Genomic DNA, 54,763 nt, shown 5'->3' with positions numbered 1-54,763 from the left:
CTACATCACCAAGCCGGTCGACGCCGGCGACCTGATCGGGCGGATCCAGCGCCACCTGGCCCCGTGACCGGAGGGCCGGCCGCGACCCACCCGAAGACCCCGAGGAGCTGAAGAGTGCGCCACCCCCACGAGCCGCCCGGCACGGACGTCCGGGCCCGGCCTGCGGACGCGCCCGCCGCACTCCGCCTCGGGGCGCAGCGGGACGGCGACCGCGCGGCGCTCCGGCGGACGGAGGGCGGCACCGACGGCCGGACCACCGCGGTGGGCCGCCTCGCGTCCACCGTCGAACGGCTCCGGCGTGAACTGGAGCAGGCCCACGCGGACGCCGCGGGCCGGGCCCTGGTCGAAATGGCCGTCGGCGTGCTCGTGGAGCGGCTGCGCTGCGGGCCCACGGAGGCCTCCGCCCAGCTCTCCACCCTCGCCCAACAGGCCGGGGTGCCCGTCCTCGAACTGGCCGCCGACCTCGTCAACCAGGCCGCCGCCGACACCATCTCCGACGCCGCCCGGGACTTCGTCACCGCCCACGCGGCCCCGGCCGCCGAGTCGGTGGGCCTGCGGCTGCGCAACGCCGAGGCGCACACCCTCGTGGCGGGCGACACCGAAGCGGCGGCCCGATCGATGCTCGACCACGCGCTGCGCCCCCTCGGCGCGGTCGCCGTGGCGGTCTGGGCCGCCCACCCCGACCAGTCCCTCTCGCTGGCCGGCAGCGCCGGGTTCAGCGACCAGGAGGCCCGCCGCTGGCGCCACGTGCCGCCCGGAGTGTCCACCCCCGCCCGCCGCGCCCTCGACGAACGGGCCGCGGTCGGGTACGCCACGCTGACCGAGGCGGCCCTGCCCTCGATCGGCCAGCACGAGATCGCGGGCGGCCGGCTGGCCGTGCCCGCTGGCGTCGGCGGTCGGCTGACCGGCGTGCTGGAGATCTGCTGGCGGGACGAACTGCCGGCCCGCTCCCAGCCGCTGGAGCGGCAGTTCGAGGCCTTGGCGGAGCTGGCCGCCGCGACCCTGGAGACCTGGGCCGACTGCGGCGCGCCCACCCCGGACGCGGCGGACGCGCAACTGGAGGGCCTGCGCCAGCTCGCCGACGGACTGGCCGACCCGTGCCTCATCCTGCACCTCGCCCCGGATGCCGACGAACTGCCGCTGCAGTTCACCATCGGGCACGTCAACCCGGCGTTCGTCGACTTCGCGGGGCGCCCCGGCAGCGCCGTCCTCGGGGCGCGCCTGCTGGAGGCCTACCCCCTCGCGGCGGAGTCCGGCGGGCTCCTGGAGAAGGTCGAGCACGTCTTCGTCACCGGCGAGCCGTTCCGTACGGCCAACATGACCCTCAGCGCCATGGTCGACGGGGTTCCGCTACAGGCCCGGGCCCAGGTGAGCATCAGCCGGCACGGCGGCTACCTCGTGGTGGTCTGGCGCCTGGACGACGGCACGCCCCGCGTGGCGCGGCTCCTGCAGCACGCCCAGCGCCTGGGCCGCATCGGCGGTTTCGAGGAGAACCTGCTGACCCGGCAGATCGGCTGGAACGAGACGATCTACGAGCTGCACGGCCTGCCCCTCTCGGCCCGGCCGGTCCCGCTCGACGAGCTCGCCGACCACGCCCACCCCGACGACCGGCCCGCCATCGGCCGGTTCCTGCGCACCCTCCTGCACCACCGCCGGCCGGCGTCCACCGCCTTCCGCCTGCAGCGCCCCGACGGCGTCGCCCGCCACATCCGCGTCGTCGCCGAACCCGTGTACGACGCGGAGGGCCGCCTGGGCCTCGTACGCGGCGCCTACCAGGACATCTCGGCCCAGCACTGGACGGAAGTCGCCCTGGCGGCCACCCGAGACCAGCTCGCGCAGACCGAGCAGCAGGCCGCCGAGCGCAGCCGCCTCGTCCTGCAGCTCCAGCACGCCATCATGCCGCCGGCGCGGGGCCCCCAGGACCTGCACGACCTCCACGTCGCGGTCCGCTACCGCCCCGCGGAGAAGGACCACCTCGTCGGCGGCGACTGGTACGACACGCTCAGCCTGCCGTCCGGCGGGGTCCTGCTGTGCGTCGGCGACGTCGCCGGCCACGGCATCGAAGCGGCGACCGGGATGGTCGCCCTGCGCAACGCGCTGCGCGGCCTCGCCGCCACCGGGGCCGGGCCGGCGCAACTGCTGACCTGGCTCAACAGCGTCACCCACCACCTGACGGAGAGCCTGACCGCCACCGCCGCGTGCGGCATCTACGATCCGGCCACGCGCCGGCTGCGCTGGGCCCGCGCCGGGCACCCGCCGCCCGTCCTGCTGCGCGACGGCCGTGCCGAGACCCTTCCGCAGATCGGCGGGATCCTCCTGGGCGTGCTGGACCAGGCCGACTACGAGGAGGACGAGGTGCACCTGCAGCCGGGGGACACCCTCGTGATGTACACGGACGGCCTGATCGAGCGCCGCGACCAGTCCCTGGCGACCTCGCTGACCAACCTCCTGGCCCTCACCGAGCAGGCCGTGGCCGACCCCGGCGGCACCCCCGGCAGCCTGGAGGCCCACCTGGACCACCTGCTGCGCTACAGCGCCTCCGACACCGACGACGACACGTGCCTGGTCGGGGTGTCCGTACGCGCCGCGGACGACCGGGACGCGCCCCGCGGGGAGCCGTCCGAGGCCGGGCGGACGGCACTTGGACCGCCCGGCTCCGCTGCGTAGAGTCGCCGAGGCCCCGTTGTGAAGGAGAAGGACACGAGCATGCGCCCCGAAAACGATCAGGAGACCGCGGAGCAGCCCGACGCGCCGCTCGCGGGGGTGGCGGTCGAAGTGCGCCGCACGGAGGCGGGGGCGGCCGTGTGCTCGGTGGCCGGCGACCTCGACATCGAGATGATGGAGCCCGCCGAACGGGTCCTGGCCGCGCTCGTGGACCAGCGCCCGCCCCTGCTCGTCGTCGCCCTGGAAGAGGTCGGCTTCTGCGATTCCTCCGGCCTGAACCTGCTGCTGCGCACCAGGGCGTCGGCCGAGGCCGCCGGTGTGGGCTTCCGGCTGGCGGCCGTGCCTCCGGCCGTGATGCGCGTGCTGGAACTGACCGGCGCCGAGTCCGTCTTCTCCCTCCACCCGACGGTCGAGGAGGCCCTCGCGGTGTGAGCCGCCCGGGTGAAACCGGTCTGCCCCGGCCGGCCGCGCGCGCCCGGGCTCGGAACCGGTGGCCGACGCCGTGGTGCACGCCGGGGTCCGCCGGCCCCCTCGCCGGACGCCTCGCACGCCCGTCTGGGGATCAGAGTCGGCGAGGGGCCTGACCGGGGGCGGGGCCCGCCCGTCCGGTCGGCCGGCTCACGGCTCCCGTGGCGCTCCGATGCGCAGGCGCTCGACGCCGATCTCCGCCCAGACCACCTTGCCGTGCTCGTGCGCTTCTGCCCCCCAGCGGTCGGCGAGCCGGCGCACGATGTGCAGGCCGTACCCGCCGGGGATCCCGGGGCGGGGTGCCGGCAGCAGCCGTGGCAGGTCGGTGAGCCCGTCGTACACCTCGATGCGGAGGACGTCCCCGGCACCCACCAGGAGTTCGTGGCAGCCGCCCGCGTGCAGACTGGCGTTGGTGACGAGTTCGGACACGACGAGGAGCGCGTCCTCGGCCGTGGCGTTCGCCCCCCATCCCCAGTCGTCGAGCGCCTCACGGGCGAACTCCCGGCCTCGCGCGACCGGCCCCCGCACACCGCGCAGCGCGAGCCGGCGCCGCTGACGCAGCGCCCGGCCCCCAGCGTCCGGTGCGGGCTCGCCGGTATCCGGTCCGATGGTCTGCACAGCCGCCTCTCGCTCCGTCCTCGGCCTCGACGTTCCTGGTGCGCACGTACCCGTGGTCGCGCCGTCGGATGCGACCGGACCCCCGGCCCGGCGCGCCGCCCGGTCGCGGCGCGCTCCGGCGGGGCCCCCGCCCCTCTCCTGCCCGGTTCCGGTCGGCTCGCCCCTCCGGCGCTCCCGCCGGCTCCCGCGCCGCCGGGCCGGTGGTGTCCGTTGAGCCGGTACGTGTGGCGACGACTCTACAGGGGCGAGCGCGTGCACGGGCGGCCACGCAGAGCACACGCCCCGCTGCGCAGGCCCGGGCCCGCTGCGGCAGCGCACCCGGCCGCCTGCCGGAAGAGGTGTGCGTCAATCCGCCGAACCTGGGCAGGCGAGCGCCATGACAGTGATCCCCTACCGGGCACGCGTACCGCGGGGCCCGCCCCGCCGCGGCCCGGGCACGGCAACTCCACTGCGTGACGGCGTTGTCGGAGAACGCGCCCGCCCCCCAGCAGCACGACCCGACCGGCACAGACCCGCGTCGGCCGCCCGAACCCGTCCGCTACCGGGCCCTCGCGCCCAGGGAGATGGTCAGACATGGTCCCTCTGCTCCTCGTACTCCTGCTCGCCCTCATCCTCTTCGGCGCCGGCTTCGCCGTGAAGGTGCTCTGGTGGGTGGCCCTGGCCGTGCTCGTGCTCTGGCTGCTGGGCTTCGTCGCCCGCCCCGCGGGCAGCAACGGCCGCTGGTACCGCTGGTAGCGGCGGCTACCGGGGCGACTCGCATCGCGGCTTGCGACCGGCCCCTCCCCCTCCCCGCCCCCGCCGGGCGGGGCGCCCGGCGGGCCGCTGGCGGGGTCCACGGCCGTTTGCGGTCAGGAGAAGACGCCGATCAGGAGTTGGATGGTGAACAGGGCCACCATGCAGAAGCCGACGGCGGCGAGGAGCCATTGGGCTGCGCCGCGGGGGCTGTCGAAGCGGGTGAAGTAGCCGCCGATGCCGGCGAGGCCGAGGAGGGCGCCGCACCAGAAGACCGGGCCGTCGTGCCACTTCGCCAGTACGGCGATGGCGGCCAGCAGGAGGGCCAGTGCCGTCAGTTGGCCGCGTGTGGTGATGAAATGTGTTTTGTCCCCCGAGTGACTCATGGCCGCATCCTAGCCGGGCCTTCTGCTCCCCCGGTCCCGGGGCAGGACCTGGTCACCGTCGTACGGCCGTGCGGATCAGCCCGGCCAGGGTGAGGGAGCGGCTGTGCGGGGGCCAGGCGATGTGGGTCACGACGGGAGGTGCGTCGGCCACGGGGACTGCCGCGTGCTCGGCCCACAGCCAGGAGCGGGCCGAGTCCGGGACGATCGCCATGGTGCGTCCGAGGGCGATCAGCTGGGCCAGTTGTGTCTGGTTGTGGATCTCGGGGCCAGGACCGGGTGCGTAGGCGCCGCGGGTGGGCCAGCGGGCGAGCGGCAGGCCCGGGACGTCCCTGACCTCGGCCAGGGAGAGGGTCTCGCGGGCGGCGAGGGGGTGCCCGGCAGGCAGGAGGGCGATCTGCCCCTCGGTCGCCAGGGCCTCGCTGTCGAACCCGGCGAGGGAGTCCCACGGCGTGTGCATGAGCGCGACATCGGCGCGTCCGTCCCGCAGCAGTTCTGCCTGCTCGCCGATGCCGCACGGCAGCACCTCGACCTCGGCGCCGTCGGGCTCGGCGGCGTAGGCGTCGAGAAGCTTGCGCAGCAGTTCATGGGACGCGGCGGCCTTCACCGCGAGGACCAGCCGGTTGCGGGAGCCGCCGGGGCTGTCGGCACCGGCGGCGCGCCGGGTGCGGCGAGCGGCGGCGGCGGTCGCGTCGAGGGCCGCCCGGCCCTCGTGCAGCAGCACCTCTCCGGCACCGGTCAGCCGGACACCGCGGCGGTTGCGCTGCAGCAGGCAGACCCCGAGGCGCCGTTCGAGCTGCTGGATCGCCCGCGACAGTGGCGGCTGGGCCATGCCGAGGCGCTCGGCGGCGCGCCCGAAGTGCAGTTCCTCGGCGACGGCCACGAAGTACCTCAACTCGCGGGTTTCCACAGTATCCATGGCCGCAGCGTACGCGGTGATACCCGGTGGGTATGACAGGGCACCATATCGGTGTTGGCCGAGCGATTCGTGCAAGGGCCACCATCATCGGCATGAGCGAAACGAAGATCGCGCTGGTGACCGGCGCGAACAAGGGCATCGGGTACGAGATCGCGGCCGGGCTGGGCAGCCTCGGGTACCGCGTGGGCGTGGGAGCCCGTGACGAGACGCGGCGCGAAACCGCCGTCAGGAAGCTGCGCGGCCTCGGCGCGGACGCGTTCGGGGTGCCGCTGGACGTGACCGACGACCGGAGCGTCACCGATGCCGCCGAGCTGGTCGAACGGTTGGCCGGGCGCCTGGACGCCCTGGTCAACAATGCCGGCATCCCGGGCGAGATGGGGCCGGGGTGGGAGCAGGACCCGACCGCGCTCGATCTGGAAGTGCTCCGCACGGTGGTGGACACCAACGTCATGGGTGTCGTCCGGGTGACCAACGCGATGCTGCCGCTGTTGCGGCGCTCGGCCTCGCCACGCATCGTCAACGTCTCCAGCAGCGTCGGCTCCCTGGCCCGGCAGGCGGACCCCGACACCGAGATCGGCCCGGTCATGGCGGCCTACGCGCCGTCGAAGTCGTTCCTCAACGCCCTCACCATCCAGTACGCCCGGCAGTTCACCGGCACGAACATCCTGATCAACGCCGCCTGCCCGGGCCTGGTCGCCACCGACTTCACAGGCTTCCACGGACCCCGCACCCCCGCACAGGGCGCGGCCACAGCGATCCGGCTCGCCACACTGCCCGACGGCGGCCCGACCGGCTCGTTCTTCGAAGACGACGGCGTCGTCCCCTGGTGATCGCCGACCGCCCTCCGCCGGGCCTCAGGTGTCCCCGCGCAGGCGGCGGGCGGCGGCGATGTCGGCCTGGAGGGCGCTCAGGCGGGGGAACGGTTCCCTCGTGGCGTCCAGGACGCATACGTGCAGTCGGTCGCCGGCCCGGGGCGGGGCGATGTCGGCGTCCCACCACGAGGGGTGCTTCACCTGGTCGATGAAGCCGAAGACGCCCTCGGCCCCGTCGACCTCGACCTTGGCGCCCACCGGGGCCACCGCGACGACGGTCACGTCGAGTTCCTGATGGTCACGGAGCATCAGCTCGGCCCTCCGAAGACCCCGCCACCCCCTCAGCCATGTCCCCCGCTACCCCCGCCGGCCTGGTCCAGGAGGTCCTTCAAGGACCCGATCCTGCCCGTCGAGGTGACCGTGTCCTTGGTGTCCCACCAGGTCTGCTTGATGTCCTGGGCGCCCTTCTCGAACGACTCGGCGCTGTAGTCCGGCTTGTAGACGTCCGTGGTGAAGATGTCGCCCCACGCCTTCTGTTCGATCTCGTCCTCGCCGGCGTGCGGATTGCCCCAGGCGGCGTTCACCGCCACCTTGAACGCGCCCTGGACGTACTGGTCCTCCTCCCACATGGTCCCCGCCGCGATCCCCAGGTTCCCGGCGAGGGTGGAGGCGTCCTGGATGAGGGCGCGCACTCCCCATTCCCAGCGCTCGCAGAAGTCCTCGAAGTCCTTCGACAGCGCGCCGTGGCCGGTCTCCATCGCCGTCATCGACAGGTTCTCGAACCCCGCCCCCTGCGAGGCACCCGCCGCGTCCCCCGACTCGCGCAGCTCGGCTATCGCCGCCCGCAGGCCGTTCTGGATCGCGGCAACCGCCTGCGGCGACACCTCGAGATCGCCGTCACCCGCCATCAGAGCACCTCTCCGCGACCGCCCGCGGCAGGAACACCGCCGTCGAAATCGACCGCGGACCCCTCCGGCACGATCCCCACCACCGGCGGGAACAGCATCGAGCCGTCCGCATCCGCCACGTTCACCGCGACCCCCGCCGGGCCGTCCACCTGCGGCACCACCGCATCCACCAGCCGGGCGCCGAGGACCGCCAGATACGGCCACTCCCGGTCGGCCTCACCCCGGGCAGCGGCGAAACGGCCCAGGGCCTCCTCGTCGGTGAACGCGTACAGCCAGCGGATCCCTCCGGACCGGGCGGTCATCAGCCCGCCCTCGACACCGGCCTCCGCATCGGCCAGCGGGGCGAGGAGCACGGCCCGCCGGAACTCCCCCACCAAACGGCCGGGATCGCCGTTCCCCTCCCGGTACGCGGCTATCTCTGCGACCAGTTCCATACGTTTCATCCCCCTTCAGGGCGCTGGGCACCCTGACAGGGAAGCGTACCTTCGATCAGCCAAATGGCCCGATACGGACACTGGTGTGTCCTTCCCGGCAGTCCTGCCGCCCGGGGATGTCCGCCGCCGTCGCAGCCGCGTCGGCGCCCTGCGTGCTTGGTGGGGTGTCGCCCCGGGGACGGGCGTGGCGTTCCGAAGGTGTGGGAGGGCCCGGTCTGCGCCGGTCCGTCAGGCGAGGTGGTGCACGAAGAAGGCGGCTGCTTCCCTGCCGACCCGGAGGCGGACGGCCGGGTCGGCTTCCGGTGCGAAGAAGTCGTCGTGGCGGACGTCGGGGCCGGCCGAGCAGCCACGCGCCGTGGGGATGTTCTCCAGGTACGGCCTGGTGTCGCTCTCGTACGGGTTGACCGTGTCCGCCCCGCCCCAGCGGATCCCCACCGGCACCTGCACGGTCGCCAGGCTCGTCGGGGTCAGGAAACCGCCCGCTCCCGGGGCCACTTGGAAGACCGCCCTGACGCGGGGATCCGAGAGGTCGGCTCCGGCGGCGTCCAGGGCGCGCCGCGAGGATTCGTCTTCCGTGTGCCTTGTGCGCAGCGCCTGCAGAGCGCCGGGGAATTCGGGGATGTCCGGCAGGGGCACCGCCCCCGTCAGCACGGCCTGCAGGACGTGCGGGTCGACGCGGGCCCCGGCCAGAGCCGCCGCCGTATAGCCGCCGAGGGAGAAGCCGGCCGCGCCGACCGGCCCGAGAGGCTGTTCGCGGGCGAGGACATCGAGGGCGAAGGAGACGTCCCGGGGCCGTTCCCACACGTGGAGGAAGCCCTCCGGCTCGTAGCCGTCGACGAAGTTGTTGCCGTGGTGGTCAAGGGCAGCCACCCGAAGGCCTGCCTCGACCAGTGGATCGACCAGCCACCCCATGGCGCTCCCGGAACCTCCGGTGCCGTGCGAGACGACGACGAGCGGGGCGGGTGCGGTGCTCGGGTGGCTGGGTTCCCAGAGGTAGAGGCGGACGGGCCGCGGACGGGCCGGGTCCCGCAGGTCGCCTCGGGACTCGTCGTGCAGGACACGGATCAGCGGCTGTTTCGGCCCGGAGATCGTCATGGCGACATCGTAGGGAGGGCAGGGAGGCCGTCTGCCCTCGCACCCTGCCGGTCGCCGCATGGAGGGGCCCTTCTGGGGGGCGTCGGTTTGTCGGGGGGGGTGTCGGGACGGTCAGTCGGTTGGCAGGACGCTTGCCAGTCGTGCCAGCGCCGCCTTGATCCGGTCCGGTGTCACTCCCCGTGCGCGCTGCTGGAGGAAGACCTCCGGAGCCAGCGGTGCGAGCAGGCTGTCGACCAGCGCCTCCGGGTCGGGGGCGCCGGACTCGCGCAGCAGGACGAGGACGTGGGCGCGCCAGAAGCCGTACGCCCCGACGGTGAAGCGCTTTTCGCCGGTCTCGGCGCCCAGGACCAGGTGGCCGTGGGTGTCCAGCAGGTCGACCATGGCGGCGTAGAAGGCGGTGAGCCGCTGGAGCGGCGGGGCGCCGGGGCCCAGGGGCGGAGCCCCGCGCACCAGCTCTTGTTGGAGGCGGCGTTCGTGTTCGTCGAGGAGGGCCGCCGCGATGGACGTGACGTCCGGGTAGCGGCGGTAGAGCGTGCCGCGGCCGATGCCGGCCGCCCGGGCGATGTCCTCCATGGTGACGGACCGCGGATCTCCGGCGGCGAACAGCTCGGCGGCGGCGGAGAGGACCTTGGCCCGGTTGCGGGCGGCGTCCGCGCGTTCCCTCGTCTCCATGGGCCCAGCCTACCGGAATAAGTGGACGCCATGTCCGGTTGAGTCTCTCGTCCGGTATAACTGGACGCCGTGTCCGGTTACTGTTTCCGGGCCGACAACGAGGGGGTCCCGTCATGACCACGCTGCTGCATCTGGATGCCAGCGCCCGCCGCCGGTCCTTCAGCCGGGAGATCGGCGACGCCGTCGCCGCCGCCTGGCGCGCGTGCCACCCGGGTGGCGTCCACGTCCACCGCGACCTGGCCGGGACCCCCGTCCCGCACATCGGCGAGGCGTGGACCGAGCTGTGCGACCACGTCCTGGAGCACGGGATCACCGACCCCGCCCGCTACCGGGAAGCCGTGCGGACTCCCGCACAGGAGGCGGCCTGGGCGGTCGTCGAGCCGCTGCTGTCCGAACTCCTCGCCGCCGACGTCGTGTTGATCGCCACGCCAATGTACAACTACGCGGTCCCGGCGTCCCTGAAGGCCTGGATCGACCAGGTCACCTTCCCGCGCATGTCCCTGGCCGGCCGGCGGTTCGTGGTGGCGTACGCCCGGGGCGGGGCGTACGGCCCGGGCACCCCGCGCCACCCGTACGACCACCAGGAGCGCTACCTGCGCGACTTCTTCGCCGGACACTTCGCCGTGCCGGAGGAGGACATGACGTTCCTCGGCACCGAGCTGGTCAACTCCCTCACCGATCCGGCCCTCGCCGGCCGGCGCGGGGAGCACGACGCGTCCCGCGCGGCCGCGCTGGAGGCCGCCCGCAGGACAGGAGCGTCCCTGTGAGCTGGCTCCTCCTCGTCGCCGCCGGCCTGGTGGAGGTCGGCTGGTCGCAGAGCATCAAACCGACGGCCGGGTTCACCCGTCCGCTGCCCACGCTGCTCTGCTTCGCGCTCGCCGCCGTCGCCGTCTATCTGCTGTCCCTGGCGATGAAGGGCCTTCCGGTCGGCACGGCCTACGCCGTCTTCACCGGGATCGGCGCGGTCGGCGCCATCACACTCGGCGTCCTGGTCCACAAGGACCCGGTGACCCCGGGCCGCCTCCTCGCCCTCGCCCTGATCGTCGGCGGCGTGGCACTGTCCCACACGACCGCCCGGGCCGAGTGAGGATCCCCGGCGCCGGCGCGCGGCCGGTTGTCGCCGGGCGAGAGTGAGGGTCGGGTTCGGCCGTTCGTCGGACACGGTCGCACGACGTGCCGTCAGAACGTCGGCCGTCCTTGGTTCCGGGGTTCCATGGCAGGCATGGCCAGGCTCAACACCTCGGCGCGGTTGCGCCGGATCTCCGACCGGGGCACCCGTCGCGGAGGGCGTCCCCCGGCACGGCGCTCCCGGGCGGACGAGCGCACGACCGTCAACCGGCTCCAGTGGGCGGCGCTGACGGCGGCCTCGCTCCCGGGCATTGCGGCTCTCGCCGCCCTGCTGTTCACCTGGGCTTCGGTCGAGCAGTCCGGCGAGCAGCTGAGGATCGCCGAGCAGGGCCAGGTCACCGGCCGGTTCAATGCGGCCATCGGAAACCTCGCCTCCTCTGCCGTGGACATCCGCCTCGGCGGCCTCTACGGCCTGTCGCGGCTGATGCACGACGCGCCGGACGAGCAGCCCACCGTCGTGACGCTGCTGACGGCGTACGTCCGCGAGCACACGCGCGGCGCGGTGGACGGCCGCGCCGGTGCGGGCCCGGCAACGGACGTCCAGGCGGCCATGACGGTACTGGCCAACCGGGATCCCGCACGGGACGGCGGCGGCGACTTCGACCTGCGCAACGTGCACCTGCGCAACCTGGGCTACATGGGGATCTGGGACCAGAAGCGCCAACGCGTGACCGGCATCAACTTCCCGGATGCCGACTTCAGCGGCGCGGACCTGGGCGACGCGGATCTGGCGCACGCCCGTCTGACGGGGGCATCCCTGGTGGACGCGCGCCTGCAGGAAGCGACCTTGGACGACGCCGCGTTGTCGGACGCGGAGCTGACCAACGCCGATCTGGCCGGTTCCAGCCTCTTGCGGACTGACCTGAGCGGGATCCGGGCGACCGGGGCGCACTTCGAGGACACCGACATGAGCGAGGCGGTCCTGGAGGACGCCCGCTTGCAGCGGGCCAGCCTCGTGCGCGCCAGCCTGCCCGACGCGGATCTGCGGGGAGCGGATCTGAGGGAGGCGGACCTCCGCGACGCGGACTTCACCGGAGCGGACCTGACCGACGCCGATTTCACCGGCGCGAAGAACGCGGCGACCGCGCACTTCACGGACGCGGTCCGCGAGAACACCCGGGGACTGTCGTCATGACGCCGACGGCCCGCCACGCGCACCTGCTGGTCCGGCCGCGCGGCGCTGACGCGCCGGGTGCCCGGTGCCGGGGAAGCCCCATGAAGGACGTCACGCACCGCCGACCCCAGGCAGCCAGGCAGCCGCAGTGGGGCCGACAGGGGCCGGGGCGTTGTCAGCTCCGGGACGTGGGGGTGCGGGGGTGGAGTTGCATCGGGACGTGGTCGGGGTGGGCCATGGCCGAGGCTGCTTCCTGGGGGACGTGTTCGGGGAGCGGGCGCAGTTGCCAGCGGGCCAGGACGGTTGCCAGCACGATGGTGGCCTCGGTCCAGGCGAAGGCGTCGCCGATGCAGCGGCGGTTGCCCGACCCGAACGGTACGAACGCCTCGCGGGGGATGTCCTTGCGCCGCTCGGGCAACCACCGGTCGGGGTCGAACCGGTCGGGGTCCGCGTACAGTGCCGGGTCGCGGTGCAGGGCGTAGAGACTGAAGGCGACCTCGGTGCCCGCCGGGAGGGTGAACCCGGCGAGGTGTACCTCCTCGGTGGTGCGGCGCATCAGCAGCGTGACGCCGTGGAGGCGGATCACCTCGTCCAGCACCCGCCGGATCCCGGTGAGCCGCGGCACGTCCTCGATGGTCGCCGGCCGGCCGCCGAGGACTTCGTCGATCTCCGCCACCACCTGCTTCTCGACCTCGGGGTGGCCGGCGATCTCGTGGAAGGCCCAGGCGAGGGTGGAGGCGGTGGTCTCGGTGCCGGCGAAGAGGATCGTGACGAGCTCGTCGCGGATCTCCTCGTCGGTGAGCGCTTCCCCGGTGTCGGCGTCGCGTGCCTCGAGCAGGACGGACAGCAGGTCGCCCTCGTGGGCCCGGCCGGACCGGCGGGTGCCGGCGATCACGTCGTCGATCACCTGGCGCATGCCGGCGGCCGCGGCGTCGAACGCGCGGTTCGGCGGCACGGGAAGGTGGTCGAGTATCTTCGGCGAGGCCGCCCGGACCAGCATGTTCTTCAGGATGACGGGCAGGTTCCGGCGAACGGCCTCGACCGCGGGCTCTCCGATGTCCGTGGAGAACATGGTCTCGCTGAGGATTTCGATCGCCAGCTCGCCCATCACCTGATCGACGGCGATGACCTGCCCGGGGGTCCAGGAGTCGACGAGGCCGCGGGCGCGGCTGCTCATCGTCTCGGCGTAGCCGGCGATGCGGGCCTGGTGGAACATCGGCTGGATCAGCCGGCGATGCCGGCGGTGCACCTCGCCGCCTGCGGTGGCCAGGCCGTTGCCGACGAGCGGCCGCACCCGGTCGTACAGGCGGCCCTTCTCGAAGGAGCGCGCCTGTACCACCGTGACGTCGCGGACCAGGTCTGCGCTGGTGACGACGTACATCGGCATGGTGCCGAGGTCGACGCGGACCAGGTCGCCGACCTCCCGGAGCGAGCGCAGGAACGCAAGGGGCTGACGAGCCAGGTTCCAGGCGTGGCCCAGCAGCGGCAGCCTCCCGGGGGCGGAGGGGACCGATTCCAGCCCTTGGAGCACGGTGAATCCTTTCTTCTACGGGGTGGGGGTGAGGAGGGCGTTCATCGGCACGCGCGGGCGCGGCATGATCCGCGCCGGCTCGGGCAGGAGGTCCCACCACCAGGAGATGACGGGGATCTCCAGGGGCTCGTCGTTGTCGGTGCTCGGTCCGTCGCGGAAGCAGGTGGGAAGGTCGGCGGGGTCCTCGGGCGTGGTGTAGCGGCGGGAGGACACGCCCCAGTCCTGGGAGCCCCGGATGAAGGACTCGAGTCCCCGGAAGTACTGCTGCAACTGCGGGCTCGCCTGGTCCAGCACGCTCTCCTGCAGGCGCATGAAGAGGCACATCACGCGGTCGCGCTGGTCGATCGCCGCGGCGAGGGCCTGATCGGGCGTCAGGCCCCTTTCCTCCTGCAGGACCCGCAGGACGTTGAGGTAGTAGCCGTCCTGGCGGCTTTCCTTGTGGTGGGAGAAGAGGTCGTTGTCCCAGGTGATGATGAAGGAGGCCATCTCGGTCGCCGCCCGGACCGGCTGCCGGCCCCGCTCGTGCATCGACAGCTCGTACCCGTGCCCCACTTCGAGGAGCGGGTAGACGACGGTGGTCGCGCCGTCGTAGAGGCGCATGAGGGTGTAGTCGCTGAGGGTGGGCACGGTGGCGTCGCTGCGGTGGGAGGCCTCCCAGACGACGGAGAAGAAGTACTCGCGCAGGGCGTCGCACCAGGCCGCGGCCTGTGCGGGAGTGCCGTACTGCGAGACCCGGCGGCTGAGGTCGCGCAGACCGTCCGCGAGGGGGTCGTCGAGGAGCATGGGGGCTTCGGGGTTCTGCGCCACGCGCAGGAGGCGGTGGAGCACGGCTGCCAGCTCTCCTGGTCTTCGCCCCAGTGCGCCCTCCTCGCAGAAGCCGTCGTCAACGGCGAAGAGCCACAGGACGAAGTCGGAGACGAGGGCGACGACCTCCTCGCGCCCGCCGGGCAGGATGCGGGCGGCGAAGCTGCCGATACTGTGCTGCAGGAGCCGTGAGCGCAGTTCGTCGGAGCCCACCCGGAAGGCCTCGGCCCACGCCGTGGTGTGGGCCTCGACCGCCGCGTGGCGCGGGTGGATCGCCGGCGGGATGGGGGTGTATATCGGAGGGACCGTAAGCCCGGGTTCATGCCTCACTCGTAATCGCCTTTCAGCCGTCGCGACGCACTCCCGGCCCGCGCACAGGTGGCTTCCGAGCGGCTTCCGGCCACAGGGGGCGCCATGCAAGAGTGATCAACATCCCGGCGCATCGTACCCACCGGAAGTGCGCCGCCCAATAGGGCATGTCCACGGCAAGTACGCGCGCGGGTCGGTCGAACCGCCAGACGGCGGACGTTCCGCGCACCGCCGACGGCCGGGCTGCCGGGGCCGAAAGGGGCCTGAAACGGCAGCACTTCGGCGGCGCGTCGGCGGCTCACCGGCGGCTCACCGGCGGCATGTCGGCCGCGCGTTGGTCGCGTATCCGCAGCGCGTTGGCCGTGGATTGGCCGTGTGTTGGCCGCATGTTGGCCGCGTGTCCGCAGCGCGTCGGCGGGCGGAAAGGGCCTCGGGGAGGCTAGCGCCGGCCCAGCAGCGACCTCCACCACGTCCGACGGGCCCTCCCCCTGCGGGGCGATTCGTGTGGTGCGTCGTGGGCCGCGGCCGACTCGGACGGGTGCGGCATGACGGGCCGGTGCGGCTCGGCGGACACCATGGCGGGCACCTGACGGGCCGGGAACTTCACGGGGAGCGTGTTCACGCGGGTGGAGACCCACGAGGTGCTCAGGCTGAGCTCTTCCTCCGGCACCCGCAGTTCGAGGCCCGGCAGTTCCGCCAGGAGCGTGTCGATGCCGGCCTCGGCGATGGCCCTGCCGATGTCCCGGCCGGGGCACTCGTGGGGGCCGCTGCTGAACGCCAGGTGAGAGCGGTTCCCGTGGACGGGGACGCTCAGGTCGCCGCGGATCTCGGGGTCGGCGTTCCCCGCTGCCAGCCCGAGGAGCAGCATGTCCCCCTGCTTGATCTGCTGACCGCCGAGGACGGTGTCGCCGGTGGCCCACCGACCGGGTACGACCGACAGGGGCGGAGCGTCCCACAGGACCTGCTCCAGGGCGTCGGGGAGGGTCATGTGGCCGCCGGCGAGGTTGGCCCGGAACCGCGGGTCGGTCAGCACCATGCGCAGGGTGTTGGCGATCAGGTTGACGGTGGTCTCGTTGGCCGCGACCAGGACGAGCCGCAGGTGCTCCACGACCTCGTCGTCGGTGAGGTGCGAGCTGTGGCCGGTCAGCCAGGTGGCGAAGTCGGCGCCGGGGGTCGTCTTCTTCTGCTGGACCAGCTCGCGCAGGGTGTCGACGAGGAAGTCGTTGCTCGCGAGTGCGGTGGCGCTTCCCTTCATCAGGTCGAGGCAGGCGCTCACCAGGTGGGGCCCGTACCGGTCCGGCATGCCGAGGAGCTGCGTCATGACGAGCATCGGCAGCTTCTCGGCGTACTGCGGGATCAGGTCGGCCTCGCCGGAGAGGGCGAATGCCTCGACCAGCTGCTTGGTGTGGCGCACGACGTACCGGCGGACTCCCCGTCGGTCGACCTGGTCCAGGCTGTCGGTGACGGCGCCACGCAGGCGTTCGTGCTCCGCGCCGTCGGCGAAGACGCAGATCGGCTGCCAGCCCACCGTCGGGCCCAGCGGGGAGTCCGGGGCGACTCGCCCTTCCTGGAACATCCGCCAACGGCGGGAGTCACGGGAGAAGAGGGACGGCGTGCGCATCACGTCGAGGTTCTCGCGGTGCCCCAGGACCAGCCAGGCCGGCAGATCGCCGTGCAGCAGCACCGGCGCGACGGGCCCGTGCTGTGCGCGCAGGCGCTCGTAGAGGGCGGCCGGGTCCTCCTCGGCCTCGCGGCCGAACAGGCGGGCTATGCCGGGGTCGGCACCCTGAGCGTGTGCAGGACAGCCCGGGGGCGGCGCGAGAGCGAAGCCGTCGTGGGGGTGTTCTGAACGCGGGGTACTCACGAGGCCTCCGAAGCCATGGCTGGATGGGACTGGGGACACGTGAACGCGTGCACCAGCCCGGCGTTCTCGTGTCAACGGGCGCTGATCCGACCATGCAGTTGTACAAGATCCGGAGCCCGACGCAGCATAACGGTGGAGGGTTCCGGCCACACGCAGTGGCTTCAGGCCGTCCGTCCCGGACGGGGCGTCTTGTCCCGCGAACGGGCCCGGCCTCCTGTGCGGCGAACGGGCCGAGCGGACGCCTCCGGCTTCCCCTCGACGGAGGACGACCCGTCGTACCGGCCCGCGGCCAGGCGGATGCTCCGGATCATTCTGTTCTCCTGCGGGGGGTGGGTCGCCGAGCGCGTCGCGCGGGCCTTTTTCTTGTTCTGCCGCGTTCTGCCGCGTTCTGCCTTCGGACGGCACACTTCGCCCCTTTCTGTGCGGGGCTTGCGGGACTCCTCGGTTGGTTATGCGTTGATTGCTTGAATCGGGGCGGCATCACACTGTCCGCGGTTCCGGCGATTCGCTTTCGCGGCATATCCAGACAGCGCTCCGGCCTTCTCGGCCGGAGCGCTGTCTGGATATACAAGCCGTTGCTGTTCGGGGCTGCCGGGTGTTCCGGATTTACTCGTCCTTCAGGTAACCGCCGACGAAGCCGCGGTAGTCGCCCCAGACGCGCTCGCGCTTGTCCCAGGAGCTGCCCCAGCACGACGCCGTCCAGGTGGTCTCGCTCTGGGCGTTGTCGGCCGGCGGCGAGGAGATCCACTCCTTCACGGGGCTGTGCGAGAAGTCGCATCCGGGCACGTACAGGTAGTGGTAGGCGCTACCCGGGTACACCTTCGTGGTGTCCTTGCCCTTGACCTGGTAGTTGGTCCGCACCGAGACCCGCGAGACCTTGACGCCCAGGAACTTGTCGGTGACCGAGTACGAGGCCCACATGTCCCGGTAGCCGGCCGCCCGGAGCGCCGCGGTGGTGTGGGGGGACGCGTCGTCGGCGCCGCCGGCGGACTCGCGCTCCACCACGACGTCGCCGCCCGCCATCACCGACACCGCGGTGCCCGCGACAGCCGGGGACTCAGCCGCCTCGAAGAGCTTGGTCGCCAGGGAGCGGTCCTCGAGCAGGTCCAGGAACCGGGCCTTCTTGGCGTCCGAGAGGGCGGAGAACCCCTGGGCGGTCTCCTTGGCCTGCTCGTCCCCCTGAGCCGCCTTCATCGCGAGGTAGGCCTGGTACTTGGCGACCCGCGAGGCCTGCGAGACCAGGCCGTCGTCGGCCTGGGCCGAACCGGGCAGCACGGCCAGGGTTATTCCGGCGAGAGCGACGGCGGCAGTGCTGGTGAGGCCTTTTCTGATGGCGGAGCGCATGCTGGCTCTTCTCCTCGTTTTTTAATCGATTAAGCGGGCAGGAAAGGGAGAGATGCACGGCTGCGTACCTCCGGACCACCGGCCCCCCGTATTGCGGCGCCCGTCTTTTCGGTCCCTGCGGTCGCGCCTCGCAAAGACTGCCCGAGAGCGCCGCGACACGTCAATCGATCTTCAATCATTTGAGGTTCATCTGAGTTAGGGCGCGCTTTCGCAGTCCATCACAGATACGGAATCAAAGAATCCGTCTATTCGGAATTGATGAATCCGCACGAATGGGAACCCAATGCCCCGGGATGACCGCTTTCCCGTACGGGCTTCGGGGCCGCTTCGACCGGGACGCCCTCAGGGGCGGGCCGTCAGCGCGTGGATCAGGCGCTCCACGGAGGGCTGGGGGTGGGGGCCGCCCGGGCGGGTCGTCATCAGCAGGTGGTGCAGGGTTCCCACCAGGGCCAGGGCGACCGAGCCGCAGTCCAGGCCTTCTGCGACGCGCCCCAGGCGCCGTTCGCCGTCCAGGTAGGTCTCGATCGAGCTCTGGATCGCGTCGAAGCCGGGTGCGCCCGCCGCCCATGCCTCGCGTACGCGCAGGGCCGCCGCGGGCCGGGTCACCGCCAGGCCGACCACTCCGGGGTCCAGGCCGAGCACCGCCGAGGCCAAGTGCAGGAGGTTGCCGGCGACGCTGCCGCTGCCGGCCTTCGCGGGGAGGGCGGCCGCCTGTGCGGCGGTGCGGGTGAAGCGGTCCAGCACCAGGTCGGCGACGAACTCGTCCAGCCCGGCGAAGTGCGTGTGCAGCACTCCCTTCGCGCAGCCGGCTTCGGCCGTGACCGCCCGGCTGGTCAAGGCCGCGGCCCCGTCGCGGGCCAGTACCCGCTCGGCCGCGTCGAAGAGCCGCTCGCGCAGGTCGGGGATGGCCACTCCGCGTGGTGACACAAGTCCTCCTGAGGAAAGGGGGATTGCCGGTTTGGGCAACCGCCCATACTGTTTGGGCGTGCGCCCATTCTAGGGCGCGGTCCATCCTGAAGCGCGTGCGTCCACGGAGGTTTTCAGCCATGCACTCCATCGCCAACACCGCCCAGGCACAGGCCTGGAACGGCTACGAGGGCTCCCACTGGGCGGCCCACCAGGACCGCTGGGACGCCGTCAACGCCGGCTTCGACCAGCCCCTGCTCGACGCCGCGGCCATCGCGCCCGGCGAGCGCGTCCTCGACATCGGCTGCGGGGCGGGGGCCACGACCCGGCTGGCCGCTCGCGCCGCCGGGCCGGAGGGGAGCGCCCTCGGGCTGGACCTGTCCGGTCCCCTGCTCGAGCGGGGGCGGGCGGCCGCCGAGCGCGAGGGAATCGGCAACGTCCGCTTCGAGCAGGGCGACGCGCAGGTCCACCCGCTCCCCCGCGGGTCCTTCGACCTCGCCCTCAGCCGTTTCGGCGTCATGTTCTTCGCCGACCCCGCCGCGGCGTTCGCACACATCGCCGCCGCGCTGCGCCCGGGCGGCCGCGTCGCCCTGCTCGCTGCCGCCGAGCCCGAGGGCAACCAGTGGCTGACCGCCCTGGCCGCCCTCGGCGACCTGCTTCCGCTGGAGGGCTTCGGCAAGGCCGGCGGGCCCGGCATGTTCTCGCTCGCGGCGCCCGGTGCGGCGGCCTCGCTGCTGAGCCGGGCGGGGCTGCACGACGTACGCGCCGAGCACGTGACGGCGTACGGGACCTGGGGGCGGGATGCGGATGACGCGGGCGACTTCCTGCTGGGCTCCGGGCCCGGGCGCCATCTCCTCGGCGCGGTCGACGCCGGCGCCGCCGTTCGTGTGCGGAGCCGTCTGGCCGATGTCCTGCGCCCGTACGAAGGGGGTGCCGGTCTGCGGTTGCGCAGCACGGGCTGGCTGCTGACCGGCACCGCCCCGTAGGGGCGCGGCCGGGGTCGAGGTGGTGGTCGTGGCGTCTGCAGCGGTGGGCGGCGGCCGGTCGGGCGTGGTCTGCGCGCGTCCCTGAGCCGGGGTCAATTGTCAGTGGTGGGTGAGAGGGTTGGAGCATCCAGTCGGAAATGAGGGGGCCGGTATGTCCGGGACGCAGAATTACATCAATCACGTTGCCCTGGTGCTCGACGCCAGTTCGTCCATGTCGCACCTGAGCGGCAAGGTCGTCGAAGTCGCCGACCAGCAGATCGAATACCTTGCCCGCCGGTCCAGGGAACTGGACCAGGAGACCCGTGTCACCGTGTACGTGTTCTCCAATTCCGTGGAGTGCGTCATCTACGACAAGGACGTGCTGCGGATGCCGTCCCTGAAGCAGCTCTACCGGACCGGGGGGATGACGTCTCTGCTGGCGGCCGCGCTGAAGTCGCAGCGGGAGCTGGCGCAGACGGCCCAGCTGTACGGCGACCACAGCTTCCTGACGTTCGTCCTGACCGACGGGCAGGAGAACGCAAGCCACCGCTGCCCGGACGCCCCTTCGCGCAAGCCCGCCGAGCTGGTGCAGGCCGTGGCCGGGATGATCGAGACGCAGGCGGACAACTGGACGCTGGCCGTGCTCGTGCCGGACCAGATGGGCAAGCGCGAGGCCATGCAGTACGGATTCCCCAAGGACAACATCGCCATCTGGGACGCCACCAGCACGCAGGGGCTCCAGGAAGCCGGAGAGGTCATCAAGCAGGCCACCGAGAAGTTCATGGTGGGCCGCACGAAGGGAATCCGCGGAACCCGGGCGATGTTTTCCATCGGCGCGGATGCGGTCAACAAGGACACCATCAAGGCTGCCGGCCTCAAGCCGGTGAATTCCTCGGATTATCAGCTGATCGCCGTGGACCGGGCGGCGGGGATCCGGGAATGGGTCCTCGAATGCGGGCACACGTACCGCACCGGTGGTGCGTTCTATCAGCTGAGCAAGTCGGAGAAGATCCAGGCGCGCAAGCAGATAGCGGTTCTGGAGAAGAAGACGGACCGTGTGTACACGGGGCCGGAGGCGCGCGCCCTGCTCGGCCTGCCGGACACGGAGGTGCGCGTCAAGCCCGACCACAACGACGACTTCACCATCTTCGTGCAGAGCACCAGCGTCAACCGGAAGCTGGTGCCGAACACGCGGCTGCTGCTGATGAGCTGAGCCGGTCGGTTGTCCCGTCGCGCTCGTGGACGCGCTGTACCGGATCGGGGGTCGCTGCGGCTTCGGCTAGTCGGGGAGGCGGAAGCCGTTGAAGAGGGAGTCCAGGGCGCGGAGGGCCAGGGGGGTGGGGGTGGCGCGGACTGCCGTGTTGCGGGCTGCTGCGGCCAGGGGGTTGCGGAGGGCGCCCAGGCGGCCGGCTCGGCGGGCGCGCAGGCGGATGGCGTGGGTGCGGGCTCGGCGGGCCGCCGTGTATGCGGCCAGGGCTGCCGGGATGCGGTCGCGGCCTGCCGGGTCGTCGCCGGGCGGGAGGAGGTGGGCGAGGACCGCCGCGTCCTCGATGGCCTGGCAGCCGCCCTGGCCCAGGTTGGGGGCCATGGCGTGGGCGGCGTCGCCCAGCCAGGCGATACGGCCGTGGTGGAGGGCGGGCAGCGGGGCAGCCAGGTCGTGGAGGCCGTTCTGCAGGACGGCGGTGGGGGCCAGGCGGCTCACGCGGTCCAGGAGGGCCGGGATCGGGTCGTGCCACGCGCCGAAGCGGTGCGCCAGTTCGGCCCGGGGGTCGGGTGCGCGGGTACCCGCCGGGAGGACCGCGGTGGCGTAGAGGTACAGGCGGCCGTCCGAGAGCGGGGTGATCCCGAACCGCTCGCCCCGGCCCCAGGTCTCGCTCATCGCCGATACGGGGAGGTCGGGGGCGTCCAGGAGGGTGCGCCATGCTGTTTCGCCGGTGTAGTGCAGGCCGGGGTGGGAGGGGAAGAACGCGCGGCGCAGGGGGCTGTTGATGCCGTCGGCGGCCACCACCAGGTCCGCGGAGAGGGTCCCGCCCTCTGCGGTGTGGAGGGTGGGGCCGGTCGCGGCGTTGTCGACGGTGGTGACCGTCGTGCCGAAGCGGAGGGTGCCGGGTGGGAGCTCGGCAGCCAGCGCTGCGGTGAAGGCCGGGCGGGCGACGGCGATCGGGGGGATGCCGTAGCGGGACGCCAGCTCTGCGGTGGTGGTGCGCAGCAGCCAGCGGCCGTCCGGGCGGCGCACGCCCATGGCGGCGGGGACGGCCGTGCCGGCGGCCCGGGCCGCGTCGGTGCCGATGGCGGCGAGGGCGCGCAGGGCATTGGGGGCGAGGCCGATTCCGGCGCCGGTGGTGGGGGCTTCGGGGGCGCGTTCGCAGAGGGTGACGTGCCAGTGGTGGCGGTGCAGTGCCAGGGCTGCGGTGAGGCCGCCTATGCCGGCTCCGACGACCACCGCGCGCATGCCGTGCTGCATGGAACACCTCTTCGGTCGGCGCAGGCTCACGCTATCAACGGCCGGTCGGCAGAGGGCGGGGCGGTGCCCGTCTTCCTCCAGCGCCTCGGGGGGGCGGGGGGTTCAGCGCCGGACCTGGCTTGGCGACGGGGGCGCCGGCGGCGGCGCAGCGGTCGAAGGCGTGGTGCGCGCTCGGCGCCGCGGGCGCGGGCGCAGTGGGCGCAGGCGGGGTGGGCCCGAGCACCGCAGGCGCGGGCGCGGTCGGCCTGGGCACCGCGGGGGCAGGCGGGTCGCCCCGGGCGCCGCGGGCGGGGTCGGCGCGGGCCGGGTCGGCGCCAGCGGGGTGGGCGCGGGCGGGGTCGGTGGGCGCGGGCCGCGGGGCGGCGGCCGTCTGCGGTCCGGCCGCGGCGGAGGGGGCAGGGGCGGGGCCGGCCGCTTGGCGCTGCCGCGCGCGAGGCGGTCAGGGCATGGCGCGGGTCGGGCGGCACCGGCTGCGGTGTCCCGAGGCGGCGCAGGTCCAAGCGTCGGGGGGAGGTGTGGCGACGGCCCGGGGGCAGCGGAGAACTGGGCCTCGCGCCGCTGTCGATGCGCAGAGGGATATGTCGTTGAGCGGGCCGGGGGTGGCCGGGAAGGGGTCCGGAGGGGAGGACCGCGATGCCGAGCGCCTCGGCTGCGCGGTGGACCCGACGAGTCGGTGGAGGGGTGGGGCTTGCGCTGGGTCGCTCTGCAGGGCGCTTGCTCGGGGGTTGGTGCGGGGCCACGGTGGGCTTTCGGGCGGCCTGGGTCGGCGGGACGGCGATTCGGGCGGTGGCCCCGGCCGGCAACGCCCCCTCGCGCGGCACGTTCGCACGGCGCCCGTGCCAGGCGGGCGGCGCGGCGGCACCGGCGGTCGGCCGTGTCGGGGCGTCGTCCGGCGTTCGGGGAGTCGCTGATCGCCGGTCCGCCGGAGCCGGTGCGGCGGGCGCCTCGGGGCGGTGGGCGCGAGACGACGCGGGTCGGCGCCGATGTTCCGGGCGGGGGTGAGGGGCGCGGGGCGGGCGATGCCAGGGGAGGTTGCGGCGGCTCTACCAGGTGCGGGCTGCGTGGAGGAGGTGGGTGCGGACGCGGGGGACGTGGGGGTTGGAGGCGGAGCCGGGGCGTTGGACCAGGTAGCCCGTGTTGATCGGGGGGTCCTCGGGGTCGTGGAGGGCGACCAGGGTTCCGGAGGCGAGTTCCTGCTCGCACAGGTACCGGGGCAGCACGCTGTAGCCCGCGCCGGCAGCGACGGCGGCGAGGACGGCGCGCAGGTCCGGGACGGTGACCGCGGCCCGGCCGGTCAGGCGGCGGCCGAAGACGTGGCGCCAGTAGCGGCGGGCGATGGGCAGGTCCTCGGCATAGCTGATCAGCGGGACGCCGTGGAGGGCGGCCGGGCCCTCGGCGGCGATCCGGGCGGGGCCGCCGATCCGCTCGGCCCAGGCCGGGGCGGCGACCAGGACGAACTCCTCGTCGGCGAGGGGTACGGCGGTCAGGGTGCGGCCGCGCGGCCGGTGGGTGGAGATCACGAGGTCGTGGCGGCCCGCGCGGAGTTCCGCCAGGAGCGGCTCGGTCAGGCCCGTGGTCACGCGCAGGCGTACCCCGGCTTCGATCAGGGGGGCCAGGGCGGGGAGGACCCGGGTGGAGAGGAGCTCGGTGGGGCCGGCGAGGTGGACCGGTTCGGCCTGGGTGTCGTGGTCGCCGTCGGCCGGGGCGGTGGCCACGGCCAGTTCGTCGAGGGGGGCGCCGACGCGGGCGGCGAGCTCGTCGGCGTACGGGGCGGGGGCCACTCCGCGGGGCAGCCGCTCGAACAGCTCGCGGCCCAGCTGCCGTTCCAGGGTGCGGATCTGGGTGGTGACGGTGGGCTGGGACAGGCCCAGCAGGCGGGCGGCGGCGGTGAAGGAGCCGGACCGGTGGACGGCGAGGAAGGTGCGCAGGAGGTTGAGGTCCGGCGGGCCCGGTATGGCCGGAGCCGGGGGCTCCGGCTCGGAGCCCGAGCCATCGGTGTTTTTATGCCTCATAGAGGTGAGCCTATTGGAAACGAATGGGGGGCGGGGCCTACGTTCGATCGAGACGATCTACGCGCTCGAAACGTGAACGGAGATGTGGGACATGGCGAAGATCCTTTTTGTGGTGACCGGTGCCGACCACTGGACGCTGGCCGACGGCAGCAAGCACCCGACGGGCTTCTGGGCGGACGAGGTGGTGGCCCCGTACGAGGTGCTCACCGCTGCGGGCCACGTGGTCGTCGTGGCGACCCCGGGCGGCGTCGTGCCGACCGTGGACCGGGCGAGCCTGGCCCCGGAGGCCAACGGGGGCGAGGTGGGCGCGGACCGGATCTCCGCCGCCCTGGCCTCGATCGCCGCGCTGCAGCAGCCGGTGAAGCTGGAGGAGGTCGACCTCGGCGACTACGACGCGGTGTTCTACCCCGGAGGGCACGGCCCCATGGAGGACCTGGCCGTCGATGCCGTCTCGGGCCGGCTGCTGGCCGCGGCGCTGACCTCCGGCAAGCCGCTCGGCGTGGTCTGCCACGGCCCGGCCGCGCTGCTGGCGGCGCGGAACGCGGACGGCAGCTCGCCGTTCGCCGGCCGCCGGCTGACGGGTTTCACCAACGCCGAGGAGACCCAGGCGGGCCTGGCCGACCGGGCGAAGTGGCTGCTGCAGGACCGGCTGGTGGAGCTCGGGGCGGACTTCCAGGCGGGCGAGCCGTGGGCGCCGCACGTGGTGGTCGACGGCAACCTGGTCACGGGCCAGAACCCGGCCTCCGCGGGCCCGCTCGCGCAGGAGCTGCTCACGAAGCTGGTCTGAGGGCCGCCGGGCCGCCGGCGCCGGGTCGCCGCGCGGCCTGCTGCGGGCGGCGGCGTCCGTCCTGACCTCGCCGCCCGCCCCACTCCCTTGCGGCCCTGCACCGTTTGCGCGGTCCTCTGCTACGCTTCGCGCGATGTTCGATGTTCTTCGAATATCAAACTTCCGGCCTTGTACCTACTCGAAGGGAAGCCCAACCGCTCCTGCCGCGGTGATGACGACATGACCACCACCTCATCGGCACCCTCGTCCCCTCCTGACGGCGCGCCGGCATCGGCGCCATCGGTTCCGGTTCCGGTTCCGGTCGCCCTCTCGTCGCGGACCGTCGCGCTGCTCGCGTTCGCCACGATGTTCGTCATCGGGACGGACACCTTCCTCGTAGCCCCCCCCCTGCTGCCGACCCTGACCGGCGCCTTCGGCGTGTCCCCCGACGTATCGGGCTGGATGGTCAGCGCGTACGCCCTCGGCTACGCCGTCTTCGCCCTGATCGCCGGGCCGATCTCGGACGGGCGCGACCGGCGCAGGGTGCTGCTGGCCGGGTTGACGGGGTTCATCGTCATGACCGCGCTGTGCGGGTTAGCCCAGGGCTTCTGGACGATGATCTTCTTCCGGTTCCTCGCCGGGGTCAGCGCCGCGTTCGTCTCCCCGCAGATCTGGGCGTCCATCCCGGTCCTGGTGAAGCCCGAGGAGGTCCTCCGGACCATGGGCTTCGCCACCGCGGGGCTGTCCATCGCCCAGTGCGCGGGCATCCCGCTCGGCAGCCGGCTCGCCTCGGGCTCCTGGCACCTGCCCTTCTGGGCCATCGCCGGCCTCTCGGTCGCGCTGTGGCTGCTGCTCGCCCGCTTCTTCCCTCCGGTACCGGGCCGGCCCGGTGCGGGCAGCGGGGCGAAGGCCGTCCTCGACGCGTACAAGGCCGCGCTGGGCGCCGGCCGGCTGCGCTGGTACCTGCTGGGCTACCTCGTCTTCCAGACCGGCACCTTCGAGGCGTTCTCCTTCATCGGCCCCTGGTTCGCCGAGGACTTCGGGCTGGACGTCGCCTCCGTCGGCGCCGCCATGGCGGCGGTGGGCGCGGGCAACGCGGTCGGCTCCCTGCTCGGCAGCAGCCTGGTCGCCCGCCTGGGCCCGTACCGGTCGCTGCCGGTCGGCGTCCTGACCATGGCCGCCCTGTACTGCCTGGTGCCGCTCTCGCCGAACCTGCCCGTCGCGCTGACCCTGCTGGCGCTGGTGATGACGGCCGGCGGGTGCGTCTTCCCGGTCTTCATGAGCATCCTGCAGTCGCAGACCGAGACCGCCCGGGGCACCGTCTCCTCGCTGTCCAACTCCGCGATGTACGCGGGCACCACGGTCGGCGGCGCCGTCGGCGGGGTCCTCCTCGGCAACGCGCCCGGCTTCTGGGGGGTGGCCGCCTTCGCCGTCGCGGCCCACCTGCTCTCGCTCGGCGTGTACGCGGCGGCCGGCGCCTTCCGCAGGCAGGGCGCGGGCGGGTGAGCGCCGCCGTCCTCTTCGACCGGACGCGGCACCGCCCCGTGGTCGCCGCCCCGTTCTTCTATCATCGTAGAACGTCGAATTCGCCCGCCCGGGGCCCGCACGAGGAAGGTCGCCCATGCGCAGCCCGCTCCACCACCCCGACCGGGGCGAGATCTCCCTGGACCGGGTGCTGCACGCGCTCAGCGATCCCATCCGCCGGGACATCGCCCGCGTGATGTACCAGGAGGGCTCCCGCTCCTGCGGCCAGCTCGTCTACCCGATCGCCAAGTCGACGCTGTCGCACCACCTGAAGGTGCTGCGCGAGGCCGGTGTCATGCACACCGAGGTGCGGGGCACGACCCGGATCATCACCCTGCGGCGCGACGACCTCGAGGCCCGGTTCCCCGGGCTGCTCGACGCCACGCAGATCACCGGCCCGGCGCCGGACGCCGAACCGGCCGGCGCGGGCACGGCCCCCGCCTGAGGGGGGACCGTGCCCGGGCCGATCCCGCCCGCAGCGCCCCGCCACCGACCCGGTGGACTCGCAGGGGCCTGGGCGGGACCCGGGGTGAGCGGGCCCGGCGGGGCCCTGTACGAAGGGTCCGTGAACGAACGGAACCAGCACGCGACCGTACGCGTGTTCATCGCCCTCGCCCCGCCCGACGAGGCGAAGCAGGAGCTGGAGCGGGAGCTGCGGCCCGCCTACGACGCGTACCGGCGCATGCGGTGGAACCGCATCGAGGACTGGCACATCACGCTGGCGTTCCTGGGCGAGCTCCCGGTCGATACCGTCCCGCTGCTGCGGCCGCCGCTGGCGGAGCTCGCCGCGGCGCGTCCGCCGATACGGCTGGCGCTGCGCGGCGGCGGGCACTTCGACGAGCGGGTGCTGTGGACCGGGATCGACGGCGACCTCGACGGGCTGCACCGGCTCGCCACCGAGGTCCGCGCCCTGGTCAGGGGGTGCGGCGTCTCCTTCGTGGAGCGGCCCCTGCGGCCCCATCTGACGCTGGCGCGGTCCCGCCGCGACGATTCCACCAGCGTGGTGGAGGCCGCCGCCTCGCTCGCCGGGTTCGCCGGCCGCGCGTGGGAGGCGGAGCGGCTGCACCTGGTGGGCAGCAACTTCGGCCGCGGGCCCGGGCCGATCCGCTACCGCGACATCGAAGCGTGGAATTTCGGCGCCGGGCAGGACTGAGCGCGCCGCGCGCCGGGCAGGACTGAGCGCGCCGCGGCCCGGGGCCCGACCCGTGCCCCGGGCGGCTGCGCTGTCCGTGCGGAGCGCTGGTTTCGGCGTATGTCGATCACCGCACGGCTGCGCGCGTCGTCCCCCTGCCGGGCGGGGAGGCGCTGATCACAGGCTTCGCCTTCGAGAGCCGCGGGGGTGCCTCGTACCGCACCGTGGGTCCGGGACCGCTGGGTTCCCTCCGTCAGCCCGGACGGGTCCTCCGCCGTGTTCTCGGGCCAGCGTGCGGTACGGGCCGTGGGGGCGGACGGCGTGGCGCTGTGGGGGTACCGGCACGGCTGCTGGGGGCCGGAGCGCGGGCACCGCGGCTCGTCTGGGCCCACGTGGTGATCGAGGAGGACGAGTACCGGGTCGTCCTGGACGCCCGCGACGGGCGGGAGCCGCCCCGGCTGCCGCTGGACAGCGCGGCGGCCGGATCGCACCACCTCTCGCACCCGGATGGCATCCACAGGGGCCTGTCCATCGGCATGGGCCAGGACGGCGTCCTGCTCCACTGGGCGCGCTGGGACGGCGCGGAGCCGACCGCCCGCGACCTTGGCGGGACGACGGGCCGGATCCTGGTCGACGTGCATCCGGGCCATGCCGGGTTCCTCACCGTCCAGCACTACGGGGCGGACCTGGAACTGCACGCAGCGGACGGCTCCGTGGTCGCGCAGGGGGCACCGGAGGGGGACGGGTCCCGCTGGGACTACTGGTGCGGCTTCGTCGACGCCGACACCGTCATCGCCGTGGCGGAGGACGGCACGCACCTTCTGCCCGACGCCCGGACGCTGGAGGTGCGCGGGGCCGTCGCCCGTCCCGCCGGTCCGGTCGAGGGCGGCGTGCGCCCGCTCGGCGACGGGACCCGGCTCACGTACGACACGGCGAGCGGCACGCTCAACCGCTGGACGCACGCGGGGGCCTGACCTGCCGACTGCTCGAATCCCGGGCCGCTCATCGAACGTTCAAGCCTTTCTGGTACCACTTCAGGCCATGAAGAAGATCTCCAGAAGACAGGCCCTGGGCTTCGCCGTCGGCGCGGCCGCCGTGGTCGGCCTGTCGGCCTGCTCGTCGTCCAAGGCACCCGCCACCGCCGCGATGGGCGCCGAGGCCTCGGCCTCCCCCTCGGTCCCGCCGTTCTCCCTGCCCACCGGCGGCATAGACGAGGTGTACGAGGGGCACCGCATCCAGATCACCCTCGCCGAGGGCGGCCAGCACGGCGGCCACCACCTGCCCGCCGTGCCCGTCGTGAAGATAGACGGCAACGAGCTGCACGTCATGCGCAACGCCGACGGCAGCTGGGTCAGCGTCGTCAACCACTACGAGACGTTCCCCGACCCGATCGCAGCCGCCAAGGCGGCCATCCGCGACCTGCAGGGCGCCCAGCTCGCCCCTTTCGGCCCCCACGAGGGCGGTAGCACGTCGTGACCGTCCGCAAGAACCAGGCCACGCTGACCCCTGCGGAGAAGCGCGCCTTCACCGGTGCGCTGCTCGAGCTGAAGCGCAACGGCACGTACGACAAGTTCGTCTACGCCCACAACAACTTCCTGCTGAGCGACTCCGACTTCGGCGAGCGCGTCGGCCACCGCGGCCCCTCGTTCCTGCCGTGGCACCGGCGCTTCCTGCTGGACTTCGAGGCGGCGCTGCAGCGGGTGGACCGCAACGTCACGCTGCCGTACTGGGACTGGACGGTGGACCGCAGCCCCACCTCCTCCCTCTGGGCCGCGGACTTCCTCGGCGGCACCAGCCGGGCCCGTGACGGCCAGGTCCTGGACGGGCCCTTCGCGTTCGCCGGCGGCAAGTGGCCCATCACGGTCGGGGTGGACCGGCGCACGTACCTGCGGCGCACGCTCGGCGCGGGCGGCGTCCAGCTGCCGACCAAGGCCGACGTGGACGCGGTCCTCGCCATGCCCGTGTACGACGCGGCGCCCTGGAACAGCGCCTCCAACAGCTTCCGCAACCACCTGGAGGGCTGGCGCGGCGTCAACATCCACAACCGGGTGCACGTGTGGATCGGCGGGCAGATGGCCTCCGCGGCCTCGCCCAATGACCCGGCCTTCTGGCTGCACCACGCCTTCATCGACAAGCTGTGGGCGGAATGGCAGCGCCGCAACCCCAAGTCCACGTACCTGCCGGCCGGGCGGACGGCGAACGTGGTCGACCTGCACGGGACCATGCGCCCGTGGAACAACGTGACTCCGGCCGATCTGCTGGACCACCGGAAGTTCTACACCTTCGACACCGAGGCGCCCGCGGGAGGCCCGGCGGCCCCGCAGGCTTCGGCTCCCCCGGCGGCCCCGGTGCAGTCGGCGGCCCCGCAGGCCCCGCAGGCCCCGGCGCCGAGCGCCCCGCGGGGCTACTAGCCGCGCCGCCCGTGCCGAAGGCCGGTGTCCCTCGTGGGGGCACCGGCCTTCGGCCTGTACGGGAGGCCGGCAGCGGGGGCCGCGGCGCGGGGGGGCGGGTCAGGCGGCGGTCTCGGGCTCGGTGGCTTCCGCGGCTGCGGCGGCTTGGGCGGGGGCGGCCGCTTCGGCGGTGCGGGGCTTCCCGGTGTCCCGCATGACCAGGGTGGCCAGCAGGGCGGCGGCCAGGACGCCGGCGGCGCTGATGGTGAAGGTGGTCGCCATCGAGGAGGTGAAGGCCTCGCGGGCGGCGCGGACCAGGCCGGGCTCGCCGGAGGCCGCGGCCAGGGCCCCGGCGATGGACTGCCTGGCCTGCTCGGGGGCGCCGGCCGGCATCTCGTCGGCGTAGCTGCCGGTGAGCAGGGAGCCGAGGATCGCGATGCCGAGGGCGGTGCCGGCCTGCTGGATGGTGTCGTTGAGGGCGGAGCCGACGCCGGCCTGCTCCTCGGGGATGGTGCCCATCAGGGCGCCGACCGCGGCGGGCATGGCCAGGCCCGCACCGAGGCCGAGGAGGCCGAGGGCGACGGCGGGGACGGTGAAGCCGGTGTCGGCGGAGACGGTGGTCAGCAGGGCGAAGGAGGAGGCCATCACGAGCATGCCGGCGAGGATCAGGGGGCGGTTGCCGGCCTTGGCGGCGAGGGCGGCGCCGGCTCCGTTGCCCACGAGGGCGGCCACGGCCAGCGGCACGAAGGCGAGGCCGGCCTTGAGGGGCGAATAGCCGAGGACGAACTGCAGGTACTGGGTGAGGACCAGGAGCAGGCCGCCGTTGCCGATCTGCACCAGGGTCAGGGAGAGCGAACCGCCGCTGAAGTTGCGGTTCTTGAAGAGGCCGAGCGGGACCATCGGGGAGTCGGTGGTGTTCTCCCACACCACGAAGCCGATGAGGGCGGCGGCGGCGACGGCCAGGGTGAGGGCGGAGCGGCCGCCGAAGGCGCCGTGCTGGGGTATCTCGATGATCCACCAGACGAGGGCGGTCATGCCGGCGGCGGACAGGACGGCGCCCAGCGGGTCGGGCTTGCGCGAGGGGCCCTTGGACTCCGGCATGAGGGTGAGGGCGGCGAGGACGGCGAGGGCGACGACGGGGACGTTGATCAGGAAGATCGAGTGCCAGGAGAAGCGGCCGATCAGGACGCCACCGAGGACCGGGCTGCCGACGAGGCCGAGCATCGAGACCGAGCCCCAGGCGGCCATGGCCTTGGGCCGCTCCTCCTCGTCGAAGACGGTGATGAGGATGGAGAGGGTGGAGGGCATGATCAGCGCTCCGCCGACGCCCATCGCGATGCGGGCGGCGATGACTTCGCCGGGGTGGGTGCAGAAGCTCGCGCCGAGGGACGCGGCGCCGAAGAGCAGCAGGCCCACGAGCATGATCCGGCGGCGGCCTAAGCGGTCGCCGAGGCTTCCGGAGGTGAGGAGGAGGCCGGCGAAGACCAGGACGTAGGAGTCGAGGATCCACTGGGTGTCCTGGGGGCTCGCGCCGAGGTCGGCGGTCATGGAGGGGACCGCGACGGTCAGCGCCATGGAGTCGACCACGAGGACCAGGCTGCTCAGGCACAGCACGATCAGGATCCACCAGCGGCGTGGGGTGCGGGTTTCCATGGGTGGTTCCCTTTCGGCTTCTCGTCGGTGCCGGCGCCGTCACGTCGGGGTGGTGCGTACGGCGTTCCTTCGTTGCGCACACTGTACGCAGAGCGGAACGGTGTACGCAAGACTTCGTCGGCGTACGCAGCGCGCGTACGCTGTACGCACAGGCATCGGATGCAGGAGGAGAGCACCATGGCAGCCAAGGGGAACCCGCCGATCCCGTCCGTATGGGCTCGCGGGACGCGCGAGGCCGATCAGCCGGCGCTCAGCCGGGCCGCGATCGTCCGCGAGGCGGTCGCCGTGCTCGACGCGGAGGGCGTGGAGGCGCTGAGCATGCGCAAGCTCGGGGCGCGGCTTGGGGCGGGGGCGACCTCCCTGTACCGGCACGTCGCCACGAAGGACGAGCTGATGGAACTCGCGGTGGACGAGGTGTTCGGCGAGATGCCGCCGCCGGACGCCGAGGGCCCGGACTGGCGGGCGGCCGCCGCCCGGGCGGCGGAGTCGTTCCGCGCCACGGCGCTGCGGCATCCCTGGCTGGCGTCGGTGCTGGGCCAGGCGGGGCTCGCGTACCTGGGCCCGAACCTCATGGCGTACTCGGAGCGGCTGGCGACGCTGGTCACGCGGGCCGGGTTCCCCGAGCCGAGCCGGGCCATCGATGCGCTGATGGCGTACGTCATCGGGATGAGCACGACGGAGGCGGCCTGGCTGTCCACGGTGGCGCGGTCCGGCCAGAGCGAGGCGGAGTTCGTCGCGCGGCTGCTGCCGGCGGCGCAGCAGGCGGCCGCCGGGCACGAGCACCTGGTGGAGGGGTACGCGGCCGCGGCGGCGGTCGATCCGGTGGAGATCCGGGACACGAAGTTCGCGTACGGGCTGGAGGTCGTGCTCGACGGGCTGGCGATGCGGCTGGGGCGGTAGGCCTTCTCTTCCGGGTCCCGCCCGATCCGCGCCGCCCGGGCTCAGAGGGCGGCGAGGAACGCGCGGACGGCGGAGGCGAACCCCTCCGGGTCGGCCTGGGCGACGAAGTGGTCGGTGTCCAGCGGCCGGTACGCGGTGCCGGGGCGGCGGGCGCACATGGCGCGGGCCTGCTCGGCGGGGAGGACCTGGCTGCGCAGGCCGTGGATCAGGAGCGCGGGGCAGGCGGAGCCGAGCCACTGCTTCCAGTGGTCGCCGTGGACGAGGTTCTCGGAGTCGACGGTGTCCTGCGGGTGGAACGGCAGCCGCCAGCCCGCGCCGTCCGGCAGCGGGCGCAGCACGGGGCCGAGGACGGCGGCGAGGGGGCCGCAGGCGGCGGCCAGTTCCTCGCGGGTGGGTGCGGTGTAGGGGAAGTCCAGCACGAAGGCGAGCGGGCTCGCGCCGTGGTCGGGGAGGTCGGCGGCGGTGTCGACGTTGATCAGCGCCTCGACGAGCTCCGGGCGTTCGGCGGCCAGGTGGTAGGCGTTGACCGCGCCGAGGGAGTGGCCGAGGAAGACCGCCCGGTCGATGCCGAGGTGGTCGAGGAGGGCGCGGAGGTCGGCGAGGTAGCCGGCGCGGGTGTACTCGGGGGCGCGGTCGGAGTCGCCGTGGCCGCGCTGGTCGGGGGCGATCACGCGCCACTCGGGGCCGAGGGCGGCGGCCAGGGCGCCGAAGGAGGCGCCTTCGGAGAGGTGGCCGTGCAGGGCGACGAGGGGCCGGCCGGTGCCGCCGAAGTCCAGGTAGGACAGGGTGCGGCCGTCAAGGGTCAGGGTGGCGCGGGCGGGCCGGGCGGCGGGGGCGGCGGTGGGGGCTGGGGTGGGGGTGGCCATGTCGGTGCTCCTCTGGTTCGGATGCGAGGGCGGGGCCGCCCTCGACGCGATCGACTATACATGCGTATATGACGGTCGTTCAATACACTTGTATTAGCTGAGGAGCTGGAGCAGTTCGAAACCGACGTGCCGGCGGGGTTCATGCCGGCGCGGGCTCGACGGGGCTGGCGGACGGCACGATCCGCAGGGACATCGGACACCTGGAGCAGATGCGGTCCTGGTTCGGCCGCCCGCTGTGGGAGAGGGAGCCGCCGGACGCCGACGCAGACTTTGGGGCTCGTTCTCGCCCTCGCGGCGATCCACGCCGCCCGGGTGGCCCGGATCGCCGCCCTCATGCTCAACGACGTTGACCTCGACAACTGCCGGCTGACCATCGCCGGACGCGCCCGATCGGTTTCCCGAAGCCACGGGCCTCAACGGCCTCGGTACTGGTGGGCTCGCCTGTTCAAGTGTCGCCAGTTTCCCGCATGACCCACCCTGCCGGTGACCGTGTGTGGTCACCGGAGGCGTATCGGCTCCAGGTCCCACCAGCCTCCGAGGCAAGGCGAGTTGTGGTGGCGTGGTGGTGGCCGAGGGCGCAGGCACGCCTGTTGATACCTGTCTGCTGAGCAAAAGGCCCGCTATAGGCGGGTCGCCACGGAGCCGTCGCCCGGGGAGCTGGAACAGTTCTTCCGCCTGGACACCAAGGCTCTGGGTCTGACGCGGGCGAAGCGCCGTCCGGCGTCGAGGTGGGGATGGGCGGTGCAGGCCCGGTCAGGCACGCGGATGCGCAGCACGCTCATTACGTCGAGCGGGCTGCCGTTGACGGTGGTGAAAAGCAGGTGCGTCGGGGCCTGGGGGTCTGCCGGGCGCCGCCGGCGGGCGGGGAAGCGGGCCGTGTCGTCGCCTGCTCGCCTGCGTGCGGGGCGCCGGGAGCGTACGGTTCCGCACATGGGCGACACTGTGCCGATCAGCGAGGCGCGGGCGGAGTTCGGGGCACTCGTGCGCCGTGCGTCCCGGGCCCGGGAGCGCATCACGATCACCGATCGCGGCCGGGCGGCGGCCGTGCTCGTCAACCCCCACGAACTCGCCGACCTCGAGGACGCCCTGGCGCTGGCCAGGTACCGCGGGCACCGGGCGGACGGGACGGCGTCGGCCGTCCCGCACGAGGTGGTGCGCGCCCGGCTCGGCCTGGCGCGCGGGTGACGTACGCGATCGTCTGGGACGAGGCCGCCATCGATGCGGCCGCCCGGTTCCTCGGGCACGACCCCGAGGGGCTACGCCAGCTGATGGACGCCGTCGACCTGCTGGCCGATCAGCCGCGCCCGGAGGGCAGCACCCCGTACGCATCCCCGGACCTGCGCCGCACGCACGTGGGGCGCTACCGGGTGATGTACGAGATCACCGAGGCCACGGGCACCATCGCGGTCCTCCACGTCGGCCGCCTGGGCTGACGCGGAGGACCGCGGGCGCGGCGTCGGGCCTCGCTAGGCCGGGGCGGCCGGGGCGGGAGCGGCTGCGGCGATCAGGGGGGCCAGTTCCCCCTCGCGGCCCTGGAGCCAGAAGTGGCCGCCCGGGAAGGTCCGGGAGGTGAAGGCCCCCGAGGTGGTGGCGGCCCAGGTGGCCAGGGACGCGGGCGGGCAGCCGGCGTCCGCGTCGCCGCCCAACGCGGTGACCGGGAGCGGCAGTCGCACGGGCGGCAGCGCCGGCCGGTAGTCGGTCAGCAGCCGGATGTCGGCCCGCAGGGTCGGCAGCACCAGCTCCCGCAGTTCCGGCATCGCGTACACCTCGGGGTCGGCTCCGCCCTGGCGGCGGGCGAACGCGACCAGCGAGTCGTCGTCCAGTGCGGGCAGGGGGTGCCGGCGCTCCGTGCCCGGGGCGGCGGCCGCGGAGACGAACAGGTGGGCCGGCAGGGCCCGGGGGGCGGTGCGGGCGAGGCGCAGCACGCTCTCGTACGCGACCAGCGCGCCCATGCTGTGCCCGAAGACGACGGTGGGCAGCTCGGTGAGCCCGGCGAGGAGGGCGGCGACGGCGTCGGCCAGTTCCGCCATCGACTCGATGCACGGCTCGGCGAACCGGTCCTGGCGGCCCGGGTACTGGACGGCCAGCAGCTCGGTGTCGGCCGGGAGGTGGCGGGCCCAGCCGTGGTAGGCGCTCGCGCCGCCGCCGGCGTGCGGGAGGCAGACGATGCGGGAGGTGGCGGGGGCGCCGGCGCTGAATCGTTTCAGCCAGCGGGCGGCGTCCGTCATCCCAGCTCCCCGCGCTCCACGCAGAATTCGTTGCCCTCCGGGTCGGCGAGGACGACCCAGCCCTTGCCGTCGGGGCGGGTCCGGTCGGCGACCAGCCGCGCCCCGAGGGCCACGAGCCGCTCCACCTCCTCGGCGCGCGTGCGTCCGGCGGGCTTGAGGTCGAGGTGGACGCGGTTCTTCGCCGTCTTGCCCTCCGGGACCTTCACGAACAGCAGGGCAGGGCCGCCCGCGGGGTCCTCGATCCACGCCTCGTCGTCGCCCGGCTTGTCGTCGTCGGCCAGCGGGCGGCCCAGCAGCCGGCTCCAGAACAGGCCGAGCTCGTAGGGGTCGCCGGTGCAGTCGAAGGTGATCGTGCGGATGCTCGGGTGCATGACTCTCCGTGTGGGGAAGGGAGTTCGGAAACGGGCAGCCGGGTGGCCCCCGCTCCCAGGATGCCCTGCCGGCCGGGATCCCGCGGTCAGGAACCGTCCGAGTGGTAGGCGTACGGCCGGTCGGGGCAGCGGCGGCAGTCGAAGAGGTAGATGCCGCCCATGTCGCCGAGCATCAGGCCGGGCGGGCACTGGATCCGGGTCCGCTCCTCGTAGGGCAGGTCCCAGACGGTGCCCGTGGCGGGAGCGTCCTCGACGGGCAGCCAGGTGCGCCAGCTCTCGCCGTCGAACTCGCGGCTGTTGACGGTGAGCAGGTGCTCCATGCGGTGGCCGCAGCCGGGGCAGTCGGGCCAGTACGGGTCCTGCGTCCACGTCGGGTACCCGCCGGCCTTGATGCCCGCGGACACCGAGAGGTGGGACCAGTACGACCAGCCGGTCTCCTCCTCCAGCTGCTCGAAACGTTCCTCCAGGGCGTCGTGGACCTCCTCGGGCAGGTCCCAGGTCGGGTAGTCGACGACCCGTTCCGGGTGCAGGACGCAGGGGTCCGGCAGGTAGTCGTCCGCGGCGCCGGCCGGGCGGGGCGGCGCGGCCGGGCGCGCATCGGCGCAGTCGGAGGAGGACCGCCAGCGCAGTTCGGGGCGCGGGACGTAGCCGGCCTCGTGGTCGAAGGGGCACCACAGCACCTGGAGGAGGTCGGTGCCCGGCGGGAACGGCAGTTCGGGGACGTCGGCGGCGAAGAGCTGGAGGACCGGTACCAGGGGGAGCGGCTCCGGCGCCGGCGGCGGGGAGAACGCGGTCCGCGGGTGGTCGTCCCCGCAGTGCGGCCACGGCTCCGTGCGCGGCCACAGCAGGGGCCCGCCCATCGAGCTGTCCCGCACGCCGGGGGCGCCGGGCCGGGGGTGCAGCCGCACGGCGTCCCGGCGGTGGGCGGCGACCTCGGGGAACAGCGCCTCGACGTCGAGGGGCCGCGGCGGGGTGGTACGGGGCATCGGGGGGCTCCTCGGGCATCGGGATCGGCGGGCGCGGCCGTCCGGCGCGGTGGCGGTCGTGCGCCGGTCGCGGTCGCGCGCCGGTGCGGTCCGGCGGCGCACACCGCCGGGGGCAGCCCGCAGCGTAGCCGCCCCCGCTGACGGCGCCGCGCCCTGCATGCCGGCCTCCAGATTCTTCCGGCCGGTCACGAAGGCCCCCGGCCCGCAGGGAGCCGGGGTTCCGCTGTGGCGGTGAGGCGGGCCAGGGCTGCGGTCACTTCCGGGGCGTGGGCGGCGAAGGGGCCGAGGTCGGTGGCCCGGGCGAACGCGGGGGCGTGGCGGTGGTCCGCGAGGCGGGCGAGGGTGCGCCGGCCGTGGTACGCGCAGGGGCGGGGCGGGGCTCCGGCCGGCCGTGCCGGTGGTGGGGCGAGGCCTGCGGCGACGGCGGGCAGGGTCTCCTCGAAGAGGCTCTGGCAGGCGCGGATGCCGCGCAGCATCACCTGGTGGAAGCGGTCCTCGGGGCCGACGGGGAAGCGGTGTTCGGCGAGCACCGGCCCGGTGTCGATGCCCGCGTCGACCTCGTGGACGGTGGCGCCGTACGCGGTGTCCCCGTTCAGCAGGGCGAACAGGACGGCCACGGACGGCAGCCCGCGGTGCTGGGGCAGCAGCCCGTTGTGGACGTTGACGATGCGCAGGCCCAGGGTGAGCAGCGGCGCCCGGAAGATCTGCCGGTTGTTGACCGACCAGACGATCCCGTCGGTGCAGGCGGCCGCCAGTTCGGCGGCGCGGGTGTTGACGTCGGGTGCGGCCAGGTGCGGGGTGCCGGGGCCGGCGGCCGCGGCGTCGAGCGGGTCGGCGGAGCAGACCAGGTCGATGCGGTGGCCGCGGGCGGCGGCGTGGGCCACGGCCCGGCGCAGCAGGGCGCCCTCTCCGACGAAGATCATGCGGGTGCCTCCTCGCGGGCGGCGGTGAGCCGGGAGCAGACCTGTCCGAGGGTCAGGTCGCGGACCAGGCAGGCCAGGTCCTCGGTGAAGCGGCGGGCCTGGTCGGGGGTGAGCAGGTCGGCGCTGACCGCGCTGAGCATCTCGACGAGGGCGAGGGAGTCGCCGCCCAGGGCCTGGAAGTCGGAGTCGGCGCCCAGGGCGGCGGGGTCCACGCCGAGGACCGCCGCCCAGTGGCCGGCGACGCGGGCCCGCAACTCGGCGGGGCCCTGCGGCGGCCCGGCCGGGGGGAGGGTGTCCGGTGCGGCGGCGAAGGGGTCGGGCAGGGCGTCGAAGTCGGTCTTGCCGCTGACGGTGGTGGGCAGGGCGTCGACGGTGACCACATGGGCGGGGACCAGGTGGGCGGGGAGGCGTCGGGCGAGCGCGGTGCGCAGGGCGTCGGCGGTAGCGGCTTCGACTTCGGCGCCGGCGGTCCCGGTGGCGTCGGCGGTGCCGGTGCCGGTGCCGGTGCGGGCGGTGGTGGCGGTGGTGGCGGTGGCGGTGACCGCGTACGCGACGAGCACCGCTGCGGGCGGGGGTCCGGAGCGGCTGCCGGACGGCGGACGGCGGCGGACGGTCACCGCGGCGCGTGCCACGCCCGGGAGGGCTTCCAGGGCGGCGGTGACCTCGGCGGGCTCGATGCGGTGCCCGGCGATCTTCACCTGGCCGTCGGCGCGCCCGGCGAAGGCGACCGCCCCGCCGGGCAGGCGGCGGCCGAGGTCGCCGGTGCGGTACGTGCGCACGCCGTCGGGCCCGGTGGCGAACGGTGAGGCGGCGTCCGCCTCCCCGTCGCAGGGGCCGAGGTAGCCGCGGGCGACCTGCACGCCCCGTACGACGATCTCCCCGGTGCGGCCGGTGTCCGCCGGGCCGGTGCCGATGGTCTCGCCGTCCTCGGTGACGAGGTCGACGCGGGTGCCGGGGCCGGGAGTGCCGAGGGGGAGGGAGGGGCCGGTCTCGGTGTCGTCCACCACGTGGGCGAGGCAGGCGACGGTGGCCTCGGTGGGACCGTAGCCGTTGATCACCCGGCAGGCGGTGCCGAAGGCGGCGTACGCGGAGCGGACGGCGGCCGGGGTGAGCTCCTCGCCGCCGAGCAGGAGGGTGCGCAGGCGGCCGCCGCCGTCGCCGCCGAGGAGGGCGAGGTGGGACGGCGTCAGGGCGAGCGTGTCCACGCGGTGCTCGCGGACGAGGGCGCGCAGGACGGCGGGGGACGGGGCGTCGGGGGCGAGGACGGCCGTGCCGCCGGCGAGGAGCGGGAGGAAGAGGGGGAAGCAGGAGATGTCGAAGGCGTAGGAGGCGGCGAAGCCGAAGCGGGTGCCCTCGCCGACGCGGCACAGGGCGGTCATCCAGCGCACGAAGGCGCTGAGGCCGCGGTGCTCGACGAGGACGCCCTTGGGGCGACCGGTGGAGCCGGAGGTGTGCATGACGTACGCGAGGTCGCCGGGGGCGGGGGCCGGGGTGGTGCGGGCGGGCCCGGGAAGCGCGGGCAGGGTGGGGACGTCGTCGACGGCGAGGAGCTCACCGGGGACGAACGGGGCCAGCTGCGCGGCCAGGTGGCGCCGGGTCAGGGTGAGCCGGGCCGCGCACCCGTGCAGGACGTCCCGGATCCGGGCGCCCGGGTGGGCCGGGTCGAGGGGCACGTAGGCGGCGCCCGCCTTCAGCACGCCCCACAGGGCGCAGACCCCGGCCGGGGTCCGGTCGACGACGAGCCCGACCAGGTCCCCGCGCCGCACCCCGCGGCGCCCGAGCTCGGCGGCCACCTCGTCGGACCGCCGGTCGAGGGCGGCGTAGGCGAGGGTTCCGCCGGGCCCGTCGAGCGCCAGGGCATCGGGGGTCCGGGCGGCCTGCGCCCGGAACAGGTCCACCACGGTGACGCCGTCGGGGGGCGGGGCAGCCTCCGGGCCGGCGGGCGCGGCTGGTTCCCCCGCCGCGGCTCGCGGCCCCTCGGGGCCCGTGGGCGGCTGCCGTTCCTGCGGCGCGTGCGGGCGCTGCGCGGCAGCGGGCGCTTCCGGCCGGTCCTCTTCGGCCGGTACGGGCGCGCCGCCTCCCCGCGGGCGCAGGGCGGCGGGCTGCGGGAGCCGGCTTCCGTCGAGCGGGGGCTCCATGTCGGTGGTCAGGCGGGCGAGGACCGCGTCGAGGAGGGCTTCGGCGCGGGGGCGCAGGAGGGGGTCGCAGGCGCGGACGCCGAGGGTGAGCTCGGTCCGGGTGCCGGTTTCGGCCGCGGCGAACGACAGCGGGACCAGCGGTGCGTGCACGGGCAGCGCGTACGCGGTGGCCGCGGTGAAGCCGCCGCCGGACAGTTCGGCCGGGTCCAGCCGGCCGAGGTGGGAGACCACGGCCGAGGCCAGGTGGCGGTCGGTGCGTACGGCGGCGGCCTGGGCGGTGCGCAGCAGGGCGGCCACCGCGGGCAGGGGCAGCCGGGCCAGGCCCGCTTCGAAGCCGGCGGCGAGTTCGCCGCCGTCGGCGAGCGCGGCCAGGAGCCGGGTGTGGGCCGCGGCCCAGTCCTGGCCGGGGCGCAGGTCCAGGAAGAGCGGGAGGGTCAGGTTGCCGGTCGCGGCGAGCTGCGGCCGGTGCCGGCGCAGGTCCACCGGGACCATGACGCGGGTGTCGAGCCGTGCGGTGTCGGCGAGGGCCTGGGCGAGGCGCGCGGTGAGCCCGGGGTGCCGGCCGGGCAGGGTGCGGCGCAGCCACAGGGTCTGCGGGGCGGCCCCGGCCGTACCGCGGCCGAGCGGCGAGGGACGGCCGGGGAAGGGAGCCGGGCGGCGGGGGCCGGGGGCATTAACGGCGTTAACGCTGCCGCCCGTTCCCGTGCCCGGGCCGGTGGAGGCGGCGGTGCCTACGCCGGCGCCGCTGCCGGTGGCAGGGCCGGGGGCGGTCCTGCCGAGGAGGCGTCCGAAGGCGTCCCGGAGGGTGGGGAAACGCCCGTGGGCCGCCGGCGGGTCGACGGCGGCGCGGCGGGTGCGCTCGCCCCGCAGGGCGTGCAGGAGGCTGTGGTCCGTGGCGGGGGCGGCGGCCGGGCGGGCCGGTTCTCCGCGCAGGGCGCGGTGGACCTCGCGGACCCAGGTCAGGGCGCCGTGGCCGTCCATCACGGCGTGCGAGGCGCTGAAGACCAGCGTGGTCCGGGCCCCGCCCGCGCCGGGCACGACCAGCACCTCGCAGCCGGGTGCGGCGTCCGGGTGGGCACGGCCCGTCAGCAGCCGTGCGGTCTGCGGGTCCGAGGGGTCGAAGCCGCCGGCGGCCTCGGGCGCGTACACGATCCGCGGGAGCGGGCCGTCGGCCGTCCACAGGGCGCCGCGGCGGCGCAGCCGCGATCCGGGGCAGGACTCGGCGGCCCGCGCCACGGCGGCGCGGAGCAGCTGCGGGTCGGGGACGCCGTCGCCCTCGACGACGATGCGCAGGGCCATGGCGCCGCGGGCCTGTCCCGCGGCCAGGTACAGGCGTTCCGTCGGGGACACCGGCCTGCGGTGGAGGGGGGAGTTCGGGGTGTTCATCGGGGGTCGTTTCCTCGGGGGGCCGGGGTCGCGGGAGCGGGGCGGGTGCGGGCGGTCCAGGCGGGTACGCCGCCCTGCGAGGCCACCCAGCGCGCCAGCTCCCGCAGCCCGTCGGCGCGGGTGCGGGTCGGCTCGTAGCCGAGGTCGCGGCGGGCCGCCCCGATGTCGTACGTCGTCGAGCGGGTCAGCAGGGCCAGCATGTAGCGGCTGAGCGGCGGCCCCGCGGGTGGGCCGGGCCGCAGCCGCCAGGCGGTCTCCACCGCCGCGGCCAGCGCGCGGCCGACCGGCAGCGGGATCCGCCGGCCCGGCGGCGGGCAGCCGAGCAGGCCGGCGACCTCGGTGAGGAACGGCCACAGGTCGGTGGCCTCGCGGTCGGCGACGAAGTAGGCGCGGCCGCCGATGCGTCCGGGGTCGGCCGTGACGGCGGCCCGCAGGCAGGCGTCGACGGCGTGGTCGACGTGGCAGAGCGAGACCAGGACCCGCTTGCCGCCGGAGAGGTCCGGCAGCCGCCCGGCGTGCATGGCGCCGACGAGCTTCGGCAGGAACCCGGCGCGGTCGCGCGGCCCCCAGATGCCGCGCGGGCGTACGGCGCAGGTGGTGAACCCGGGGGCGTCCGCGGCCCGTACGTGCTGCTCGGCGACGGCCTTGGTGGCGCAGTAGTCGTTGAACCAGCGCGAGGGGTAGGGGGTGCTCTCGTCGATGCCGAGGCGGTCTCCTTCGCGTACGTGCATCAGTGCGCTGGGGCTCGACACGTAGATGAAGCGCTGCGCTCCGGCGGTACGGGCCGCCTCCATCAGCCGGAGCGTGCCGGTGACGTTCGCTGCCGTGAACGCGGCGCGGCTGCCGTGGTCCACGACGCGGGCCGCGCTGTGCACGACGGCGTCGCAGCCCTCGGCGGCGCGCTCGAGGGAGTCGGGGCGGCCCAGGTCCCCGGTGGCGAGTTCGACGCCGGGCAGGGTGCGCAGCCGCGCCGTGTCGCTGCCGGGGCGGACCAGGGCCCGTACCCGGTGGCCCCGGCGCAGGCAGCCGTCGACGAGGTGGCCGCCGAGAAAGCCGGTGGCGCCGGTGATCAGGATCTTCTTCACAGGCTCCGCCACCAGGTGGCGCCATAGAGCATGGTGAGGGCGGCCGCGGCCGGGCGGGGGACGCCCGCGGCGCGGGCGCGGGGCAGGGCGAACGGGAGCTGGGCGGCGTGCCCGGCGATGCTCAGGGCCGCGTCCGTCCACCACAGCAGGCGCAGGGTACGGGAGTCGGGCACGCCGGCGGTGGCGGCCCAGACGGCGCCGCCGAGGAGGTACGCCCAGCCGGCGAGCGGGACGAGCCGGGGGGCGCGGGCGCGGGAGAGCAGCGGGGCGGGCGGGGCGAGGCGGCGCTCGGCCCAGCGGGCGAGCTCCTCGCGGCCGATCTTGGCGTTGTGCCGGATGTCCACGGGGAATCCGGGGTGCTGGAGGAACTCCTCCAGGCCGGTCGTGCAGGCGTGGGCGCAGGCCAGCTCGCGCAGTTCGGCGACGAGGCGCTGCCAGGCGGCCGGGTCGAGTCCGCCCTCGCCTTCGGTCTCCACGCAGACGATCGGGCGCTGGGCGCGGGGCCGGCCGCGGCCGCCGCCGGTGGCGCCGCCCCGGCCGGGGCCCCAGCCGCTGTCGGCGCGGTGCCGGGGGCTGCCGGTGCCGACGCCGACGCCGACGAGGGCGGTACGGCGTACCAGCGGGTGGGCGTTGAAGACGCCTTCGCAGCGCACGGTGTGCAGGTCCCGGTGTTCGGCGCGGACGCGCTGGGCCGCGCGGCCGCAGAACCAGAGCCGGCCGTCCTCGTCGAGGTAGCCGAGGTCGCCGGTGCGGTGCCAGGGGCGCGGGGCGGCCGGGGCCGCGGCCGGGGCCGCGGGGTCGGCGTCGTGCGGTGCCGCTTCGGCGACCTTGTGCAGCCGGTCCGCTTCGGGGGCGCGGTGGTAGCGGGGGCTGACGGAGTCGCCGTGGACGGCGATCTCGCCGACCTGCCCCGCGGGCAGGGGTGTCGCGGGGTGGAGCGGGGGCATGGGGCCGTCGGTGACGGGCAGGATCACCACCCGCGTCCCGGGGACGGGCCGCCCGACACAGCTGCCGGCCCCCTCGGCAGCCCGCGCGGCGGTCCCGCCCGCGGCGGCAGCCCCGCGTTCCGCGGCGGCGGAGGGCTCGGGCGTACGGCTCGCGCCGGGGGCGGCGGTTTCGGCGGAAGCGGCGGAAGCGGCGGGCGCGGCTTCCGCGGCGGCCGACGGTCCGGGCGCGGTCTCCGCCGCGTGCGCGGCGGCGTGTCCGGCCGCCCGCGCGGCGGTCCCGCCGGCGGCCGGGGCGGCTGCCCCTGCGTCGGGGAGGGCTTCGGGGGACGGGCCGGGTGCCGGGCTGCCGTCCGCGCCGCGGGCCGGCGGGTTCGGGCCCAGCAGTTCCGCCGCCTCGATCGAGGTGATCGGGAGGACCTCCGTCGCGCCGTACGTGACGTGGATGCGGGCGCGGTCGTCCAGGACGCGGCGCAGGGCGGCCACCGTCGCGTCGGGGACGGGGGCGCCGCCGCCGACGACGCAGCGCAGCGCGGGCAGCGGGTGGCGGCCGGGCGGGGCGGCGGCGAGGTGGGCGGCGAGGGTGCGCAGCAGGGCGGGCGAGGCGAACATCGTGGTGACGGCGAAGCGTTCGAGCGCGTCGACCACGAGCTCGGGGTCGGCCTGGGCCACCCGGGAGGGGGCCAGGGGGGCGAGGACGAGGGTGGATCCGTAGACGAGGTCGAGGACGCCGTAGAACGGGAGGGTGACGAGCGAGGTGTCCTCGCGGGTGCGGCCGTGGACGGCTTCGATCTGGCGGGCGATGGACAGCGCCATGCGGTGGGTGTACTCGACTCCCTTGGCGGGGCCGGTGCTTCCGGTGGTGAAGCCGATCATCAGCAGGTCGTCGCGGTCGGCCGGCGCGGGTGCGGGGCCGCCGCTGCGGCGCGGGCCGGCGGCGCCGAGGGCGCGGACCGCGGTCAGGGGGCGGGCGCGGCCGAGCCGGTGCCGGCCCAGGGTGACGGCCACCCGTACCCCGGCGAAGGTGCGCCGGCCCAGGACCCGGGCCAGGTGGGCGAGCGGCGGGCCGATGAACGCCTCGGCGCCGACGGTGCGGTAGCAGTGCAGCATGCGGCGCACGCCCATGCCGGGGTCGACGACCACGGGCACGGCGCCGACCCGGAACAGGGCGAAGGCGAGGGCGAACAGCTCCGGCCCGGGCGGGGCCATCAGCACGGTCCGGGTGCCCTTGGTGATGCCGGCCCGGGTGAAGCCCGCCGCCAGTTCCTCGACGGTCTGCTGGAGGGCTCCGTAGGTGAGGGTGCGGTAGCGGGGGCGGCCGCCGCGCGGGCGGTGGGGGCCTTCGGGGTGGACGACGGCCGGCTTGTCGGGGAAGGCGCGGGCGTTGCGCTCGAGGAACGCGGCCAGGCTCTGGGGATCGGCGCCGGGGCGGCTCTCGGCGCAGGCGTCGGGGTGGGTGTCGGTGACGGCGGGGGCGCCCGTCTTCGGCGCGGGTGCCTCGGTCGGCGTGGCTGCCATGGCGCTCACCACCCCTGAGGCCGGTAGGAGGCGCAGGCGGCTGCGGGTCCGGCGCCCGCGGTCACGAACAGCAGGCCGTCGCAGTCCTCGGGCCGTGCGCCGTCCAGTGCGCGCCGGTAGCCGAGGACCGGGGCCGCGGTGTGCGGCTCGCCCGTGATGCCCTGGAACCCGTCGGCCGCACCGGTGCGCGGACCGACGACCAGGGTCCGGTCGAGGTCGAGGCCGAACTCCTCGGCGTACGAGGCCACCGCGGCGGCGGCGAGTTCACCGGCCCGGGCGTCGTGGCCGGGCGCACGGCGCACGGTGATGCGGGAGCGGCCCGCGGTGCCCATGGTGTCGAGGTCGAGGTAGCCCTCGGTGTCGGAGGGGCCGTCGGCGCCGTAGTGGCGCACGGGCCCGAAGCCGGTACCGGGGTCGGCCGCGCGTTCGAGGAGCAGGGCTCCGGCCAGGTCGGCGTACGGGTAGTCGGGGTCGGCGGCGGCGTCGCCGCCGGGGTGGACGTCGGCGGCGGTGATGAGCAGCCGCTCGGTGGTTCCGGTCGCGAGGAGGGCCTGACCGGCCTGGACGGCGCTCAGCACGCCGCAGGCCCCGTTCATCAGGTCGAAGGAGAAGCCCGGGGAGGGCTGGGGGTCGGCGAGGTAGTCGAGGTTGATGCCGACCTCCTTCTGGACCAGGGCGGAGAGGGCCGGTTCGAAGGTGTTGTGCTCGCGGTAGACGCCGACGTTGATGAGGACTCCGACCCCGGAGGCGGAGACGCGGGCGCTGTCGAGGCAGCTGCGGGCGGCGCGGCCGGCGAGGTCCACGGCCGAGGCGGGGGTGCCCGCTCCGGCGGGGATGGCGGTGGCGGAGGCGGTGATGACGATGCCCACGGCTCACACCCCCGCGCTGGTGATGGTGGCGGACAGGGCGCCGGTGACGACGCCCGAGGCGGCGGGCACCAGCAGGTACTTCGCCCCGGGGGCGGCCCCGCGGGCGGAGGCGCCGGCCCGCAGGTGCTCGCGCAGCGTCAGGAAGTGGGAGGTGGTGGCGGTGTTGCCGTACCGCTCCACGACGCGCGGCGACGGCGGCATGGGGGTGGCGAACTCGGCCTCGGCCGTCTGGTTGACGTAGTCGATGAAACGGGAGCCGACCTGGTGCTGGATAACGTAGTCGAATTCCTCGCCGGCGAAAGTACGGCCGTTCTTGGCGAGAAAATCCTCATGGAATCGCGGCCAGAGTTTCAGCCGTTCCCGGTCGTGCATCTTCTTGTTGTCGGTGTAGAGGGCTATTCCCTGGGTGCGGTCGCTCGGCATTCCCATGCAGAGGTGGGAGTATTCCGAGCAGGTCATGAGCTCGACGTAGTGGATGCGGTCGGCGGCGTCCGCGGACGCGTCGAGGATGACGGCGGCCGCGGAGTCGCCCACCGAGAGGGAGGCGAACTGCGGGTCGTAGGAGTCGCCGACCTCCGCGGCGGCGGTGCTCGCGACGCGGGTGGCCTGCTCCCCGCTGACGACCATGCCGGTGCGCACCGCCCCGGAGCGGATCATGCGGTCCAGGAGCCAGACGCCGGTCATCATGCCGGCGCAGGCGTTGGAGACGTCGAAGCCGAGGGCGGAGCGGGCGCCCAGCTCCTTGGCCAGCATGCCGGCGAAGGAGGGCTCGAAGTGGAAGCGGCTGCCGTCCTTCACGCGGGTGATGGAGGCGCTGATGACGACGTCGAGGTCGGCCGCCCGGTGGCGGGAGACGGCCAGGCAGTCGCGGGCGGCGGCCAGGGCCATCCCGAAGGAGTCCTCCCCGGCGGCCGGGTCGGGGTCGTGGACGCGGCGCTCGGCGACGCCGGTGATCCGCTCGACGTCCGCGCCGCCCAGACCGGGTGCGAGCGCGGCCAGTTCGGGGGTGGTCAGGACTCCGGCCGGGAGAAAGGCGCCGAGGGCCTCTATTCGGCTGCGGCGCTCGGTGGTACGCATATTCGCCCTCCATGGCGATCCGCCGGGTGCCGCCCTTGGCAAAGGGTGGGCTGGGGCGGGAAATGGCAGAGGGTTGTCTGTTGCTGACGGACAGCGAAGTTACCGTAGCGTACAGATTTACTCGGTTCGGCTCGACCAGGGCCGGAACGGCGCCGTCCGACGGATATCGGCCAATCCGCTGGAGGTTGAATTCGCGTCGGGTCGGCGGTTCCGGGGGGCGGTGGGGGCGCGGCGGGCGCTGCGCCGGCGGCGTGGGGGCGCTCGCGTGCGGCGGGCCGGCCGCGGCCGTGCGGGGGGTGGCCGACGCAAAAGATGTCCGGAATCGCCCGGTCCGTCTTGACCGGCGGGTGGGGTGGATCCCGGGCGCTCGGGATCCGGTCGGGAACGGTTCGGGAACGGGTGCGGTCAGGATCGGTCGTACGACGCTTGGAGGAGGAGGTTCCACGGATGCGGTCCACCGAGATCGGCCCGTCGGTCGTTCGGGCGTAGGGGGTGGGCGGCGGTGCGGGTCGGCTCCGGCCGGGTCGGCTCGGGCCGCTGCGCGGAGCTGCTCCCCGCCCCGCCCTTTCTCCGTATCCCGGGGCTTCGCCCCGACCCCCGTTCGCCTCAAACGCCGGCGGGGGTGAAAGCGGGGGCGGGTGGTCAGGAATCGAGAAGCGGGGGCAGCGGGTCGCCTCTAGCCTGCACGTCATGGACATCACCATTCACACGACCTCCCTCCCGCACGACGACCCGGACGCGTCGCTCGCCTTCTACCGCGACGTCCTCGGCTTCGAGGTCCGCAGCGACGTCGGGCAGGGCAGGATGCGCTGGATCACGGTCGGCCCGGCCGGTCAGCCGGGCACGTCGATCCTGCTGGCGCCGCCTGCGACCGACCCCGGCATCACCGAGGACGAACGCCGCACGATCACCGAGATGATGGCCAAGGGCACCTACGGCTGGATCCTGCTGGCCACCCCGGACCTCGACGCCGTGTTCCAGAAGGTGCAGGCCGGTGACACCGAGGTCGTCCAGGAGCCGACCGAGCAGCCGTACGGCGTCCGCGACTGCGCGTTCCGCGACCCCGCGGGGAACCTGGTCCGCATCCAGGAACTGCGCTGAGCCGTGCGGTCCGAGGGGGAGGGTTCCGATGTGTAAGCCCGAATGGCGGCGTGCCCGCATCCAGGCCCAGCACCTGGCCGATCTCGCGCGGCTGCGCCGCGTCCGCGACCGGATCGACAGGGAGTTCGCGCAGCCGCTGGACGTGGAGGCGCTCGCCCATGGTGTGCACATGCCCGCCGGCCACCTGGGCCGGCAGTTCCGGGCCGCCTACGGCGCGTCGCCGTACGCGTACCTGATGACGCGTCGCATCGAGCGGGCGGCGGCGCTGCTGCGGCGGGGCGACCTCGGCGTCACCGAGGTCTGCTCCGCGGTCGGCTGCGCGTCGCCGGGAACGTTCACCACCCGCTTCACGGAGCTGGTCGGCATGTCGCCCGGGGCCTTCCTGCGCCGGGCGGCGGAGGCGGCGGCCCCCGGTGCGGGGTCGGCGATCCGGCTGGAGGGGATGCCGGCGTGCGTGGCGCAGCAGGTCTCCAGACCGGTCAGGAATCGAGAAGCCGCGGCCGCCGCGCGGCCCCTAGCGTGATGGTCATGGCAACCACCACTTCCGCCGCAGCCGGCACGTCCCTCGCATCCGTCACCCTCGAGGTGGCCGACCCCGAGGCCGCCCGCCGCTTCTACAGCGCCTTCGGCGTGGACGCGTACGTACGCCTGCGGGCGTCCGAGGCGCACTCCACCGGATTCCGCGGCTTCACCCTGGCGCTCACGGTGTCCGGGCCGGCCACCGTCGACGGCTTCGTCGGTGCCGCCGTCGGCGCCGGCGCCACGGTCCTGAAGCCCGCCGCGAAGTCGCTGTGGGGCTACAGCGGCGTCGTCCGGGCCCCGGACGGCACGATCTGGAAGATCGCGACCTCGGCGAAGAAGGACACCGGCCCCGACACCCGCGAGATCGACGACGTCGTCCTGCTGCTCGGTGTCGAGGCCGTGAAGGCCACCAAGCAGTTCTATGCCGACCGGGGCCTGACCGTGGCCAAGAGCGTCGGCGGCACGTACGTCGAGTTCGCCCCCGGTCAGTCGAGCCCCGTCAAACTGGCGCTGTACAAGCGCCGCGCCCTGGCCAAGGACCTCGGGGTCCCCGTCGAGGGCACGGGCTCGCACCGCATCATCCTCGGCAGCACCGCCGGCGGCTTCACCGACCCGGACGGGTTCGCCTGGGAGGCCGCCGCGTAGCTCCCCCTGAGGCCGCTCCGGCTCCCGGCCCCCGCTCCCCGCCCCCGCTTGACCCGTACGAGAGGAAACCTGTCATGCCGTCCAAGAAGTCGCCCGCCGAGGTCTCCGGCACGACCACCGAGCAGTACGGCGGATTCACCGCCGAGGAGCGGGCCGCGATGAAGGCGCACGCCCAGGAGGAGAAGAAGACGACGGCGCGGCGCGGTCTGTCCCGGGCGGAGAAGGAGGCGGCGGCGGAGCAGGACGTGCTCGCGAAGATCGCCGAGATGCCGGAGGCGGACCGCGTCCTCGCCGAGCGGATCCACGAGATCGTCACGACCGCCGCCCCGGACCTCGCGCCCAAGCTCTGGTACGGGATGCCCGCGTACGCCAGGGACGGCAAGGTCGTCTGCCACTTCCAGAGCGCGGAGAAGTTCAAGTCGAGGTACGCCACACTCGGGTTCAGCGACCAGGCGGCACTCGACGACGGCGCCCTGTGGCCGACCTCCTTCGCCGTGAGGGAGCTGACCGCGGCCGCGGAGGACCGCATCAGGGCGCTGGTGGAGAAGGCGGCGGGCTGAGGCCGGCCGGGGCGGAGGCGGCGGCGCCGCCTCACACGCCCGCGGGGCTGGACGTCGCGGGGCTGGGGGTGGGGCGGCCGAGGGTTTCGCGGACGGCCGTGGCGCGGGAGCGGTGGGAGCGGGCGGAGTCCGGCCGGCCCAGGGCTTCCAGGGCCAGGGCCATGCCGTCCAGGGCCCGGGCCGCCTCGATGCGGTAGGTGATGGCCTCCGCATGGCGGTACGCGCTCTCGTGCAGCTCCCGGGCCCGTTCGGGGTCGCCCCGCAGGAAGTGGACCCGGCCGAGGACGTTCTCCACCGCCGCCTGCCGCATCGCCGTTCCCTTCGAGCGGATCAGGTGCAGCGAGCGCTCGGCGTACGCGGCCGCGCGGGCTCCGGCGCCCGTCCGCTGGAACACCTCCGCGGCCAGGGCGAGGGCGAGGGCGAGGTTCTCCGGCATCCGGCAGTCGTCGGCCAGCTCCATGGCCCGTTCCACGGTGGCGAGGGCCTCCCGCTCCTCCCCCAGGGCCAGTTGGGCGATGGCCAGGTCGTTGAGGGCGGAGATCTCCTCGGCGCCGCTGCCGGCGCGACGGCTGAGCAGCACGGCCCGCCCCGCGGCCTCGGCGGCCTCGCGGTGCCGGCCCGTCCAGGTGTACACCGAGCTCAGGTTGCACAGGGTGTACGCCTCCTGGCGGGCGTCGGCCAGTTCCCGGTGGAGCACGGCGCCGCGCTCGAGGTGGCGCCGGGCGCCGTCGAGGTCGCCGAGGAAGCTCTGCAGCAGGCCGAGCAGGGTCAGGCAGACCGCCTCGCCGCCCCGGTCGGCGAGGCCCGTGGCGAGGTCGAGGGCCTCGGCGGCGGCGGCGGTGCCGTCCTGGAAGCGGCCGAGCTTGCACCGGGCGACGGCCTGGTTGGACAGGCTCACCCGCAGCAGCCGGGGGTCTGCGAGCCGGCGGGCCGCGGCCACGGAGACGTCCGCGACCCGCTGGAACTCCTCCAGCTGGCTGCGCGAGTTGAGGTGGAAGACGAGGTTGCGGGCGAGCTGGGCGGCGTGCCGGGTGAATCCGAGCTGCTCCGCGCGCTCCACGGCGTTCAGCAGCGCGCCCTGCTCCTGTTCGAACCAGGACTCCGCCGCGGCGGCGTCCGCAAAGGCGGGCAGCGCGGCCGGGCCCGCGCCGTGCCCGCGGCCGCCACGGGCAAGGGGGTTGCGGCCGGGGAAGAGGATCCGGCAGGCCTCGTCCGCGGCGGCCAGGTAGTGGTCGAGCACCCGCTCGAAGGCGGCCAGCTCCTCCTGTCGGGTCCGCCCGCCGTGCAGGCCGTGGGTGAAGCTGCGGACCAGGTCGTGCAGGACGTAGCGGCCGATCTCGCCCTGGCCCACCAGGTTCGTGTCGAGGAGGTGTTCCAGCACCTCCTCGGCCGCGCGCAGCCCGGTGCCGAGCAGCGCCGCGGCCGAGTGGATGCCGATCTCGCGGCCCGGGTGGAGCCCGATCAGCCGCAGCGCGTCGCGGTGGGCGCTGCCCATGGCCTCGTAGCTCAGCTGGAGGGTGGCCTTGACGCTCTGGTCGCCGGAGCTGAGCTCGTCGATGCGGCGGGTCTCGTCGCCGAGCCGGTCCACGAGGTGGCTCAGGGTCCAGCGCGGGCGGCTGCGCAGCCGGGCCGCGGCGATCCGCAGGGCCAGTGGCAGGTGCCCGCACAGCGCGCCCAGTTCGGCGGCGGCCGCGGGCTCGCTGCGCACCCGCTGCGCGCCCACCACCCGGTCGAGCAGGGCGAGGCTGTCGGGCGGCGGCATCATCCCGATGCCGATCCAGTCCGCGCCGTCCAGGCCGGTCAGCCTGCTGCGGCTGGTGACCAGGACCAGGCAGCCGGAGGAGGCCGGCAGCAGCGGCCGGACCTGGGCGGCATCGGCCGCGTTGTCCAGCAGCAGGAGCACCCTGCGCTCGGCCAGGGTGGCCCGCCACAGGGCGGTGCGGCCGTCGAGGTCGTCGGGTACGCGCTCCCCCGGTGTGCCGAGGACGCGCAGCAGCGAGCCGATGACGGTGCCGGGCCGGCGCGGGCTCTCACCGGGGGAGAAGCCGCGCAGGTCGGCGTAGAGCTGCCCGTCGGGGTAGTCGGCGGCCAGCCGGTGCGCGGCGTGCAGGGCGAGAGCGGTCTTGCCGCTGCCGCCCATGCCGTCGATGCCGAGGACGCGGGCGGCGGCCCCGGGCAGCTCGGGGCGGGCCAGCAGCCGCCGGAGTTCGCGCTCTCGGCCGGTGAAGTCGGGCAGGTCGGGCGGCAGGGTGCAGGGCGCGCCGGCCCGGGCCGCGGTGGCCGGGAAGAGAGGCAGGTGGAGGGGGAGGGGCGGGGGCGGGGACGGGGAGGCAGCCGGGGCCGGCGCGGTGGGCGCCGGGGGCCGGGCGCCCGCCGGGGCCCGGGCGTCCGGCGGTTCGGGCGCGGCGAGTTCCGGGCTGTCGCGCAGGATCGCCTCGTAGAGCCTGGTCAGCCGGGGTCCCGGATCGATGCCGAGGTCCTCCACCAGCAGCTCGCGGACCCGGCCGAACTCTGCGAGGGCCTCGGCCTGTCGGCCCGAGCGGTACAGGGCGAGCATGAGGTGGCCGCGCAGGGTCTCGCGCAGCGGGTGTTCGGCGATCAGCTCCCGCAGGTCGCCGACGATTTCGCCGCTCTCGCCGAGTCCGAGGCGCAGTTCGACGAGCTGCTCCACCGCGGTGAGCCGGCGCTCCTCCAGGACGGCGGAGGCCGCGGCGATCACCGGTCCGCAGTCGGCGTGCAGGACGGGGCCGCGCCACAGGGCGAGCGCGCTGCGCAGGTGGTCGGCGGCCTCGGCGGGGCGGGCGGCGTCGAGGGCGGCGCGGGCCCGCCCGAGGCGGAGCGAGAAGAGGGTCAGGTCGAGCCGGTCCGGTTCGAGGTCCACGCGGTAGCCGGGCCCCTCGGTGACGATCAGGGAGGCGCCGTCCGGGATGCGCCGGCGCAGGTCGGCGACGGCCTTGCGGACCTGGTGGGCGGCGGTGGTCGGCGGCTCGCCGTCCCAGGCGGCGGCGACCAGCCGGGACACCGGGACCATCCGGCCCGGTTCGAGCAGCAGGGTGGCGAGCACCCGTGCCGGGATGGGGCCGCCCAGGCGCAGCCGTGCGCCGCCGACCCTGACCTCCAGCGGTCCCAGCACCGCGAAGCTGACGTCGCCGCTCACCCGGTCCCCCGTTCCGCCGAGACTGCCGAGGACTTCCCGCCGGCGCGGCGCCGGCCCTCGTCCTCGGATGCTAGGGGAGCCGTGGCCGGAGGGGACCGGGCGCTTCGGCGGGGAGGGCGCCGCTCTCGAGGGGCCTTCCAGGGGCGTTCCAGAGGGCCTCCGGCACTCCGCCCGCACCGGTGCCCCGGACGGGTGCCCGGCGCGGTGGCCGGCAGGGCCCCGTCTCAGGCCGCGCAGGAGGGCCGGCGGCCGTGGTGGGCGGCCATCTCCTCGAAGAGGGCGCCGACGTCGAGCGGTGAGCCCTCGGGCAGCCCCTGCTGCTCGGCGTACGCGCGGTGCAGGTTGGGCAGCAGCCGCTCGGCGTCGAGGAGTTCGGCGTACGGGCCGGGGTCGGCCGCCCGGGCCGCCTCCCGCGGGCTCGCTCCGGCGGCTGCGCCCTGCGCGGCCAGGTCCTGGAGCCAGCGCAGGTAGGACTCGTTGGCGTCGAGGAGTTCCGGGCCGCCGACGGGGCCGTGGCCGGGGACGAGGGTGGTGGCGCCGAGGGCGCGCAGCCGCTGCAGCGCGGTCAGGGAGCCGGAGACGGACCCCATGACGCAGAAGGGGGTGACCCCGTTCATCACGAGGTCGCCGGTGAACAGCACGCCGTGGTCGGGCAGCCAGACGACGGTGTCGTCGGTGGTGTGGGCGGCGGGGCCGATGTGGATCAGTTCGGCGCGCAGTTCGCCCACGTGGAGGGTGGTGCGGTCGGTGAAGGTGAGGTCGGGCGGGGAGATCTCGATGTCGCCCCAGCAGACCTCCGGCCACAGCCCGGCCATGTGCAGGCCGGCGGCCCGGACCATGGTGCGGGTGCGCTCGTGGCCGATGGTCAGGGCCTCGGGGAAGACGAAGTTGCCGTACGTGTGGTCGCCGTGGAAGTGCGTGTTGACCACGGCGCGCGGCGGCCGTCCGGCGAGGCCGAGGGCGGCCTCGCGCAGCCGGCGGGCGCGCCGCTCGGTGGCGGCGGTGTCGACGAGGGCGCAGGAGCCGCCGCCGGTGAGGATGCCCGCGTTGTTCAGGCACCAGCCGCCGGGCGGCTGGACGTACGCGTGGACGCCGTCGGCCACTTCGGTGAGGGTGGCGGCGGTCTGGTCCTGCGCGCTGGTGCCGGGCACGGTCCACGCACCTCTCTTCTCGCTCGTACGGGGCCGCCGGCAGGGCCGTCGGGCAGGGCTGCGCTCGGGCTGCGGGCGGTGGCGGGGGCGCCGCGGTCGCCCGCGCCCCGGGCCCCGAGCCTGGCCCGGCCGCCTGGACCTGCGCTCGAAACGGCCTGGCGTCCGCCTGTACGCGGCTGCCCGGTGGGGTACGAGCCGTCCCGTACGGGTCCCCGGCCGGAATTCGAGCCGGGCTGTAGCGGGCGCGCCCAAGCTGGCGATGCGAAACCGGCCGTACCCCGGTGCCTCCGTGTCGAAAGGGCCCGCATGAGCATCGTCGAGGAAAGACCACTGGAAAGCGTGCGAGAAGAGTTCCGCTTCGCCTCGCTGCGCGAGCGCACCGCCGAACTGAGTGCCGTAAGGGCGCTGGCCGAGGCCGGCCCCAGCGAGCGCGCCACTGCCGCCCAGCACGCCAAGGGCAAGCTGACGGCCCGCGAGCGGATCGACATCCTTTTCGACGAGGGCACGTTCAACGAGGTCGAGGGGCTGCGCAAGCATCGCGCCACCGGCTTCGGCCTGGAGGACAAGAAGCCGCACACCGATGGCGTCGTGACGGGCTGGGGGAAGGTCCACGGCCGCACCGTGTTCGCGTACGCCCATGACTTCCGGATCTTCGGCGGGGCGCTGGGCGAGGCCCACGCCGAGAAGATCCACAAGCTGATGGACCTGGCCGAGGCCGCCGGGGC

General features: G+C 74.5%; 54 protein-coding genes and 1 pseudogene (1 of these 55 cut by a window edge). 26 read left to right on the top strand and 29 right to left on the bottom strand.

The annotated features are described in order from the left end of the window. The 3 genes in view from AB0953_RS30635 to AB0953_RS30625 are tightly spaced (at most 47 nt apart) and all read left to right on the top strand, a layout consistent with a single transcriptional unit that may run on beyond the window. Positions 1–67, top strand: partial view of a HAMP domain-containing protein gene (locus AB0953_RS30635; protein ID WP_366862831.1) — the final stretch only. It extends 4,235 nt beyond the left edge of the window; only the last 67 of its 4,302 coding nucleotides appear in the window; the start codon falls outside the window, past its left edge; it ends in the stop codon at positions 65–67. Positions 68–114: 47 nt separating this feature from the next. Beyond that, a complete protein-coding gene (locus AB0953_RS30630) occupies positions 115–2,667 on the top strand; it encodes a SpoIIE family protein phosphatase (protein ID WP_366862830.1) in 2,553 nt (850 codons plus the stop codon). Positions 2,668–2,706: 39 nt separating this feature from the next. Then, positions 2,707–3,096: an STAS domain-containing protein gene (locus tag AB0953_RS30625; RefSeq protein WP_366862829.1), complete on the top strand. Its 390-nt coding sequence runs from the start codon at positions 2,707–2,709 to the stop codon at positions 3,094–3,096. Between the two features lie 186 nt (positions 3,097–3,282). Here the strand turns inward: AB0953_RS30625 and AB0953_RS30620 are convergent, their stop codons facing one another. After that, positions 3,283–3,741: an ATP-binding protein gene (locus AB0953_RS30620; protein WP_366862861.1), complete on the bottom strand. Its 459-nt coding sequence runs from the start codon at positions 3,739–3,741 to the stop codon at positions 3,283–3,285. Between the two features lie 582 nt (positions 3,742–4,323). On the opposite strand from AB0953_RS30620, the gene AB0953_RS30615 reads away from it, so the two are divergent. Further along, on the top strand, positions 4,324–4,485 hold the full coding sequence (locus AB0953_RS30615) for a hydrophobic protein (protein WP_366862828.1): 162 nt from the start codon (positions 4,324–4,326) through the stop codon (positions 4,483–4,485). 113 nt (positions 4,486–4,598) lie between these two features. Here AB0953_RS30615 and AB0953_RS30610 read toward each other — a convergent pair whose 3' ends face one another. After that, entirely contained in the window at positions 4,599–4,868 is a 270-nt protein-coding gene (locus AB0953_RS30610; RefSeq protein ID WP_366862827.1) for a hypothetical protein, read from the bottom strand. A gap of 52 nt (positions 4,869–4,920) precedes the next feature. Beyond that, positions 4,921–5,784: a LysR family transcriptional regulator gene (locus AB0953_RS30605; protein WP_366862826.1), complete on the bottom strand. Its 864-nt coding sequence runs from the start codon at positions 5,782–5,784 to the stop codon at positions 4,921–4,923. A 92-nt stretch (positions 5,785–5,876) separates the two neighbouring features. Between AB0953_RS30605 and AB0953_RS30600 the strand changes: the two genes are divergently transcribed. Then, the gene (locus AB0953_RS30600; RefSeq protein ID WP_366862825.1) at positions 5,877–6,614 is read left to right on the top strand and encodes an SDR family oxidoreductase; all 738 of its coding nucleotides are present in this window, start codon (positions 5,877–5,879) and stop codon (positions 6,612–6,614) included. Positions 6,615–6,638: 24 nt separating this feature from the next. Here AB0953_RS30600 and AB0953_RS30595 read toward each other — a convergent pair whose 3' ends face one another. From AB0953_RS30595 to AB0953_RS30575, 5 genes are all read right to left on the bottom strand, one after another. Then, positions 6,639–6,905 (bottom strand): hypothetical protein, encoded by a 267-nt coding sequence (locus AB0953_RS30595; RefSeq protein ID WP_366862824.1) that lies wholly within the window; start codon positions 6,903–6,905, stop codon positions 6,639–6,641. A gap of 32 nt (positions 6,906–6,937) precedes the next feature. Next, complete coding sequence (locus AB0953_RS30590; RefSeq protein WP_366862823.1) at positions 6,938–7,504, bottom strand: hypothetical protein; 567 nt, start codon at positions 7,502–7,504, stop codon at positions 6,938–6,940. Beyond that, positions 7,504–7,938 carry an SseB family protein gene (locus AB0953_RS30585; RefSeq protein ID WP_366862822.1) on the bottom strand — a complete coding sequence of 145 codons (435 nt, stop codon included), beginning with the start codon at positions 7,936–7,938 and terminating at the stop codon, positions 7,504–7,506. Before AB0953_RS30585 ends, AB0953_RS30590 begins: the two co-directional genes overlap by 1 nt. A 228-nt stretch (positions 7,939–8,166) precedes the next feature. Continuing rightward, the gene (locus AB0953_RS30580; RefSeq protein WP_366862821.1) at positions 8,167–9,033 is read right to left on the bottom strand and encodes an alpha/beta fold hydrolase; all 867 of its coding nucleotides are present in this window, start codon (positions 9,031–9,033) and stop codon (positions 8,167–8,169) included. Between the two features lie 111 nt (positions 9,034–9,144). Then, on the bottom strand, positions 9,145–9,705 hold the full coding sequence (locus AB0953_RS30575; protein ID WP_366862820.1) for a helix-turn-helix domain-containing protein: 561 nt from the start codon (positions 9,703–9,705) through the stop codon (positions 9,145–9,147). Between the two features lie 113 nt (positions 9,706–9,818). Here AB0953_RS30575 and AB0953_RS30570 point away from each other — a divergent pair, with 113 nt between their 5' ends. The 3 genes from AB0953_RS30570 to AB0953_RS30560 all read left to right on the top strand — a co-directional run bounded on the left by AB0953_RS30570 (position 9,819) and on the right by AB0953_RS30560 (position 11,968). After that, positions 9,819–10,472, top strand: coding sequence for an NAD(P)H-dependent oxidoreductase (locus AB0953_RS30570; protein WP_366862819.1), 654 nt, complete (start codon positions 9,819–9,821; stop codon positions 10,470–10,472). Next, the gene (locus AB0953_RS30565; RefSeq protein ID WP_366862818.1) at positions 10,469–10,792 is read left to right on the top strand and encodes a multidrug efflux SMR transporter; all 324 of its coding nucleotides are present in this window, start codon (positions 10,469–10,471) and stop codon (positions 10,790–10,792) included. The genes AB0953_RS30570 and AB0953_RS30565 overlap by 4 nt, the downstream gene beginning before the upstream one ends. Positions 10,793–10,927: 135 nt before the next feature. After that, positions 10,928–11,968, top strand: coding sequence for a pentapeptide repeat-containing protein (locus AB0953_RS30560; protein WP_366862817.1), 1,041 nt, complete (start codon positions 10,928–10,930; stop codon positions 11,966–11,968). A 154-nt stretch (positions 11,969–12,122) separates the two neighbouring features. Here the strand turns inward: AB0953_RS30560 and AB0953_RS30555 are convergent, their stop codons facing one another. From AB0953_RS30555 to AB0953_RS30535, 5 genes are all read right to left on the bottom strand, one after another. Beyond that, positions 12,123–13,478, bottom strand: coding sequence for a cytochrome P450 (locus AB0953_RS30555; protein WP_366862816.1), 1,356 nt, complete (start codon positions 13,476–13,478; stop codon positions 12,123–12,125). A gap of 15 nt (positions 13,479–13,493) precedes the next feature. Beyond that, positions 13,494–14,612, bottom strand: a complete 1,119-nt coding sequence (locus tag AB0953_RS30550; RefSeq protein WP_366862815.1) for a selina-4(15),7(11)-diene synthase — start codon at positions 14,610–14,612, stop codon at positions 13,494–13,496. A gap of 418 nt (positions 14,613–15,030) precedes the next feature. Then, positions 15,031–16,455, bottom strand: coding sequence for a cytochrome P450 (locus AB0953_RS30545; protein ID WP_366862814.1), 1,425 nt, complete (start codon positions 16,453–16,455; stop codon positions 15,031–15,033). 606 nt (positions 16,456–17,061) lie between these two features. Continuing rightward, positions 17,062–17,799 (bottom strand): hypothetical protein, encoded by a 738-nt coding sequence (locus AB0953_RS30540; RefSeq protein ID WP_366862813.1) that lies wholly within the window; start codon positions 17,797–17,799, stop codon positions 17,062–17,064. Between the two features lie 342 nt (positions 17,800–18,141). Further along, positions 18,142–18,726: a TetR family transcriptional regulator gene (locus AB0953_RS30535; RefSeq protein WP_366862812.1), complete on the bottom strand. Its 585-nt coding sequence runs from the start codon at positions 18,724–18,726 to the stop codon at positions 18,142–18,144. Between the two features lie 119 nt (positions 18,727–18,845). On the opposite strand from AB0953_RS30535, the gene AB0953_RS30530 reads away from it, so the two are divergent. Further along, positions 18,846–19,691 carry a methyltransferase domain-containing protein gene (locus AB0953_RS30530; protein WP_366862811.1) on the top strand — a complete coding sequence of 282 codons (846 nt, stop codon included), beginning with the start codon at positions 18,846–18,848 and terminating at the stop codon, positions 19,689–19,691. Between the two features lie 151 nt (positions 19,692–19,842). Next, positions 19,843–20,883, top strand: a complete 1,041-nt coding sequence (locus tag AB0953_RS30525) for a vWA domain-containing protein (protein ID WP_366862810.1) — start codon at positions 19,843–19,845, stop codon at positions 20,881–20,883. A gap of 66 nt (positions 20,884–20,949) precedes the next feature. On the opposite strand, the gene AB0953_RS30520 is transcribed toward AB0953_RS30525, so the two are convergent. Together AB0953_RS30520 and AB0953_RS30515 are read right to left on the bottom strand one after the other, a co-directional pair. Beyond that, the gene (locus AB0953_RS30520; RefSeq protein ID WP_366862809.1) at positions 20,950–22,134 is read right to left on the bottom strand and encodes an FAD-dependent monooxygenase; all 1,185 of its coding nucleotides are present in this window, start codon (positions 22,132–22,134) and stop codon (positions 20,950–20,952) included. 1,043 nt (positions 22,135–23,177) lie between these two features. Further along, positions 23,178–24,146, bottom strand: coding sequence for a LysR family transcriptional regulator (locus AB0953_RS30515; RefSeq protein ID WP_366862808.1), 969 nt, complete (start codon positions 24,144–24,146; stop codon positions 23,178–23,180). Between the two features lie 91 nt (positions 24,147–24,237). On the opposite strand from AB0953_RS30515, the gene AB0953_RS30510 reads away from it, so the two are divergent. After that, a complete protein-coding gene (locus tag AB0953_RS30510; RefSeq protein WP_366862807.1) occupies positions 24,238–24,933 on the top strand; it encodes a type 1 glutamine amidotransferase domain-containing protein in 696 nt (231 codons plus the stop codon). A gap of 119 nt (positions 24,934–25,052) precedes the next feature. Here the strand turns inward: AB0953_RS30510 and AB0953_RS30505 are convergent, their stop codons facing one another. Further along, positions 25,053–25,289, bottom strand: coding sequence for a hypothetical protein (locus AB0953_RS30505; protein ID WP_366862806.1), 237 nt, complete (start codon positions 25,287–25,289; stop codon positions 25,053–25,055). Between AB0953_RS30505 and AB0953_RS30500 the strand changes: the two genes are divergently transcribed. From AB0953_RS30500 to AB0953_RS30475, 6 genes are all read left to right on the top strand, one after another. Further along, a complete protein-coding gene (locus tag AB0953_RS30500; RefSeq protein ID WP_366862805.1) occupies positions 25,279–26,418 on the top strand; it encodes an MFS transporter in 1,140 nt (379 codons plus the stop codon). The genes AB0953_RS30505 and AB0953_RS30500 overlap by 11 nt on opposite strands. Positions 26,419–26,533: 115 nt before the next feature. Continuing rightward, on the top strand, positions 26,534–26,881 hold the full coding sequence (locus tag AB0953_RS30495) for a helix-turn-helix transcriptional regulator (RefSeq protein WP_366862804.1): 348 nt from the start codon (positions 26,534–26,536) through the stop codon (positions 26,879–26,881). A 120-nt stretch (positions 26,882–27,001) separates the two neighbouring features. Next, positions 27,002–27,589, top strand: a complete 588-nt coding sequence (thpR, locus tag AB0953_RS30490; protein ID WP_366862803.1) for an RNA 2',3'-cyclic phosphodiesterase — start codon at positions 27,002–27,004, stop codon at positions 27,587–27,589. Positions 27,590–27,897: 308 nt separating this feature from the next. Continuing rightward, positions 27,898–28,542 carry a hypothetical protein gene (locus AB0953_RS30485; protein WP_366862802.1) on the top strand — a complete coding sequence of 215 codons (645 nt, stop codon included), beginning with the start codon at positions 27,898–27,900 and terminating at the stop codon, positions 28,540–28,542. 67 nt (positions 28,543–28,609) lie between these two features. Next, the gene (locus AB0953_RS30480) at positions 28,610–29,044 is read left to right on the top strand and encodes a tyrosinase cofactor (protein ID WP_366862801.1); all 435 of its coding nucleotides are present in this window, start codon (positions 28,610–28,612) and stop codon (positions 29,042–29,044) included. Next, positions 29,041–29,979 carry a tyrosinase family protein gene (locus AB0953_RS30475; protein ID WP_366862800.1) on the top strand — a complete coding sequence of 313 codons (939 nt, stop codon included), beginning with the start codon at positions 29,041–29,043 and terminating at the stop codon, positions 29,977–29,979. The genes AB0953_RS30480 and AB0953_RS30475 overlap by 4 nt, the downstream gene beginning before the upstream one ends. A gap of 99 nt (positions 29,980–30,078) precedes the next feature. Here AB0953_RS30475 and AB0953_RS30470 read toward each other — a convergent pair whose 3' ends face one another. After that, complete coding sequence (locus AB0953_RS30470) at positions 30,079–31,611, bottom strand: MFS transporter (RefSeq protein WP_366862799.1); 1,533 nt, start codon at positions 31,609–31,611, stop codon at positions 30,079–30,081. Positions 31,612–31,788: 177 nt separating this feature from the next. Here AB0953_RS30470 and AB0953_RS30465 point away from each other — a divergent pair, with 177 nt between their 5' ends. Further along, a complete protein-coding gene (locus AB0953_RS30465; RefSeq protein WP_366862798.1) occupies positions 31,789–32,511 on the top strand; it encodes a TetR/AcrR family transcriptional regulator C-terminal domain-containing protein in 723 nt (240 codons plus the stop codon). Between the two features lie 41 nt (positions 32,512–32,552). On the opposite strand, the gene AB0953_RS30460 is transcribed toward AB0953_RS30465, so the two are convergent. Beyond that, positions 32,553–33,377 (bottom strand): alpha/beta hydrolase, encoded by an 825-nt coding sequence (locus AB0953_RS30460; protein WP_366862797.1) that lies wholly within the window; start codon positions 33,375–33,377, stop codon positions 32,553–32,555. Positions 33,378–33,974: 597 nt separating this feature from the next. On the opposite strand from AB0953_RS30460, the pseudogene AB0953_RS30455 reads away from it, so the two are divergent. The 3 genes and pseudogenes from AB0953_RS30455 to AB0953_RS30445 all read left to right on the top strand — a co-directional run. Next, positions 33,975–34,118: pseudogene (locus AB0953_RS30455) on the top strand (hypothetical protein); the annotation flags it as partial. 189 nt (positions 34,119–34,307) lie between these two features. Then, positions 34,308–34,562 carry a type II toxin-antitoxin system Phd/YefM family antitoxin gene (locus tag AB0953_RS30450; protein ID WP_366862796.1) on the top strand — a complete coding sequence of 85 codons (255 nt, stop codon included), beginning with the start codon at positions 34,308–34,310 and terminating at the stop codon, positions 34,560–34,562. Next, entirely contained in the window at positions 34,559–34,810 is a 252-nt protein-coding gene (locus AB0953_RS30445) for a type II toxin-antitoxin system RelE/ParE family toxin (protein WP_366862795.1), read from the top strand. Before AB0953_RS30450 ends, AB0953_RS30445 begins: the two co-directional genes overlap by 4 nt. A 33-nt stretch (positions 34,811–34,843) precedes the next feature. Here AB0953_RS30445 and AB0953_RS30440 read toward each other — a convergent pair whose 3' ends face one another. From AB0953_RS30440 to AB0953_RS30400, 9 genes are all read right to left on the bottom strand, one after another. Beyond that, on the bottom strand, positions 34,844–35,605 hold the full coding sequence (locus tag AB0953_RS30440) for an alpha/beta fold hydrolase (protein ID WP_366862794.1): 762 nt from the start codon (positions 35,603–35,605) through the stop codon (positions 34,844–34,846). Beyond that, a complete protein-coding gene (locus AB0953_RS30435) occupies positions 35,602–35,976 on the bottom strand; it encodes a VOC family protein (protein ID WP_366862793.1) in 375 nt (124 codons plus the stop codon). The genes AB0953_RS30440 and AB0953_RS30435 overlap by 4 nt, the downstream gene beginning before the upstream one ends. An 86-nt stretch (positions 35,977–36,062) precedes the next feature. After that, positions 36,063–36,962 carry a DUF1963 domain-containing protein gene (locus AB0953_RS30430; protein ID WP_366862792.1) on the bottom strand — a complete coding sequence of 300 codons (900 nt, stop codon included), beginning with the start codon at positions 36,960–36,962 and terminating at the stop codon, positions 36,063–36,065. A gap of 185 nt (positions 36,963–37,147) precedes the next feature. After that, complete coding sequence (locus tag AB0953_RS30425) at positions 37,148–37,885, bottom strand: formyltransferase family protein (RefSeq protein ID WP_366862791.1); 738 nt, start codon at positions 37,883–37,885, stop codon at positions 37,148–37,150. Further along, positions 37,882–41,409, bottom strand: a complete 3,528-nt coding sequence (locus AB0953_RS30420) for an amino acid adenylation domain-containing protein (RefSeq protein ID WP_366862790.1) — start codon at positions 41,407–41,409, stop codon at positions 37,882–37,884. Before AB0953_RS30420 ends, AB0953_RS30425 begins: the two co-directional genes overlap by 4 nt. Continuing rightward, positions 41,406–42,506, bottom strand: coding sequence for an NAD-dependent epimerase/dehydratase family protein (locus AB0953_RS30415; RefSeq protein ID WP_366862789.1), 1,101 nt, complete (start codon positions 42,504–42,506; stop codon positions 41,406–41,408). The genes AB0953_RS30420 and AB0953_RS30415 overlap by 4 nt, the downstream gene beginning before the upstream one ends. Continuing rightward, complete coding sequence (locus AB0953_RS30410; protein ID WP_366862788.1) at positions 42,491–44,956, bottom strand: AMP-binding protein; 2,466 nt, start codon at positions 44,954–44,956, stop codon at positions 42,491–42,493. The genes AB0953_RS30415 and AB0953_RS30410 overlap by 16 nt, the downstream gene beginning before the upstream one ends. A gap of 5 nt (positions 44,957–44,961) precedes the next feature. Next, positions 44,962–45,825 carry a hypothetical protein gene (locus AB0953_RS30405; RefSeq protein ID WP_366862787.1) on the bottom strand — a complete coding sequence of 288 codons (864 nt, stop codon included), beginning with the start codon at positions 45,823–45,825 and terminating at the stop codon, positions 44,962–44,964. 3 nt (positions 45,826–45,828) lie between these two features. Continuing rightward, positions 45,829–46,902: a 3-oxoacyl-[acyl-carrier-protein] synthase III C-terminal domain-containing protein gene (locus AB0953_RS30400; RefSeq protein ID WP_366862786.1), complete on the bottom strand. Its 1,074-nt coding sequence runs from the start codon at positions 46,900–46,902 to the stop codon at positions 45,829–45,831. 690 nt (positions 46,903–47,592) lie between these two features. Between AB0953_RS30400 and AB0953_RS30395 the strand changes: the two genes are divergently transcribed. From AB0953_RS30395 to AB0953_RS30380, 4 genes are all read left to right on the top strand, one after another. Next, the gene (locus tag AB0953_RS30395; RefSeq protein WP_366862785.1) at positions 47,593–48,003 is read left to right on the top strand and encodes a VOC family protein; all 411 of its coding nucleotides are present in this window, start codon (positions 47,593–47,595) and stop codon (positions 48,001–48,003) included. A 28-nt stretch (positions 48,004–48,031) separates the two neighbouring features. Then, entirely contained in the window at positions 48,032–48,526 is a 495-nt protein-coding gene (locus tag AB0953_RS30390) for a helix-turn-helix transcriptional regulator (protein WP_366862784.1), read from the top strand. Beyond that, entirely contained in the window at positions 48,526–49,170 is a 645-nt protein-coding gene (locus AB0953_RS30385; protein WP_366862783.1) for a glyoxalase, read from the top strand. Before AB0953_RS30390 ends, AB0953_RS30385 begins: the two co-directional genes overlap by 1 nt. A gap of 74 nt (positions 49,171–49,244) precedes the next feature. Beyond that, on the top strand, positions 49,245–49,730 hold the full coding sequence (locus tag AB0953_RS30380) for a DUF1801 domain-containing protein (protein ID WP_366862782.1): 486 nt from the start codon (positions 49,245–49,247) through the stop codon (positions 49,728–49,730). A 31-nt stretch (positions 49,731–49,761) separates the two neighbouring features. Here the strand turns inward: AB0953_RS30380 and AB0953_RS30375 are convergent, their stop codons facing one another. Further along, entirely contained in the window at positions 49,762–52,887 is a 3,126-nt protein-coding gene (locus tag AB0953_RS30375) for a BTAD domain-containing putative transcriptional regulator (RefSeq protein ID WP_366862781.1), read from the bottom strand. A 224-nt stretch (positions 52,888–53,111) separates the two neighbouring features. After that, a complete protein-coding gene (locus AB0953_RS30370; RefSeq protein ID WP_366862780.1) occupies positions 53,112–54,038 on the bottom strand; it encodes an MBL fold metallo-hydrolase in 927 nt (308 codons plus the stop codon). A 306-nt stretch (positions 54,039–54,344) separates the two neighbouring features. Here AB0953_RS30370 and AB0953_RS30365 point away from each other — a divergent pair. Then, on the top strand, positions 54,345–54,763 hold a 419-nt coding region (locus tag AB0953_RS30365; protein WP_366862779.1), incomplete at its 3' end, for a carboxyl transferase domain-containing protein.

The organism is Streptomyces sp. NPDC046866, from assembly GCF_040704625.1.
GTDB lineage: Bacteria > Actinomycetota > Actinomycetes > Streptomycetales > Streptomycetaceae > Streptomyces.
The sequence above is the reverse complement of the archived record's forward strand: the minus strand, read 5'-3'. Positions and strand labels throughout refer to the sequence as shown.

Coding starts and splice junctions, on each gene's coding strand:
- AB0953_RS30595 (WP_366862824.1), bottom strand. CDS start 6,905: ATGCTCCGTGACCATCAGGAACTCGACGTGACCGTCGTCGCGGTGGCC.
- AB0953_RS30505 (WP_366862806.1), bottom strand. CDS start 25,289: ATGACGAACATCGTGGCGAACGCGAGCAGCGCGACGGTCCGCGACGAG.
- AB0953_RS30610 (WP_366862827.1), bottom strand. CDS start 4,868: ATGAGTCACTCGGGGGACAAAACACATTTCATCACCACACGCGGCCAA.
- AB0953_RS30430 (WP_366862792.1), bottom strand. CDS start 36,962: ATGCCCCGTACCACCCCGCCGCGGCCCCTCGACGTCGAGGCGCTGTTC.
- AB0953_RS30590 (WP_366862823.1), bottom strand. CDS start 7,504: ATGGCGGGTGACGGCGATCTCGAGGTGTCGCCGCAGGCGGTTGCCGCG.
- AB0953_RS30575 (WP_366862820.1), bottom strand. CDS start 9,705: ATGGAGACGAGGGAACGCGCGGACGCCGCCCGCAACCGGGCCAAGGTC.
- AB0953_RS30435 (WP_366862793.1), bottom strand. CDS start 35,976: ATGCACCCGAGCATCCGCACGATCACCTTCGACTGCACCGGCGACCCC.
- AB0953_RS30500 (WP_366862805.1), top strand. CDS start 25,279: ATGTTCGTCATCGGGACGGACACCTTCCTCGTAGCCCCCCCCCTGCTG.
- AB0953_RS30520 (WP_366862809.1), bottom strand. CDS start 22,134: ATGCAGCACGGCATGCGCGCGGTGGTCGTCGGAGCCGGCATAGGCGGC.
- AB0953_RS30615 (WP_366862828.1), top strand. CDS start 4,324: ATGGTCCCTCTGCTCCTCGTACTCCTGCTCGCCCTCATCCTCTTCGGC.
- AB0953_RS30410 (WP_366862788.1), bottom strand. CDS start 44,956: ATGGCAGCCACGCCGACCGAGGCACCCGCGCCGAAGACGGGCGCCCCC.
- AB0953_RS30625 (WP_366862829.1), top strand. CDS start 2,707: ATGCGCCCCGAAAACGATCAGGAGACCGCGGAGCAGCCCGACGCGCCG.
- AB0953_RS30380 (WP_366862782.1), top strand. CDS start 49,245: ATGCCGTCCAAGAAGTCGCCCGCCGAGGTCTCCGGCACGACCACCGAG.
- AB0953_RS30515 (WP_366862808.1), bottom strand. CDS start 24,146: ATGAGGCATAAAAACACCGATGGCTCGGGCTCCGAGCCGGAGCCCCCG.
- AB0953_RS30585 (WP_366862822.1), bottom strand. CDS start 7,938: ATGGAACTGGTCGCAGAGATAGCCGCGTACCGGGAGGGGAACGGCGAT.
- AB0953_RS30425 (WP_366862791.1), bottom strand. CDS start 37,885: ATGATCTTCGTCGGAGAGGGCGCCCTGCTGCGCCGGGCCGTGGCCCAC.
- AB0953_RS30470 (WP_366862799.1), bottom strand. CDS start 31,611: ATGGAAACCCGCACCCCACGCCGCTGGTGGATCCTGATCGTGCTGTGC.
- AB0953_RS30400 (WP_366862786.1), bottom strand. CDS start 46,902: ATGCGTACCACCGAGCGCCGCAGCCGAATAGAGGCCCTCGGCGCCTTT.
- AB0953_RS30440 (WP_366862794.1), bottom strand. CDS start 35,605: ATGACGGACGCCGCCCGCTGGCTGAAACGATTCAGCGCCGGCGCCCCC.
- AB0953_RS30395 (WP_366862785.1), top strand. CDS start 47,593: ATGGACATCACCATTCACACGACCTCCCTCCCGCACGACGACCCGGAC.
- AB0953_RS30600 (WP_366862825.1), top strand. CDS start 5,877: ATGAGCGAAACGAAGATCGCGCTGGTGACCGGCGCGAACAAGGGCATC.
- AB0953_RS30560 (WP_366862817.1), top strand. CDS start 10,928: ATGGCCAGGCTCAACACCTCGGCGCGGTTGCGCCGGATCTCCGACCGG.
- AB0953_RS30570 (WP_366862819.1), top strand. CDS start 9,819: ATGACCACGCTGCTGCATCTGGATGCCAGCGCCCGCCGCCGGTCCTTC.
- AB0953_RS30385 (WP_366862783.1), top strand. CDS start 48,526: ATGGTCATGGCAACCACCACTTCCGCCGCAGCCGGCACGTCCCTCGCA.
- AB0953_RS30510 (WP_366862807.1), top strand. CDS start 24,238: ATGGCGAAGATCCTTTTTGTGGTGACCGGTGCCGACCACTGGACGCTG.
- AB0953_RS30530 (WP_366862811.1), top strand. CDS start 18,846: ATGCACTCCATCGCCAACACCGCCCAGGCACAGGCCTGGAACGGCTAC.
- AB0953_RS30465 (WP_366862798.1), top strand. CDS start 31,789: ATGGCAGCCAAGGGGAACCCGCCGATCCCGTCCGTATGGGCTCGCGGG.
- AB0953_RS30540 (WP_366862813.1), bottom strand. CDS start 17,799: ATGCGCTCCGCCATCAGAAAAGGCCTCACCAGCACTGCCGCCGTCGCT.
- AB0953_RS30495 (WP_366862804.1), top strand. CDS start 26,534: ATGCGCAGCCCGCTCCACCACCCCGACCGGGGCGAGATCTCCCTGGAC.
- AB0953_RS30605 (WP_366862826.1), bottom strand. CDS start 5,784: ATGGATACTGTGGAAACCCGCGAGTTGAGGTACTTCGTGGCCGTCGCC.
- AB0953_RS30450 (WP_366862796.1), top strand. CDS start 34,308: ATGGGCGACACTGTGCCGATCAGCGAGGCGCGGGCGGAGTTCGGGGCA.
- AB0953_RS30420 (WP_366862790.1), bottom strand. CDS start 41,409: ATGAACACCCCGAACTCCCCCCTCCACCGCAGGCCGGTGTCCCCGACG.
- AB0953_RS30460 (WP_366862797.1), bottom strand. CDS start 33,377: ATGGCCACCCCCACCCCAGCCCCCACCGCCGCCCCCGCCGCCCGGCCC.
- AB0953_RS30525 (WP_366862810.1), top strand. CDS start 19,843: ATGTCCGGGACGCAGAATTACATCAATCACGTTGCCCTGGTGCTCGAC.
- AB0953_RS30480 (WP_366862801.1), top strand. CDS start 28,610: ATGAAGAAGATCTCCAGAAGACAGGCCCTGGGCTTCGCCGTCGGCGCG.
- AB0953_RS30390 (WP_366862784.1), top strand. CDS start 48,032: ATGTGTAAGCCCGAATGGCGGCGTGCCCGCATCCAGGCCCAGCACCTG.
- AB0953_RS30580 (WP_366862821.1), bottom strand. CDS start 9,033: ATGACGATCTCCGGGCCGAAACAGCCGCTGATCCGTGTCCTGCACGAC.